Raw genomic sequence first — 55361 nt, 5'->3', positions numbered from 1 at the left:
GGGTGACACCCTTCAAGGCCGTCCCTTCCGCCGTGGGGGCGGGTTGGGACAGGCGCTTGACCTGCAACAGAACCTCGCCCGCCTGCCGCCCGCTGCGGTCGATGGGGCGCATTTCCCCGCCCACCATCATCGCGGCAAGGGCGCGCGCGGAATGGGCGCGCGGGTCGCAACTGTCCACCACGCGGCCCCCGCGCAGGATCGTGGCGCGGTCGCAATGGGTGCGGATTTCCTCAAGCTTGTGGCTGATATAAAGGATCGCTGTCCCCCCATCGGCCAGCTTGCGCAGGGTGGCGAACAGCAGTTCGGCCTCTTGCGGGGTCAGGACGCTGGTGGGTTCGTCCATGATCAACAGGCGCGGGTTCTGCAAAATGCAGCGGATGATCTCGACCCGCTGGCGTTCGCCCGCCGACAGGGTGGCGACCCGGCGGGCGGGGTTCAGGGGCAGGCCGAAATCCTGGCTGACCTGCGCGATCTTCGCGGACAGGTCGCGCCGGGGCGGCGGGTTTTCCATGCCAAGCGCGATGTTTTCCGCAACCGTCAGCGCATCGAACAGGCTGAAATGCTGGAACACCATGGCCACGCCCGCGGCCCGCGCGGCGCGGGGATCGGCGGGCTGGTGGGGTTGGCCGTTCAGTTCCATCTGCCCGTCGTCGGGGCGGACCAGGCCGTAGATCATCTTGACCAGCGTCGATTTGCCCGCGCCGTTCTCGCCCAGCAGGGCATGGATCTCGCCCGGGTCCACGGCGAAGGACACATCGTCATTGGCGCGGACGCCGGGATAGGATTTGCCGATCCCCCTTGCCCGGAAAACTGCCGCGTCGGTCAAGCCTTGTCCCCTTGGTCACATCCCCGCCTGCTTAGCGCGCAATTGACGCCGGGGGCAATTGCGCTGTTTCGGCAGGCTGCGATACAAGCCAGATCATGGCTGCAAAATCCCCCCGATTCATCCACCTTCGCACACATTCCGAGCATTCGTTGCTGGAAGGCGCCATTCCCGTGGGCAAGCTGCCCGGTCTGGCGGCGGATGCCGGGATGCCCGCCGTGGCGCTGACCGACACCAACGCGATGTTCGCGGCGCTGGAATTCAGCGTGAAGGCGATGGACAAGGGCGTCCAGCCGATCATCGGCTGCCAGATGACGCTGCAGGACGGCGCGACCGGGCCGGTGGTCCTGCTGGCGCAGAACGGGGCGGGCTGGCTGAACCTGATGGCGCTGTCGTCCTGCCTTTACCTGCGCGACGGCGGCGCGCCGCTGCATGTGACGGTCGATGAACTCCTTGCCCATGCCGAGGGGCTGATCTGCCTGACCGGCGGGGCGACCGGCCCGCTGGGCTGCCTGATCGCGCAGGGCCAGCGCGACAAGGCCAATGCCCTGGCCGACCGGCTGGCCGGCGCCTTTCCGACCCGGCTTTACGTCGAACTCCAGCGCCATCCGGGCGAGAACGGCCAGCTGATGCCCGCCGAGGCCGCGTCCGAGGGCGGGCTGATCGAGCTTGCCTATGCCAAGGGCCTGCCGCTGGTCGCCACGAACGATGTCTATTTCCCCAAGGCGTCGATGTTCGAGGCCCATGACGCCCTGATCTGCATTGCCGAAAAGGCCTATGTGGACCAGTCGCAGCCCCGCCGCCGCCTGACGCCGCAGCATTACTTCAAGTCGGCCGAGGAAATGGCCGTCCTGTTCGCCGACCTGCCCGAGGCGCTGGAGAATACGGTGGAAATCGCCCGCCGCTGCGCCTTCGCGGTGAAAAAGCACGCCCCGATCCTGCCGCGCTTTGCCGACGACGAGGTCAGCGAATTGCGCCGCCAGGCCCGCGAGGGGCTGGAAGCGCGGCTGCGCGTCATCCCCCACGCGGTCAGCGTCGAGGAATACCACAAGCGGCTGGAGTTCGAGCTGGGCATCATCGAGCAGATGGGCTTTCCCGGCTATTTCCTGATCGTGGCCGACTTCATCGGCTGGGCCAAGAAACACGACATTCCCGTGGGGCCGGGGCGGGGGTCGGGCGCGGGATCGCTGGTGGCCTATGCCCTGACCATCACCGACCTGGATCCGCTGCGCTACAACCTGCTGTTCGAACGCTTCCTGAACCCCGAACGCGTCTCGATGCCCGACTTCGACATCGACTTCTGCATGGACCGGCGGGAAGAAGTGATCCGTTACGTCCAGGACCGCTATGGCAAGGACAAGGTGGGCCAGATCATCACCTTCGGCGCGCTTCTGTCCAAGGCCGCCGTGCGCGACGTGGGCCGCGTCTTGCAGATGCCCTTCGGCCAGGTGGACCGCCTGTCCAAGATGATCCCGGTGGAAGGGGTCAAGCCCGTCAGCATCGCCAAGGCCCGTGCCGATGAACCCCGCCTGCGCGAAGCCGCCAAGGAGGAGGTCGTCAAGCGCCTGCTGGACTATGCCGAGCAGTTGGAGGGGCTTTACCGCAACGCGTCCACCCATGCGGCGGGTGTGGTGATCGGCGACCGGCCCCTGGACCGGCTGGTGCCGCTGTATCGCGATCCGGCATCCGACATGCCGGCCACGCAGTTCAACATGAAATGGGTCGAGGCGGCCGGGCTGGTGAAGTTCGACTTCCTGGGCCTGAAGACGCTGACGGTGATCCAGAACGCGGTCGATCTGATCAACGGCGGCGGGCGGCCCCTGCATGTCGCCGCCGACGGGCGCAAGCTTTACGACCCCGCGCCGGGGACGGAAAACCAGATCAACCTGATCCCGCTGGACGACAAGGCGACCTATGACCTGTTCGCCAGTGCCAAGACGGTGGCGGTGTTCCAGGTCGAAAGCTCGGGTATGATGGACGCCCTGCGCCGCATGAAGCCCACCTGCATCGAGGATATCGTGGCGCTTGTCGCGCTCTACCGTCCCGGCCCGATGGAGAACATCCCGACCTATTGCGAGGTCAAGAACGGGCTGCGGGAACTGGAATCGATCCATCCTTCCATCGACCATATCCTGGCCGAGACGCAGGGCATCATCGTCTATCAGGAACAGGTGATGCAGATCGCGCAGGTCATGGCGGGATACAGCCTTGGCGGCGCGGACCTTCTGCGCCGCGCCATGGGCAAGAAGATCGCCAGCGAGATGGCCAAGGAACGCCCGAAATTCGTCGATGGCGCGGTGGCCAACGGGGTGGACGCCAAGAAGGCGGGCGAGGTCTTCGACCTTCTGGAAAAATTCGCCAACTACGGCTTCAACAAGTCGCACGCGGCGGCCTATGCCGTGGTCAGCTATCAGACCGCCTGGCTGAAGGCGAACCACCCGGTCGAGTTCATGGCCGCGGTGATGAACTGCGACATCCACCTGACCGACAAGCTGGCGATCTACAAACGCGAATGCGACCGCATGGGCATCGCCATCGTGCCGCCCTGCGTGAACCGATCCGCCCCCACCTTCAGCGTGCGCGAGGGCCGCATCCACTATGCGCTTGGCGCGCTGAAGGGCGTGGGCGTGGACGCCATGAAGCTGATCCACGACGCGCGCGGCGACCGGCCCTTCCGCGACATCCACGATTTCGCCCGACGCGTGGACATGAAACGCGTGGGCAAGCGCCCGCTGGAGATGCTGGCCCGTGCCGGGGCCTTCGACGTGCTGGACGACAACCGCGCCCGCGTGGTCAAGGGGCTGGACGCGCTGTGCGCCTGGTCGGCGGCGGTGCAGGAACAGGCGGCCTCCAGCCAGACATCGCTGTTCGGGGGCGGCGAGGATCTGCCGCCGCCCCGCCCGCCCATCACCGGCATCTGGCTGCCCACCGAAAAGCTGGCCGAGGAACACAAGGCCGTGGGCTTCTATCTGTCCGGGCATCCCTTGGACGACTATCTGCCCGCCTTGAAGCGCAAGGACGCCAGGACGCTGGCAGAGATCTGCGCCAAGGCCGCAGACGGTCCTTGTGTCACCCATATCGCCGGAACCGTCGCCGCCCGGATGGAACGCAAGTCGGCAAAGGGCACCGCTTATGCCTTTGTCAGCCTGTCCGATCCCACCGGCATTTATGAGGTAACGGTCTTTTCGGATCTCTTGACCGCGTCTCGTGCCTTGCTGGAATCGGGTCAGAACGTCGTTCTGCAGGTCAAGGTTGAACCGTCTGGCGATGAAGTGAAGATGCTGGCGAATGCCGTTCACCGGATGGAGGATTTCGTAGCCGACGCGGGCGCGGGCTGCCTGGCCGTGGAAATGCAGGGCACCGACACCATCCCCCGCCTGGCCGAGACCCTGGCCCGCATCCGCACCGAGATCACCGTCCCCGCCCGTTCCCGCGGCCCCGTCCTGCTGCGCATCCGCGAGGGCGACGAACTGATCGAGATCGAGGTCGCGAACGATGCCCCCCTGACCACCCCCGCCCGCCAGGCATTGCGCGCCGTCCCGGGCGTCCTGGACGTGGTCGAGGAGTGAAGTGTCATCTTCTTCACGAAAATATCCTCTGGGGGTGCGGGGGGCGAAGCGCCCCCGCTGCGGCATTGCCCCCTAGGCAAATGTTCGCCTTTCGTGCTAGTCCTTTGAAAACGGAAAAGAGGCAGGCATGAAGGTTCTGGGCATCGACCCGGGTTTGCGGAACATGGGTTGGGGCGTGATCCTGGTCGAGGGATCGCGCCTGCGCCATGTGGCGAACGGCGTGATCCAGACGACCGAGGGCGACCTGGGCACCCGGCTGTCGCAACTGTATCGCGGGCTCTGCGCCGTGATCGCCGCCCATGCGCCGGATGCGGCGGCGGTCGAACAGACCTTCGTGAACAAGGACGCGGTGGGCACCTTGAAGCTGGGCCAGGCGCGCGGCATCGCCCTCTTGGCCCCGGCCGAGGCCGGGCTGACGGTCGGCGAATATGCCCCGAACGCGGTCAAGAAGACCGTGGTCGGCGTGGGCCATGCGGGCAAGGAACAGGTGCAGCACATGGTCAAGGTCCAGCTTCCCGGCGTCACCTTCGACAGCGCCGACGCGGCGGATGCGCTGGCCATCGCCATCTGCCACGCCCGCCACCTGCAGGGCCGGACCCTGCGCATCGTGGAACGGTCGGCATGATCGGCCGCATCGCGGGGATCATCCTGCACCGGGCGCGGGACCATGTGCTGATCGACGTGCGCGGCGTGGGCTATATCGTCCATGTCAGCGAACGCACCGCCGCCAGCCTGCCTCCGGTCGGGCAGGCCGTCGCGCTTTATACCGACCTGATGGTCAGGGAAGATCTGCTGCAACTGTTCGGCTTTCCCTCGATGCTGGAAAAGGAATGGCACCGGCTGCTGACCAGCGTGCAGGGGGTGGGGGCCAAGGTGTCGCTGGCGATCCTGGGCACGCTGGGGCCCGAAGGACTGGGCCGCGCCATTGCCCTGGGTGACTGGGCCTCAGTCCGCAAGGCGCAGGGCGTGGGGCCGAAGCTGGCGCAGCGGGTGGTGCTGGAACTGAAGGACAAGGCGCCATCCGTCATGGCGCTTGGCGCGATGCTGACGGTGGACATGGGCGTCCCGATGATCGAAGGGGACAGCCCCGTCGTTGAGACCACCGTTCCCGCCGCCCCGCCTGCCGCGCCCTCGGATGCGATGCTGGCTGCCCGCGCGACCTCGGACGCGCTGTCCGCGCTGTCGAATCTCGGCTATGCTGCCAGCGAGGCGGCGCAGGCCGTGGCCGAGGCGCAGGCGCGGGAACCGCATGTCCAAACCCCCGCGTTGATCCGCGCGGCGCTGCGCCTGCTGGCGCCGAAGGAATAAGGGGGTCCGCGATGGGAAACGCGAAGGTCTTTGTGCTGATGGCCGCCATGACCGCCCTGGTCATGGCGCTTGGCTGGATGGCGGGCGGGCAGGGCGGCGCGATGATGGCGCTGCTGCTGGCGGGCGGCATGAACGTCTTTTCCTGGTGGAACAGCGACAAGATGGTCCTGCGCCAGCAAGGGGCGGTCGAACTGTCGCCGCAGCAGGGCGGCGATCTTTACGCGCTGACGGCGGAACTGGCGCGGCGCGCGGACCTGCCGATGCCGAAGCTCTATCTGTTGCCCACCGAACAGCCCAATGCCTTTGCCACCGGCCGCAACCCGGAAAACTCGGCCGTGGCGGTGACGCAGGGGCTGGTCCGTTCGCTGTCGCGGGACGAGATCGCCGGCGTGATCGCGCATGAACTGGCCCATATCAGGCACCGCGACACGCTGACCATGACCGTCACCGCGACCATGGCCGGGGCCATCGCCATGATGGGCAACATGATGATGTTCACCGGCGGGCGCGACGACCGGGGCGGGGGCTTCGGCGCGATCCTGGCGATGATCTTCGCGCCGCTGGCCGCGATGATGGTGCAGATGGCGATCTCGCGCACGCGGGAATTCGAGGCGGATGCCACCGGCGCGCAGATCTGCGGCCAGCCGCAGGCGCTGGCCTCGGCGCTTGCGAAGATCTCTCAACTGGCGGGGCGGACCCTGAACATCCCGGCGGAGCGCAATCCTGCGGCGGCGTCGATGTTCATCATCAACCCGCTGAACGGGCTGCGCATGGACCGCCTGTTCGCCACCCATCCTGCGACCGAGGATCGCATCGCCCGGCTGATGGCGATGAATGGCGGCGCGCGCGAACGCGTCTCGCCCATACCGCGCAGCGGGCGCGACGACGGACCCTGGGGCCGCGGATGATCCAGCCCGACCCGACCCTGCGCCCCCAGCCGATGGAAACCGACTCCGAGGACCGCGCCCTGCGGCCCCAGATGCTGTCCGAATTCGTGGGCCAGGCCGAAGCGCGCGCCAACCTGCGCGTCTTCATCGAAAGCGCCAAGATGCGCGGCAAGGCGATGGACCACACGCTGTTCTTCGGCCCGCCCGGTCTGGGCAAGACCACGCTGGCGCAGATCATGGCGCGCGAACTGGGCGTGAACTTCCGCATGACCTCGGGCCCCGTGCTGGCGCGGGCGGGCGATCTGGCGGCGATCCTGACGAACCTGGAAGCGCGCGACGTGCTGTTCATCGACGAGATCCACCGCATGAACCCGGCGGTCGAGGAGATCCTTTATCCCGCGATGGAGGATTTCGAGCTGGACCTGGTGATCGGCGAAGGCCCCGCCGCGCGCACCGTGCGGATTGAATTGCAGCCCTTCACGCTGGTGGGCGCGACGACGCGCCTCGGCCTGCTGACCACGCCCCTGCGCGACCGCTTCGGCATCCCGACACGGCTGGAGTTCTATACCATCCCCGAACTGGACCTGATCGTGCAGCGTGGCGCGCGGCTGATGGGCATCAGCGCCGATCCCGAAGGCACGCGCGAGATCGCCCGCCGCGCGCGCGGCACGCCCCGCATTGCCGGACGCTTGCTGCGCCGGGTGGTGGATTTCGCCTTGGTCGAGGGGGACGGGCGGCTGACCCGGGAAATCGCCGACGCCGCGCTGACGCGCCTTGGCGTGGACGACATGGGGCTGGACGGCGCGGACCGGCGTTACCTGATGCAGATGGCCGAACATTACGGCGGCGGGCCGGTGGGGGTGGAAACGCTGTCCGCCGCCCTGTCCGAAAGCCGCGACGCCATCGAGGAAGTGATCGAGCCTTACCTGCTGCAACAGGGCCTGGTCGCACGGACCCCGCGCGGGCGGCAGTTGACGGCGGGGGCTTGGCGGCATCTGGGGCTTGCCGCGCCGACCGCGCCTTCGCAGGGCACCCTGTTCGACGGCTGACGTTGCAGGGGGCGCTGCCCCCGTCGCGCCATGCGCGACTCCCCCGGGATATTTTTGGTCCAATGCAGGCACGAAGAACGCCCCACCCTGCGAGAGGATGGGGCGCCTGCTTCGGACACGGTCATCGGCGTCCCCGCCTGTACCGTGGAGCCAGAATGCTGCCCAATGCTTAAGAAAACGTGAAGAACCTGCTTTGGACTTTAAATATCCCACGGGGTGAGCCGCGCCCGGAAAAAGGTCCGGTGGACCTTTTTCAGCGGCGAACGCCTGCCGCGTGCGGCAGGCAGCGGGGGTGTGAAACCCCCGGCTTTACCTCAGGGCGTCAGCCCTTCAGGATCGGGCAGGCCATTCGCGCGGGCAGTCGCGGTCAGCGTGTTCGCCAGAAGGCAGGCGATGGTCATCGGGCCAACGCCGCCCGGAACCGGGGTGATGGCGCCCGCGACATGGGCGGCGGAGTCGAAATCGACATCGCCGACAAGGCCGCCGTCGGTGCGGTTGATGCCCACGTCGATCACCGTTGCGCCCGGCTTGATCCAGTCGCCCTTCACGAACTGCGCCCGGCCCACCGCGGCGACCACGATATCGGCCTGGCGGCACAACTCGGGCAGGTTCGTGGTGCGCGAATGGGCCACCGTCACCGTGGCGCTGTCGCGCAACAGAAGCTGGGCCATGGGCTTGCCCACGATGTTGCTGCGCCCGATCACCAGGGCGTTCTTGCCCCCAAGATCGCCCAGGCGGTCGCGCAGCAGCATCAGGCAGCCCAGCGGCGTGCAGGGGACCATGGCCTTCTGCCCCGTCGCCAGCCGACCCACATTCAGGATGTGGAACCCGTCCACGTCCTTGGCCGGGTCGATGGCGTTGATGACGGCGGATTCGTCCATGTGGCGGGGCAGGGGCAATTGCACCAGGATGCCGTTGACCGAGGGGTCGGCGTTCAGCCGGTCGATCAGCGCCAGCAGGTCGGCTTGCGGCGCATCAGTGGGCAGGCGGTGTTCCCAGGAGTTCATGCCCACCTCGCGCGTCATGCGGCCCTTGGAGCGGACATAAACCTGGCTGGCCGGATCCTCGCCCACCAGCACCACGGCCAGGCCGGGGGTGATGCCGCGGGCCTTCATCGCCGCCACCTCGGTCGCAATGCGGGCGCGCAGGTGGGCGGCGAAGGCCTTGCCGTCGATGGGGGTGGCGGTCATGGGCGTTGTCGCGGTCACGGGCGGTCTCCGTTCAGATAGCGGTCTTCCTGCGCGATGGCGGCTTCGACCAGTTGCCTCCAGATATCCTGGATCAGCACGGGATCCAGCCCGCGCGATGCGGCGTGGCGGCCTGCATTTGCGACAACCTCCTCGACCCGTTCGTCGATCCGGGCGGGCAGGCCGGTCCGTTCCTTGATCCGGGCCGCCTGCGCGATCAGCGCGTGGCGCTGCGCCAGCAGGCCCACAAGCTGTTCGTCCAGGGCGTCGATATGGGCGCGCAGCGTCGCCATGTCCGAGATGTCGTCGATCTGCATCGGACCCTCCGTTTGCTGGCAGGGGGATGCACCGGGCTGCAGGGCTGTGCAAGACCAAAGAGAAACCCCGGCGCAGGGGCCGGGGTTCGTTTGCGTCATGCCGGGGCGGGATCGCCGCCGGGGGCGGGCTTGCCCGCCTTGGGAATCGCCGTGACCGCCGGGATCAGGCTGCCCGGCGTGTCGTCGTCGCCGCCCAAGGGTTCGCCCCGCAGCACCTTGCCGATCTCCTCGCCCGTCAGGGTCTCGTATTCCAGAAGGCCCTGGGCCATCCGCTCGAACTCGGCCTCCTTTTCCAGCAGGATGCGGCGGGCGGTCTGGTAGCCTTCCTCGATCAGGTCGCGGACTTCCTGCTCGATCAGCTCCTTGGTCGCGGCGGAAATCGAAAAGCCCCCGGTCGAGCCGTTGTAACCCTCGTGCGCCTCGGCATAGTCGATGTTGCCGACCTTGTCGGACATGCCCCACCGCATCACCATGGCGCGGGCCAGCTGGCTGGCCTGCTGGATGTCGCCGGCGGGGCCGTTGCTGACCCCTTCCTCGCCATACTTGATGATCTCGGCGGCCTTGCCGGCCATGGTCATGGCCAGCTTCTGCTTGGCCTCGTCCTTGTGGAAGTTCAGGCGGTCCATTTCGGGCAGGCTGACCACCATCCCCAACGCGCCGCCGCGCGGGATGATCGTGGCCTTGTAGACGGGATCGCATTTCGGCAGGCTCAGGCCCACCACCGCGTGACCGGCCTCGTGATAGGCGGTCTTTTCCTTCTGCTCGGGCGTCAGGACCATGCTGCGGCGTTCGACGCCCAGCATGACCTTGTCCTTGGCATTCTCGAAATCCTCCATGCTGACAAAGCGGCGGCCGATGCGGGCGGCCATCAGCGCGGCCTCGTTCACCAGGTTCATCAGGTCGGCGCCCGAAAAGCCGGGCGTGCCGCGCGCGATGATTCGCAGGTCAACGTCGGGACCGACCGGCACCTTGCGGGCGTGGACGGACAGGATCTTCTCGCGGCCCTTGATGTCGGGGTTCGGGACATGGATCTGGCGGTCGAAGCGGCCGGGGCGCAGCAGGGCGGGGTCCAGCACATCGCGGCGGTTGGTCGCGGCGACGATGATGATGCCTTCGTTCGCCTCGAACCCGTCCATTTCCACCAGAAGCTGGTTCAGCGTCTGTTCGCGTTCGTCGTTGCCGCCGCCGATGCCCACGCCGCGCGCGCGGCCCACGGCGTCGATCTCGTCGATGAAGACGATGCAGGGGGCGGATTTCTTGGCCTGCTCGAACATGTCGCGGACACGCGATGCGCCGACGCCCACGAACATCTCCACGAAGTCGGACCCCGAGATGGTGAAGAAGGGCACGCCCGCCTCACCGGCGATGGCACGGGCCAGCAGGGTCTTGCCGGTGCCCGGAGGGCCGACCAGCAGCGCGCCTTTCGGGATCTTGCCGCCCAGGCGGCTGAACTTCTGCGGGTTGCGCAGGAACTCGACGATTTCCTCCAGTTCCTCCTTGGCCTCGTCGATGCCCGCCACGTCGTCGAACGTCACGCGGCCGTGCTTTTCAGTCAGCAGCTTGGCGCGCGACTTGCCAAAGCCCATGGCCCCGCCTTTGCCGCCGCCCTGCATCCGGTTCATGAAGAAGATCCAGACGCCGATCAGCAGGATGAAGGGCAGCCAGACGCCCAGCAGGGACATGAAGCCCGACTGTTGCTGACGCGTGACCTTCACATCGACGTTCTTGGCGATCAGGCGGTCGGCGATATCCTCGCCCTGGGGACGGACGGTGGAATACTGGTTGCCGTCGGTGCCGGTGATGGCCAGTTCCTCGCCGTCGATGGTGACGGCGGAAACCTGATCGTTATCGACGCGTTGGATGAAGTCCGAATAGCTGATCTGCCGGCTGTTCATCGTCGTCGCGCCGTCGCTGAACAGATTGAACAGCGCCAGGATCATCAGAAACAGGACGACCCAGAAGGCGAGGTTTCGTGCGTTGCCCAATGCGGGACCTCCGGCATGTATCGGTTTGCCCTGAAAATAGGGATTATCGGCGCGTGTTCAATGCGCCATCACCAGCCTGTGGAAATCGGCGGCCCCGCGCAGGGGGCGCAGGTCATAGGGCGCGGCTGCGCGGACCAGCGGCGCCGCGACCAATCGGTCCCCTTCCCACACGGCGGGCGAGGCGGCGGCCTCGTCCCGGCCAAGGCCCGACAGGCGCCACTTGACGCGCGCCACTTCTCCCATCCCCAGGGCCGCGACATGTTGGCCGGGCTTCAAGCCGCTGATCTTCCAGCGATTGTCCCAGGTCTCGTCCTGGCTGGGAGGCGCGCGCAGGGCGGCGGCGGCTTCGCGGAACAGGCGGATGCGGTCGCCCGCAGGCTCGATCAGGGCGCCGTCCAGGGTGACGCGGTGGCCCGTGGCGATCGCATTGAGCGCGTGCAGCACCGTGTTGCGGCGCGGCGGATAGTCGGCGCCGGTGATCCAGCGGCAGGCTGCGACGATCAGCCGCCGGCGAATCTCGACCGGGGCGTCCCCATAGGGGCGGCGGGGCAGGGTCAGGCTGCCGTTGTGGATCACCGCCTCGCGGGCGGCATAGGCGGCATAGTGCGACAATGCGTCGCGGGCCTCGCCGATGTGGTTGGCCGCACGGGCCAGGGCGGCGACATCCAGCCCCGTGGCGGCGATGGCCTTGCGGATGCGGATGCGGTCGAAATCCTGGTTCTCGTTGCTGGGATCGTCGGTCCAGGCGATCCCGCGCGCCGCCAGCCAGTCGCGCAGATCCTGCCGTCCGACGCCCAGCATGGGCCGCAGCCAGCGGGTGCCGAAGGCATCGCGCCATTTCGCCATGGATGCCAGCCCGTCGATCCCCGATCCCCGCGCCAGCCGCATCAGCAGCGTTTCCGCCTGATCATCGGCGGTATGGCCCAGAAGAACGGCGGGCAGGTTGTTGCGTTGCGCCCAGCCTGACAGCAGCCGCAGCCGGGCGTCGCGGGCGCTGGCCATCAGGTTCCCGGCCTCGGTCCCGCGCTGCCACAGCAGGGTGGCATGGGACAGGCCAAGCGCCCGGGCGGCACGGCCCACCTGCCGCGCCTCGGCCGCGCTTTCGGGACGCAGCCCGTGATCGACGGTGGCCACCATGATCCTGCGGCCGCGCGCCCAGTCCGCCGCCATGTGCATCAGCGCGACCGAATCGCCCCCGCCGGACACGGCCACGCCAAGCGCGGGCATGTCGGCGGCCAGCCGATCCAGCGCGGCATGGATGCGGAGGGCGGGATCGGCGGCGGGCCGGGTCATCGGCCTTACTGCGGCTCGGCCAGATCGGCCTCGGGGTCCAGCGTGCCCTCGGCGGCCAGCCCCAGGTCGTTGCTGCTGCAGGCCAGGCGGCTCAGCCGCGTCTCGGCCTCGGACGCGAAAGGGGTGCCGGGGAAGCGCGCCGGGATTTCGGCCAGGTAAAGGCAGGCAGCGGTCGGATCGCCCTCGTCCGCGATGACGCGGGCAAGGCCCAAGAGGCTTTCAGCCGCGCGCGGTCCATCGGGAGCGGCGGCGAAGCCTTCCAGCCAGGCCGCCGCCGCGCCCTTGCTGTCGCCCGCGCTGTCCAGCGCCGCGCCGCGCAGGAACAGCGCCTCGGCGGTCAGCGCGCCGCCCGCATGGGTTTCTGCCACCGCCCCGAACATGGCGGCCGCGCGGCGGAAATCGCCGCTGGCCATGACCTGCTGGGCGGCGTCGAAATCGGCCTGCTCGCCCGCAGCCACGGGCTTCGACCCCCCGCCCGCCTGCGGAACCGCCGGCCCGAGGTTCGGAAGGGGAACGCCGCTGCGCCCCAGATCCTGCATGGTCAGGGCGGCCAGGTCGCATCCCTCGTCCATCTCGCACAGGCGGAATTCAATGTCGGCCAGGCGGCGGCTGCCGTCGGCCACGATCCGGTCGATGCGGTTCCCCAGCTGCTCGGTCCGGTCGGTCAGCCGGGCCAGCCGCTGTTCCATGGCGTTCATGCGGTCGATGGCCGTATCACCGCCCGCCGCCTGGAACCCCGCCGCGCCCGAGGCGACAAGCTCTGACCGCAGGGTCTGCAACTGGCCGCGCAAATCGGTCAGCTCGGCCCGCAGATCGGCCAGCGTGGGATCCTGCGCGGCGGCAGGCAGCGCCACCGTCACGGCCAGAAGGGCAGCGGCGATGGCCCGCAGGATCACGACCCGGCCCCGGCGGGACTGACCACCGTCACGGCGCGGCGGTTCTTGGCATAGCACCCCTCGTCCGAGCAGACCTCGCGCGGGCGTTCCTTGCCGAAGCTGAGCGTGCGCACCCGGTCGGACCCCACGCCCTGCGCGATCAGGTATTCCTGCACGGCGCTGGCCCGGCGCGCGCCAAGCGCGAGGTTGTATTCGCGGGTGCCGGTTTCCTCGGCATGGCCCTGGACCACGGCGTTGAAGTTCGTGTGCGTGTTCAGCCATTGCGCCTGCCGGGCCAGGATTGCCCGCGCCTCGGCGGTCAGGGCGGTCTGGTTGGCGGCGAACAGCACGGTGTTGCCCACGGTATTGTTGAAATATTCGGGCGTGGCTTCCGCCCCCAGGGTGCCGCCCACCAGCTGGCCCTGGTACAGCGCCCCGCCGCCCGCGCTGGCATAGGGATCGACCACGGCGGACTGCGTCACCGGCGGGGCGGGCTGCGCGCAGGCGGCAAGGGTCAGCAGCAGAACGGCGGCAGCGGGCTTGGTCCAGGCGATCATCGGGCTATCCTTCCGGCGCGGTGCTTCAGGGCATCAATGGACCCCAAGAGGGATCCGAGGCGGCAAAGTCAAGGCTCAGCGGTCGCATATTGCGTCCGGTGATGTCCACCGAATGCAGGCGCGGCTGGCCATTCCCGCCCGGCGTCACCCGCGTGAACATCACCACGCGGCCATTGGGGGCCCAGGTCGGGGACTCGTCAAGGAAAGATTCGGTCAGGGTCTTTTCGGCGGACCCGTCGGTGCGCATGGTGGCAATGTGGAAGCGTTCGTCCACCTGCTTGGCAAAGGCGATCAGGTCGCCCTTGGGCGACCAGGCAGGCGATCCATAGCGCCCATCGCCAAAGCTGATGCGCGCAGGCTCGCCCCCGCCCACGCCCACGACATAAAGCTGCGGACTGCCCGAGCGGTCGGATTCGAACACGATCCGCTGCCCGTCCGGGCTGAAGCTGGGCGCGGTGTCGATGGCGGGCGACTGCACCAGGGGCCGCTGCGCGCCCGAGGCCGCATCCATCAGCCAGATATCCGTGTTGCCGCCCTGTTCGCGGGAATAGGCGATCCAGCGCCCGTCGGGGCTGAAGCGGGGCGAAAAGGCCATGCTGTTGGCGTCCTGCGTCATCGCGCGGGACGTGACGGTCGCCACCTCCATTACCCGGATCTGCGGGAAGCCGCTGTCGAAGCTGGTATAAACCAGCCGCCGCCCGTCGCGCGAAAACTGCGGGGCCAGCACCAGGGACGCGCTGTCGGTCATCCACAGGATGTTCTGCCCGTCGTAATCCATCACGCCGATGCGCTTGATCCGCGCGTCCTTGGGCCCGGTTTCCTGGACAAAAGCCACGCGGCTGTCGAAATAGGGCTGTTCCCCGGTCAGGCGGGCATAGATCTGGTCGGCGATCTTGTGGGCCGCGCGGCGCCAGTCGCCGGCGCGGGCGTCGAACTGCATCCCGTCGCCCTGCGCCTGGCCTGCATAGACATCATACAGCCGGAACTTGACGCTGATCGCATCGCCCGCCTGCGTCACCTCGGCCGAAACAAGCGCCTGCGCGCTGACCGCCCGCCAGTCCTCATAGGCGATGGCCTCGCCAAAGCTGCCGGGTGCTGTCGCCGCGTTGGCGGCGATTTCGCGGAACAGGCCGGTGCCGGTCAGGTCGGCGGCCACCACGCCGCGGATCTTCTGGGCCACCGCCGCGTCGCCGTGAAAGGGGGGAATGGCGATGGCCATGGGTTCGGTCACGCCATCGGTGATCTCGATCTTCAGCGGGCCGTCCTGCGCCAGGACGGGCAGGGCGGGCAACGCGGCGGCCAGGGCCATCGACAGGGTCACGGTCAGCGTCCGAAGCATCATATCCTCATCATTCCTGCGACAAGGCCGGAGGGGATCCGGCGTCAGTCAAATCCGATCCCGCCGGGGCGAAACTCGACCACGACATCGCGCCAACGGCTGTATTTGTCCATGGGCAGGGGAAAGCCCGCGCCGCCGCACATCATGATCGCCCGCCGCGCGACCTCGAAAGCGTGCCGGGCGCCGGTTTCCGAGCCGCCCCGGTAATCGGCGATCCGCAGGCTCGCCTCGATGGGCCTGCCATCGGCGGTCATGCTGAACCCGACCGAGACCGACATCTGCCGCGCCTCGACCGACAGCGCGCCCTCGTTCCAGCACTGGCGCAGGGCTGCGCGGAAGGCGTCCTTTTCGGCCAGGGACAGCGGTTCGGCCCGCGACAGGCTGGACATGTCGATGCCCCCTTCCGGCGGCAGGGGACGGAGGGGCGAAGGGGCAAGCTGCATGGGTTCGGCAAGGCCCCCGTCCGGCTGGCCGTCCGCCGCGCCGCCGCCCGACATGGCCCCCGCCAGCGCCGCCGCCAGCGGATCCTGCGCGGCCGAGGCGCCTGCGCCCCCCTCGATCATCTGGCTGTTGCCGCCTTGGGCATCGCCGGTCGAGGCCGTATCCGTGCCCTCGGCCCCGGCGCTGCCGTCCTGCGCATCGCGCAACGCGTCTTCCAGCGCCTGCTGGCGCGCGGCCTCCGCTGCGGCGGCTTCGCGTTCGGCTGCCTCCCGCTCGGCTGCCGCGCGGCGTTCCTCCTCGGCCTTGCGTTCGGCGGCAGCCCTGCGCTCCTCCTCGGCCTTGCGTTCAGCCTCGGCGGCGCGGCGTTCTTCCTCGGCCTTGCGCTCTGCTTCGGCAGCGCGGCGCTCTTCATCGGCCTTGCGTTCAGCTTCGGCTGCCTGCCGTTCTTCTTCGGCCTGCCGTTCAGCCTTGGCTCGGCGTTCTTCCTCGGCCCGGCGCTCGGCGTCCCGCGCCTCGGCCTCGCGGCGCTCTGCCTCGGCACGCTCGCGTTGCGCCGCTTCCTCGGCTTTCCGTTCGGCGGCGGCGCGGCGCTCTGCTTCGGCGCGGCGCTCGGCCTCTGCCGCCCTGCGCTCTTCCTCGGCCCGGGCCTCGGCTTCCCGACGCTCCTCGGCCTCGCGTTCGGCGGCTTCGCGGCGTGCCGCAGCCTCGCGCCGCTCCTCGGCTTCCTGCCGTTCCGCCTCGGCCTGACGTTCTTCTTCAGCCTGACGCTCTGCCTCGGCCTGGCGCTCGGCTTCCTCCGCCGCCGCCCGTTCGGCCCGGCGGGCTTCCTCGGCGGCCTCGCGCTCGGCGGTCAGGCGGCGCTCCTCGGCCTCGGCTGCGGCAGCCGCTGCTTCCTTGGCGGCGCGCGCGGCCTCTGCCGCTGCCTGGCGCTCGGCCTCTTGCCGGGCCAGGCGGGCGTTGCGCTGTTCGACCAGACCCTCGGGACGCAGCCGGGGCAGGGCGGACCGATCCAGCGCCAGTTCGGACCGGGGCGCGGCGGACACATCGGCGGACGGCGCTTCGGGGCGCGCGGGCTGCGCATCGGCCGCCGGCAGGCCGCCATCCGCAGGCGGCAAAGGCGCCGCGTCGTCCGCAACCTGGTTTTCGGCAGGGGCGCCAAGGTCGGTCGTGACCGCGACCTGATCGGGGCGCGCGAAATCGGACAGGTCCGGCCGCGCCTCGGGCCGGTCAGGTTGCGCCAGATCCTGCGCGGCATCTTCGGCATCAGGGGGGCTGGCGGCAGCGGGCGCCTGCGCGGCATCCCCATCCGCCGCAGGGGCGGGCATGGCCGCCACGGCCGTCGCATCGCGCCCGACCGGCCCCGCCCCGCGCGAAGCCGCCGCAAGCGCCTCGAACTCGGCCCCGCTGATGGTCGCCACCTCGGTCGTGCGCAGGGGCGTCGAGGGCTGCGGGCGGAAAAACACCCCGCCCAGGATCGCCCACAGGATCAGCGCCCCATGCGCCGTTCCCGAAACCCACCAGCCGATGCGGCCCTCGCGGTCCTCCATCGTCCTATCCGTCCATCCGGGGACCGCCGGTATCCGTCACCAGCACGATGTCGCTCAGCCCCGCCGCGTTCAGCGCCCCCATCACCTGCACCACGCGGGCATAGGGGATCGCCCCGTCCGCGCGCAGGAACACCCGCTGGCTTTGCCGATCCGCCAAGATTTCGCGCAACCGCGTGACGATCTGGTCCTGCGCCACCGGCGCATCCATCAGCGTCACGTCGCCATTGGCGGGGATCGAGATGACCAGCGGTTCCTCGGGCTCGGTGGGCATGGCGGTGGCGGCGGTCTGCGGCAGGTTCAGGGGCACGCCCGCCGTCATCAGGGGCGCGGCCACCATGAAGATAACCAGCAGCACCAGCATCACGTCCACGAAGGGCGTGACGTTGATTTCGGACATCGGCGCGTTGCGGCGGCGGCCCCGGCCCTTGCGGCTGACCCGCTTGACGACGGCGGCGGACATCTTACGCCTCGTCCATCTGGCGCGACAGCAGGGTCGAGAACTCGTCGGCGAAAGCCTCCCAGTTGCCGGTCACGCGCTCGGCATCGCCCGACAGCTTGTTGTAGAAGACCACCGCCGGGATCGCGGCCAGCAGGCCCAGGGCGGTCGCCAGCAGCGCCTCGGCAATGCCGGGGGCGACGACGGCCAGGCTGGTGTCCTGGGACATGGCGATGCCCTCGAAGGCGGTCTTGATGCCCCAGACGGTGCCGAACAGCCCGATGAAGGGCGCGGTGGACCCCACGGTCGCCAGGAAGGACAGGCCCCGGAACAGGCGCGATTCCTCGCGCTGGATGGCCACGTTCATGGCCCGGTCGATGCGGGCCGGGCCGCCCGGGATCAGCCCGCCGTCGTCGCGGTGGCTGCGCCGCCATTCGGTCATGCCCGCCGCGAAGATGCGTTCGGACGCGCCCGAGGGGCGGTCGCCCAGCCGGTCATACAGGTCGTCCAGCGGTTCCCCGGACCAGAAGGCGCGGTCGAAACGGGCGGCTTCCTTGCGGGCCTTGGCAAAGGCCAGGAACTTCTGGATGATGATCGCCCATGCCCAGACCGAGGCGACGATCAGCAGCACCATCACCACCTGCACCGTCAGCGAGGCGCGCGCAAACAGCGCCATCAGCGAGAAATCAAGGGCCTGCGCGGCCTGGATCGGTTCCATCGTTTCTGCCTTTTCGTCGTGATCCATCACGGACCCGGCCGAAGGTCCGGCCGGTTTGCAGGCCTTCTAGCGCCTTCCTGGCACAGGTTGCAGCCCCTTGCCGCAACACAATACCGTCACTTTTCAGCAATATCCGGGCGGTGTGACAGAATGGCGGCAAGGGCCGCGGGCAACCGGACCGCCCGTCCCGCGCCGTCAAGGCAGGCCAGCGTCACGCGCGCCGCAAACAGCACCGCATCGCCGCGCCGCACGGTCTGGTCCACCACGATCCGCGCGGCCGTGACTTGCGACAGCGCCGTTTCCACCATCAGCAGGTCGTCGAAGCGGGCGGGGCGCAGGTAATCGGCCTCCAGCCGGCGGACGGCGAAGACATGGCCGCTGTCCTGCTTCAGCGCCACCTGGTCGATGCCAAGCGCGCGCAGCCATTCCGACCGGCCGCGCTCGATGAATTTCAGATAGTTGGCGTAATAAACTATCCCGGCAAGGTCGGTGTCTTCATAATAAACGCGGACCGAAAGCTGATGCGTCATGCGTCCCCCATCCGCGCGGCCAGCCGCATCGCATGAACCGGGTCCGTGGCCGCCACCGGCAGGACCGGATCATAAGCCGCCCGGATCAGCGCCGCCATGGCGGGCGAGGGCACGATGTCCTGCGCGAAGGTGAGGGCGCAGCGCATGAACAGCGCCTCGGCCAGATGCCCCGGGTGGCTGTCGGCCAGACGGCCCCCCATGCGCAGAAAGCCCAGACAGGCGCGGATGCCGCCATCCGCGTCAAAGCGGAACATGCGGTATTGATCGGCCTCAGTGCGGGCCAGCCGGTCGGGCAGGCCGGGCGCATCGGTCAGCCGGTCCAGGTCGGGAATGTCCGCCAGATCCGGCCAGTCGCGCACGAAGAACAGCATCAGGTTCGCGCCCATGTCCGGGTCGGTCTCGGCCAGGGGATGCCGGGCATGGGCGAAACCCGCCCGGATCGCGCCGCGAAAGATGTCCAGGCTTTCGTCCGCCAGGCCAAAGATGACCGGCGCCACCGGACGCCCCCAGCGGGCACAAAGAAACGTCCCGTCGGCGCGGGTGAACAGCGTGGCGATCTGGTCTGCGGTCATGCCCAGCCTTTCACGTTGGCCCAAATATCCTGGGGGCTTCGAGACGCCCGGAAAAAGGTCCAGTAGACCTTTTTCAGTCGAGAAGGGGCCGGTAGGCCCGCCGGAACGGCGACGGAGGGCAAGGCCCCCGCCGACATGTCCACCCTGCGCGACGGTTCACGAAACGATTGTCGCCTCGGTCGCCGCGCGCAGCTCGTCCTCGGTCACGCCCTCGGCGGTCTCGACGATGCGCAGCCCGCCCTTTACCACGTCCAGCACGCCCAGGTTGGTGATGATGCGGTCCACCACGCCCTTGCCGGTCAGCGGCAGGGTGCATTCGCGCAACACCTTGGACTCGCCCGCCTTGTTGGTGTGGTCCATGACCACGATCACGCGCCCCACGCCCGCGACCAGGTCCATCGCGCCGCCCATGCCCTTGACCAGCTTGCCGGGGATCATCCAGTTGGCCAGATCGCCGTTCTCGGCCACCTCCATCGCGCCCAGGATCGCGGCGGCGATCTTGCCGCCCCGGATCATGCCGAAACTGGTCGCGCTGTCGAAATAGGCCGTGCGGTCCAGTTCCGTGATGGTCTGCTTGCCCGCGTTGATCAGGTCCGGGTCTTCCTCGCCCTCGAACGGGAACGGTCCCATCCCCAGCATCCCATTTTCGGATTGAAGGGTGATGTCCTTGTCGCCCACATAGTTCGCCACCAGCGTCGGGATGCCGATGCCGAGGTTCACATACATCCCGTCTTCCAGTTCCTGCGCCGCCCGCGCGGCCATCTGGTTCCTGTCCCAGGCCATCACGCAGTCTCCTTCTTGCGAACCGTGCGCTGTTCGATGCGCTTTTCATGCTGTCCCTGCACGATCCGATGCACATAGATGCCGGGCAGGTGGATGTGGTCGGGATCCAGGCTGCCCCGCGGAACGATCTCCTCGACCTCGGCCACGCAGACACGCCCGCACATGGCGGCGGGCGGGTTGAAGTTGCGCGCCGTCTTGCGGAACACCAGGTTGCCGGTGTCGTCGGCCTTCCAGGCCTTGACGATGGACAGGTCCGCCACGATGCCGCGTTCCAGGATATAGTCCTGGCCGTCGAAGGTCTTGACCTCCTTGCCCTCGGCAATCACCGTGCCCACGCCGGTCTTGGTGTAGAAGCCGGGGATGCCGCTGCCGCCCGCGCGCATCCGTTCGGCCAGCGTCCCTTGCGGGTTGAACTCCAGCTCCAGCTCGCCCGAGAGATACTGGCGCATGAACTCGGCGTTCTCGCCGACATAGGAGGAGATCATCTTCCGGATCTGCCGCGTCTGCAGCAGGATCCCTAGGCCGAAATCATCGACGCCGCAGTTGTTGGACGCGATCGTCAGATCCTTGGTGCCCGCGTCGCGGATGGCCGCGATCAGCAGTTCCGGGATGCCGCAGAGGCCAAAGCCCCCCGCGGCGATGAACATCCCGTCATGCAGCAAGCCCTCCAAGGCCTCGCTTGCCGTGGCATAGACCTTTTTCATTGTCCCTCCCCTCATGAACGCTTGCGGATTTGTCGCTTGCGCGTGGGGCCAAGTCAATGCGGCGGTGCAGCATGGTTGACTTTCGCGCCGCGCGCCGCCAACAAGCAGGGCATGAGAACCCATGCTGTCTTCACGACCTATTACCGCCCGCTGACATAGCGGGGGCAGCATCATGTCAACCGCGCGGGGTGCGGTTGACGGGAACAGGACAACGACCTTGCGCAAGCCCGGAAGGTCCGTCCCATGCGTCCCCAAACCCTGTCCATCATCGGCTTCGGCGCCTTCGGCCGGCTGATCGCCCGCCACCTGCGCCCGCATCTGGCGCTGTCGGCCTGCGATCCCTGCGTCAGGCCGAACGACCTGACGCAGGTCGATCCGGCGGGGGCGGCGCTGGCCGACATCGTCGTGCTGGCCGTGCCCTTGGCCCAGGTGGAGAGCGTCCTGCACGCCATCGCCCCGCATCTGCGGCCCGGCGCGACGGTGATCGACGTGGCCTCGGTCAAGGTCGAACCGGCGCGGCTGATGCTGGATCTTCTGCCGGATCATGTGCAGATCATCGCCAGCCATCCGCTGTTCGGCCCCGCCAGCGCGGCGGGCGGTGTCGCAGGCCACCGCATCGCCTGGTGCCCGCTGCGGGGCCGGTCGCACCGGCTGCTGGCGGCGTTCCTGCGTGCGCAGGGCTTGCAGGTGATCCCCACCACCCCCGACCAGCACGACCGCGACATGGCGGTGGTCCAGGGCCTGACCCACCTGATCGCGCGCAGCCTGTCGCGGCTTGGTCCCCTGCCTGATCGGCTGGCAACCCGCAGCTTCACCCTGCTGGCCGAGGCCGCCGCCATGGTCCAGAACGATTCGCCCGAATTGCTGGCAACGATCCTGCGGGCGAACCCCCATGCGGCGGCGGTCCGCCAGCGGTTCCTGGCGGAAGCGGCGGGGATTGCGGCCGGGGATTAACCCTCGGCCGCCTTCTTCACCGCCTTCTTGGCAGGCGCCTTCTTCGCCGCAGGCTTCTTCGCGGCCGCCTTGGCCTTGGGCGCGGCCTTCTTCCTGGCGGGCGACTTGCCCGCCTTGGCGGCGATCAGTTCCAGCGCCTGCTCGATCGTCAAATCCTCGGGCGCAACATCGCGGGGCAGGGTGGCGTTCACCTTGTCCCATTTGACATAGGGGCCATAGCGCCCGCTCATCACCTGGATCGCGCCGCCGTCGGGGTGGTCGCCCAATTCGCGCAGGGGCGCCGCAGCGGCTGCCCGGCCACGGGTCTGCTTGGCGGCCAGAACCTCGACCGCGCGGTTCATGCCGATAGTGAAGACCTCCTCCACATCCGGCAGGTTCGCGTATTTCGACCCGTGCTTCACATAGGGGCCGAAGCGGCCGATCCCGGCTTCGATCAGCGCGCCATCCTCGGGGTGGTTGCCGATGGGGCGGGGCAGGGACAGCAATTGCACCGCGCGGTCCAGATCCAGCGTGGCAGGGTTCCAGCCCTTGGGAATCGAGGACCGGGCGGGCTTGGGATTGTCCTCGCTGGCTTCGCCCCGCTGGACATAGGGGCCGAAGCGCCCGGTCTTGAGGCTGATCGGATCGCCGTTATCCTCGCCCAGGATGCGGTCGCCCACGGCCTCCTCGCCGTCGGGGGCGGAAATCGGGCGCGTGTAGCGGCATTCGGGATAGTTCGTGCAGCCGATGAAGGCCCCGCCCGACCGCGCGGTCTTGAGGTTCAGCCGCCCCTTGCCGCAAAGCGGGCATTCGCGCGGATCGCCGCCATCGGCGCGCGGGGGATACAGGTGCGGCGCCAGCGCCTCGTCGATGGCGTCCAGAACCTCGGTGATGCGCAGTTCGGACGTGCCTTCCAGCGCCTTTGAAAAATCTTTCCAGAACCGCGCCAGAACCTCGCGCCAGACCAGGTCGCCCGCGCTGATCTCGTCCAGTTCGTTTTCCAGATCCGCCGTGAAGTCATAGCTGACATAGCGCGGGAAATACTTGGTCAGGAAGATCGTGACCAGACGCCCCTTGTCCTCGGGGATCAGCCTGTTCTTGTCCTTGCGGACATATTCGCGGTCCTGGATCGTGGTGACGATGCTGGCATAGGTGGAGGGGCGGCCGATGCCCAGCTCCTCCATCCGCTTGACCAGCGTGGCCTCGGTATAGCGGGGGGGCGGCTGGGTGAAATGCTGGCGGGCGGCCACGGCGGCGGTTTCATCGGCGATGAAGCCCTCCGCCACAAGCTGCCCGGCCGAGGCTGTCTCGATCAGCGCATCCTCGGTTGCCGATGCCTTTTGATAGTCGGACAGGAAGGCTTGGCCCACCAGCTTCGCGGCCTCGCCTTCCTTGATCGCGGGCAGGCGGGCGCTGTCCTCGCCATCCTCGTCGTCGCGGCCCTGGTCATAGACGCGCAGGAAGCCGTCGAACAGCATCACCTGGCCCGTGGCGCGCAGGCCGACCTGGTTGTCCGGGCTGGCGATGTCCACCGTGGTGCGCTCCATCCGGGCGGCTTCCATTTGGCTGGCGATCGTGCGCTTCCAGATCAGGTCATAAAGCTTGCGCTGGTCCTCCGCCGTGACCTTCAGCCGGTCCGGCGACAGCATCATGTCGGTCGGGCGGATGCATTCGTGGGCTTCCTGCGCGTTCTTGGCCTTGTTCTTGTACATGCGCGGGCTTTTCGGCACGTAGTTCTCGCCGAACTTGGCGCGGATCGCGTCGCGGGCGGCATGGACCGCCTCGGGCGCCATGTCGATGCCGTCGGTCCGCATATAGGTGATCAGCCCCGCCTCATACAGCCGCTGCGCCGCCGACATGCAGGCCTTGGCGCCCATGCCCAGCTTGCGCGACGCCTCCTGTTGCAGGGTCGAGGTCATGAAGGGCGGCCAGGGGTTCCGGGTCGCGGGCTTGGCTGCGACCGAAGTGACCTTCAGATCGCGGCTGGCCACCGCGCTGACGGCCATCGCGGCCTTTTCGGCACTGGGCAGGTCGAAGCGGTCCAGCTTGGACCCCGCCAGCGACACCAGCGTGGCGTCGTATTCCGCGCCGCCCGGCGTCGCCAGGCGCGCATGGACCGACCAGTATTCGCGGGCCTTGAAGGCCTCGATCTCCATTTCGCGGTCCACGATCAGGCGCAGGCAGACGGACTGCACCCGGCCCGCCGATTTCGCGCCCGGCAGCTTGCGCCACAGCACCGGCGACAGGTTGAAGCCCACCAGGTAATCCAGCGCGCGGCGCGCCAGATAGGCATCGACCAGCGGCTGGTCGATCTGGCGGGGATGGGCCATCGCCTCGGTCACGGCGGCCTTGGTGATGGCGTTGAAGGTGACGCGGCTGACCCCGGCGCCCTTCTTCAGGGCAGGGGACAGCGCCTCCAGCAGGTGCCAGGAAATCGCCTCGCCCTCGCGATCGGGGTCGGTGGCGAGGATCAGGGTCTGGTCGTCCTTCAGGGCGTCCTTGATGGCCTTGAGGTGCTTCCTGCTGTCAGCCGCGACTTCCCATTTCATGGCGAAATCGTCGTTCGGATCGACGCTGCCGTCCTTGGGGGGCAGGTCGCGGACATGGCCGAAGCTTGCCAGAACGCGATAATCGCCGCCGAGGTATTTCTCGATGGTCTTGGCCTTGGCCGGGGATTCGACAACGACGACTGGCATTCTTACCTCGGGGCGCAGACCTTGCGATGGGGCGGCAACATGGGTGCGGTCCCTGCCAGTGTCAACCGGGCGAAATCACCCGCCGCTTGTGCCGCCATCAGCCAAGTGCCAGCCGCCCGCCCGGCACGCGCAGCAGCCGGCCCTGCAGTTCCAGCGACAGGATCGCAGCACTTGCCGCAGCGGCAGGCAGGCCCAGGTCGCGGATCACGTCGTTTTCATCCGAGGGCGAGGGGCCGAGCCGCGACAGGATCCGCGCCTCGATCTGCCCGGCCTCGACCGGCTGGGGGCGGGCGAGGGGGACGGGCGCTGTCTCGGCCATGCCCGCAGGCTCTGCCTCGCGGCCAAGCGCCGTGCAGACATCGGCCGCGCTGCGTACCAGCAACGCCCCGTCGCGGATCAACTGGTTGCAGCCCCCCGCGCGGGCATCCATCGGGTGGCCCGGCACGGCCATCACCTCTCGCCCCTGATCCAGCGCGTTCTTCGCCGTGATCAGCGTGCCGGATCGATGCGCGGCCTCGATCACCACCACGGCCAGCGACAGGCCAGACACGATGCGGTTGCGGGTGGGGAAATGGCGGGCCTGCGGTTCGGTCCCGGGCGGCTGTTCCGACACGAGCACGCCCTTTTCCGCGATCTGCGCGGCCAGGATGACGTTTTCCGCCGGATAGATCACATCGACGCCCCCCGCCATCACCGCGATGGTGCCGGTGGGCAGGGCCGCGTTATGGGCGGCCGTGTCGATGCCGCGCGCCAGGCCCGCGACGACCGTATGCCCGGCCTCGCCCAATCCCGCAGCCATGCCCCGCGCCATGCGCAGGCCCAGCGATGAGGCGTTGCGCGCCCCGATCACCGCCACCGGGTTCCTGGACAGCCAGGAGGGATCGCCGCGCACCCACAGGATCGGAGGCGCCCCGTCGATCTCGCGCAGCGCCGCCGGGTAAAGGGGCGAATCGCAGCGGATCAGCCGTGCGCCGACCTTGCGGCCCGCCGCCAGTTCCGCCGCCGCCACGCCTTCGGGGCAGGCCTCATAATCGGGGATGCCCGCCGCCGCCGCGATGGCGGGCAGGGCCTCCAGCGCCGCACGCGCGCTGCCGTGTTCGGCGACCAGCCGGTGATAGGTTGTGGGTCCAACCCGGCGCGACCGGATCAGGCGCAACACCGCCAGGTCGTCGTCGGGGGTGCTGCGCCCGTCGAAAGGAAGATGCCCGGTATCCATGCTGCCTCCGGCCCTTGTCCGGGAATCAGCATTACCCCGAAGCCGTTAACAACTGGTTAGCAGCACCTCACGCCGCCGAGCCGCCCACCGTCAGCCCGCCGATCAGCAGCGTCGGCTGGCCCACGCCCACCGGCACCCATTGCCCCTGCTTGCCGCAATTGCCGATGCCGGGATCCAGGCTCATGTCGTTGCCGATGGCGCGGACCTGTTGCAGGGCGGTCGCCCCGTCGCCGATCAGGGTGGCCCCCCGGATCGGATCGCCCACCACGCCGTCCTTCACGCGGTACGCCTCGGTGCAGGAAAAGACGAACTTGCCGTTGGTGATGTCCACCTGCCCGCCGCCGAAGCCCACGGCATAGATGCCGTCGCGCAGATCCGCCAGGATCGCCGCCGGATCCGCATCGCCGCCGGGCATGTAGGTGTTGGTCATGCGCGGCATCGGCGCATGGGCAAAGCCCTGCCGCCGACCGTTGCCGGTTGGTTCCACCCCCATCAGCCGGGCGTTCTGGCGGTCTTGCATGTAGCCCACAAGGATCCCGTCCTCGATCAGCACGTTGCGGGCAGGGGGCATCCCCTCATCGTCCACGCTGATGCTGCCGCGCCGGTCGGGGATGGTGCCGTCATCGACCACCGTCACGCCGGGGGCTGCGACCCGCTGGCCCATCAGCCCCGCAAAGGCCGAGGCCTTCTTGCGGTTGAAATCGCCCTCAAGCCCGTGGCCCACGGCCTCGTGCAGCAGGATGCCGGGCCAGCCGGGGCCCAGCACCACGTCCATCACGCCCGCAGGCGCGGGAACGGATCGCAGGTTGACCAGGGCGATGCGCAGCGCCTCGTCCACGGCGGGCTGCCAGTGGGCGGGGTCCATCAGCCCGGCCAGGGGCACGCGCCCGCCGCCGCCATGGCCGCCGGATTCGCGGCGGTCGTTGTTTTCCACGATCACGCTGACATTCAGCCGCGCCATGGGGCGAATGTCGGTGACTAGCCCGCCCTCGGGCCGCAGGATCGCGATTTCCTGCAGGGACGAGGCCAGCGACACCGTGACCTGCACCACGCGGGGATCGCGCGAGCGGGCGTAGTCGTCGATCTGGCGCAGCAGCTCGATCCGGGTGGCGAAGGGGATGCCCTCGGCCGGGTCGGCGGCCATGTAGAGCGGCTGGACCTGCAAGGGCGCGGCGGGGGCCAGGACGGCGCCGCCCGCGCCCACCGCCAGGCGCGCGGTTTCCGCCGCGCGGCGCAGGGCGGGTTCTGATATCTCGGTCGAATGGGCGTATCCCGTCACCTCGCCCCGGACGGCGCGCAACCCGAAGCCCTGCTCGGCGGTATAGCCCGAATTGCGCAGCCGCCCGTCGTCGAAGACCAGCGATTCCGACACGGATCGTTCCAGGAAAAGCTCTCCATCCTCGGCGCCGGCGGTCGCCTCGCGCAGGATGGCCAGGGCGCGGTCGCGGTCCAGATGGGTGGCGAAGGGGTCGAAGGGGGTGCGGCTCATGGGCGGGGGTCATCTTCCGAAAGGGGCGCGATGCCGGGATTTTGCGCAGGCAGGCTTATGTATCACTTGCCCGTGGGGTCGAGATATGGTCATAGAACGGAGATTGTTAAAGGAAAAGGGTCGCCCTCGGGCGCCTGCGGTCGCGCGGCCGCACCAGGATAACGGGATGGAATGATGGCAATAGCGATGATTCGCCGTGGGGTCGCGGCATGTTCCGGGCTTGCGACAGCGGGAATGATAGCCAGCACTGCCTTGGCGCAGGACGCTCTGGGCGAGCTTCCCGTGATCGGCAAGCCGGAACCCAGGGGCGTGAACTTCCAGCCCGCCGCGACGGAACTGGCGCGCGACCAGCAATGGCTGGACCATTTCGTGCTGATCATCATCACCGCGGTCACGATCTTCGTCTGCCTGCTGCTGCTGGCGGTGATCCTGCGCTACAACAGCCGCTCGAACCCGGTGCCGGCCAAGTTCACGCACAACACCCCGCTGGAGATCGGCTGGACGCTGGTGCCGGTGCTGATCCTGGTGACTATCGGCGCCTTTTCGCTGCCCGCGCTGTTCCGCAGCCAGGAAATGCCCGCCGATCCCGACGTGGTGATCAAGGCCATCGGCAACCAGTGGTACTGGTCCTACGAATACCCGGAAAACGGCCTCAGCTTCGACGCGATCATGCTGACCAAGGAAGAGCTGGCCGATTACGGCTATGCCGAGGACGAATACCTGCTGGCCACCGACAATGCCGTGGTCGTGCCCGTGGGCCAGACCGTGCTGCTGCAGGTGACCGCCAACGACGTGATCCACAGCTGGACGATCCCCGCCTTCGCCGTCAAGCAGGACGCCGTTCCGGGCCGGATCGCGCAGGCCTGGTTCAACGTGGAACAGGAAGGCGTCTATTTCGGCCAGTGCAGCGAGCTTTGCGGCATCAACCACGCCTACATGCCGATCGTCGTGAAGGCGGTCAGCCCCGAGGTCTATGCCCAGTGGGTCGCCGAGCAGGGCGGCACCCTGGAAGGGGTGGCGGAAACCGCCGCCGCATCGGCTGCAACCGACGTTCAGGTGGCCCGGGCCGAGTGACCGCCGCCCGGACCAGCCAGAAAGCCAGACGGACGACATGACCGACATCAACGCATACCAAGGCGCAGCCCCCGAGGCCGAGTTCAGCGACTTCGTCGCGCTGCTGAAGCCGCGTGTGATGTCGCTGGTCGTCTTCACGGCCTTTGTGGGCCTGTGGGTCGCGCCGGTCGACGTGCATCCCTTTATCGCCTTCTGCTCGGTCCTGTTCATCGCGCTTGGCGGCGGGGCCTCGGGCGCGCTGAACATGTGGTATGACGCCGATATCGACGCGGTGATGCGGCGCACGCAGAACCGCCCGATCCCGGCGGGCCGGATCGACGGCAATGCCGCCCTGGCGCTTGGGCTGATCCTGGCGGGATTTGCCGTGATGATGCTGGGGCTGGCGGCGAACTGGTTCGCGGCGGGCTTTCTGGCCTTCACGATCTTCTTCTATGCCGTGGTCTATACGATCTGGCTGAAACGCTGGACGCCGCAGAACATCGTGATCGGCGGCGCGGCGGGCGCTTTCCCGCCGATGATCGGCTGGGCCTGCGCCACCGGGGGCATCAGCCTCGAATCGCTTCTGATGTTCGCGCTGATCTTCTTCTGGACGCCGCCGCATTTCTGGGCGTTGGCGCTGTTCATGAAGTCGGATTACCACGAGGCCAAGGTGCCGATGCTGACCGTCACCCATGGCCGCCCGGCGACGCGCCGCCATATCTTCGCCTATACGCTGGTGCTGGCGCCCTTCGCGGTTTGGCTGGGCTTCACGCAAGTCGGCGGGCCGATCTATCTGGCGGCGTCCGTGGTGCTGAACGCGCTGTTCATCCACGGCGGCTGGCAGATCCTGCGCCGGTCCGAGGAAGCGGCCATCGCCGATGGCTATGCCGTGGAAAAGCGCGTCTTCAAGCTGTCCTTGAACTATCTGTTCCTGCATTTCGTTGCGCTTCTGGTCCAGAACTGGTGGGGGGCCTGGTGATGCCGCTGAACGCCGAGCATGAGATCCACCGCCGCCGCCGGTCGCGCAATGTCGGCCTGGCCGTCGTCCTGGTCTGTTTCGTCGCGCTGGTCTTCGGCCTGACGGTGGTCAAGGTCCAGCAGGGCGACATGATGGAAGCCTTCGACCACCAGCCCCGCGTGTCCGTCCTGCCGTCCGATCAGCCGGAGGCCGCCCGATGAGCCGCCGCATGTCGCCCGAGACGAAAACCGTCACCGCCCTGGTCGCGGTCGTGCTGACCATGGGCGCGCTCGCCTGGGCCGCCGTGCCCTTCTACGACTGGTTCTGCCGCGTCACGGGCTATGGCGGCACCACGCAGGTCTCGCAGGCCGGGTCGGACACGGTCCTGGACGAGGTGATCCGGGTCCGCTTCGACGCCAATGTGGACCCGAACCTCGACTGGACCTTCCGGCCCATGCAGGCCAGCATGGAACTGAAGATCGGCGAAACGGGCCTGGCCTTCTACGAGGCCGTGAACAATTCCGACGTGCCCGTCACCGGCACGGCCAGCTATAACGTCGCGCCGGAAGTGGCGGGCTATTACTTCGACAAGATCGAATGCTTCTGCTTCACGGAACAGACCCTGCAACCGGGCGAACGGATCGAGATGCCGGTCAGCTTCTTTGTCGATCCCGGGCTTGTGGGCGACCGCGACGCGTCCTGGGTCAGGGACATCACCCTGTCCTATACCTTCCACCGGACCGAGCCGAAGCAGGCGGCGCTTGACGCCGCCCCGGCCGCCAACGTCAACTGAACACATAAGGAGCCGACGGGGACAGCTCATGGCGCACGCAAAGAACCACGATTACCATATCCTTCCGCCGTCGATCTGGCCCTTTGTCGCAGCGATCTCGGCCTTCCTGATGCTGTATGGCGCGGTGGGCTGGATGCATGCGGACGAAGTTCACCTGCTGGGCATTCCGGTCAACGGCCCCTGGCTGTTCCTGATCGGCCTGGCCGGGGTTCTGTACGTGATGTACAGCTGGTGGGCCGATGTGGTGCGTGAAAGCCAGGCGGGCGATCACACCCCCGTGGTGCGCATCGGCCTGCAATACGGCTTCATCCTGTTCATCATCTCCGAGGTGATGTTCTTTGTCGCTTGGTTCTGGAACTTCATCAAGCAGGCTCTCTATCCGATGGGCCCCGAAAGCCCGATCAAGGACGGCGTCTGGCCGCCCGAAGGCATCGTGACCTTCGACCCCTGGCACCTGCCCTTCATCAACACGCTGATCCTGCTGTTGTCGGGCGTGGCCGTGACCTGGGCGCACCATGCCCTTGTCCATGACAACGACCGCAAGACCACCATCAACGGGCTGATCGTCGCGGTGATCCTGGGAGTGGTCTTCTCGATCCTGCAGGCCTATGAATACAGCCACGCGGCCTTCGGCCTGGCCGACACCGCCTATGCCGGGGCCTTCTATCTGGCGACGGGCTTCCACGGCTTCCACGTCATCATCGGCACGATCTTCCTGTTCGTCTGCCTTTTGCGCCTGATGAACGGCCAGATGAGCCAGGAAAAGCACGTGGGCTTCGAGGCCGCGGCCTGGTACTGGCACTTCGTGGACGTGGTCTGGCTGTTCCTGTTCGCCGTGGTCTATGTCTGGGGCAGCTGATCCCCGCCGATCCTGGAATGCGACGCGCGGGGCAGACCCCGCGCGTTTTTCTTTAGCCGGACCTTTTCCATGCGCCGCATCCTGTTTCCCCTGATCCTCGGCATCGTCGGCTGCGCGATCCTGATCTCCCTCGGCCTGTGGCAACTGCGCCGGATGGAATGGAAGGAAGACATGCTGGCGCAAATCCAGGCCAGCATCGAGGCCGCGCCCGTGCCCTTGCCCGCCACGGTCAACCCTTCGATGAAATACCTGCCCGTGACCGTCAGCGGCACCACCACGGGGGCCGAAATCGACGTGCTGTCCGGCACCAAGGAACAGGGCGGGGGCTATCAGATCGTCTCGCGCTTTGTCACCGACGACGGGCGGGCGATCCTGCTGGACCGGGGCTTCGTGCCCCAGGAACTGCGCCATGCCGAACGCCCGCCGGTGCGCCTGACCGTGCGCGGCAACCTGCACTGGCCCGACGAAAAGGGCAGCGCCACGCCCGAGCCGAACCTGGACGAAAACATCTGGTTCGCCCGCGATGTGCCCGCCATGGCCGCCGTGCTGGACACCGAACCCGTGCTGGTCGTCGCCAGCTTCGTCCAGGGCGACGCCCAGGGCGTCGAGCCGATCCCCGTCGCCATCGAGGGGATCCCCAACAACCACCTGTCCTATGCCGTGCAATGGTTCCTGATCGCGGCGACTTGGGCAGGGATGACAGTCGGCCTGATCTGGCGTATCAGGCAGCGGAAATACTGAGGGATAGTGATGCGCTACGTCTCGACGCGGGGAAAGGCCCCGGTTCTGAACTTTGAAGGGGCGATGCTGTCGGGCCTGGCCCGCGACGGCGGCCTCTATCTGCCCGAGACGATCCCGGCGTTTTCCGGCCTGAACGACCTGGACGGCCTGCCGTATGAGGAGGTGGCCTTCCGCGTCATCCGTCCCTTCACCGGCGACAGCTTCACGGACGCCGAACTGCGCGGCGCCATCGACCGCGCCTATGCGCGCATCGAACACACGGCCAAGGCGCCCCTGCGCCAGTTGGCCCCTGGCCATCACCTGCTGGAACTGTTCCACGGGCCGACGCTCGCCTTCAAGGACTTCGCGATGCAGCTCATCGCGCAGCTGTTCCAGATCGCGCTGAAGCGGTCGGGCCAGCGGATCACCATCGTCGGCGCGACCTCGGGCGATACCGGCAGCGCGGCCATCGAGGCCTTCAAGGGCATCGACAATGTGGACGTGTTCATCATGTTCCCGCATGGCCGCGTCAGCGAGGTGCAGCGCCGACAGATGACCACGCCCGACGCGGCGAATGTCCACGCGCTGGCCGTGACCGGCCATTTCGACGACTGCCAGGCGCGGCTGAAGGATCTGTTCAACGACCACGCCTTCCGCGACAGCGTGGGGCTGGCGGGCGTTAACAGCATCAACTGGGCGCGCGTGGTGGCGCAGATCGTCTATTACTTCACCGCCTGCGCGTCCCTGGGGATGCGCCCGACGGACTTCACCGTGCCCACCGGCAATTTCGGCGACATCTTCGCGGGGTCCGTCGCGCGGGCCATGGGCCTGCCGATCCGCCGCCTGATCGTGGCGACGAACCAGAACGACATCCTGCACCGCGCGCTGACCACGGGCGAATACCGGGTCGGCACGGTGGAACCGTCGATCAGCCCGTCCATGGACATCCAGGTCAGTTCCAACTTTGAACGCGCGCTGTATCTGGCCTATGGCGGCGACACGGCGGCGATTGCGCAACTGATGGACGAACTGAAGGCAGGCGGCTTCGCCATCAGCCAGGGCGCGCTTCAGGCCCTGCGCGAGCAATATCTCTCGGGCCGCGTGTCCGAGGACGAAACCATCGCCATGATCCGCACGGTCCGCGCCGAGACGGGCGAGGTTCTGTGCCCCCACAGCGCCGTGGGTGTGGCCGTCGCCCGCCAGCACCTTGAGCCCGGCGTGCCCATGGTGACGCTGGCGACCGCCCATCCGGCCAAGTTCCCCGACGCGGTGGAAGCGGCCATCGGCATCCGGCCCGCCCTGCCGCCGCACATGGCGACCCTGTTCGACCTGCCCGAACGTGTCACGCGGGTTGAAAACGACGTGCAGCAGCTTAAATCGCTGATCCTTGACCGGAGAACCCAGTGAACCAAGACCCCAACCTGCATGTCACGACCCTGCCCAACGGTTTGCGCATCGCCACGCGCCTGATGCCGGGGCTTCATTCCACCGCCCTGGGGATCTGGGTCAATGCGGGGGGGCGCAACGAACGCCCGGAACAGAACGGCATCGCCCATTTCCTGGAACACATGGCCTTCAAGGGCACCGCGACCCGCACCGCCCTGCAGATCGCCGAGGCCATCGAGGATGTGGGCGGCTATATCAACGCCTATACCTCGCGCGATGCGACGGCCTATTACGTCCGCGTGCTGGAGGATGATGTCGATCTGGCCTTCGACGTGATGTCCGACATCGTGCTGAACCCGGTCTTCGACGAACGCGAGATCGAGGTCGAGCGCGGCGTGATCCTTCAGGAAATCGGGCAGTCGCTGGACACGCCCGACGACATCATTTTCGACTGGCTGCAAGAGGCCGCCTATCCCAACCAGCCGATGGGCCGCACGATCCTTGGCCCGGCCGAACGCGTCAGCCGCTTCGGGCGCGCCGACCTGGCGGGCTTTGTGGCGGAAAACTATGGTCCCGGCCAGATGATCGTGGCCGCCGCAGGGGCCGTCGATCACGACCGCATCGTGCGGCTGGCCGAACGCGCCTTCGGCCACCTGGCGCCGATCACGCAGGCCCCTAGGGAAGCTGCGCGCTGGCAGGGCCTGGAGACCCGCAAGGTCAAGCGGCTGGAACAGGCCCATTTCGCGCTTGCCTTGGAAGGGCCGGGCTATCTGGCGGATGATTTCTATGCGGCGCAGATCTTTTCGTCAGCCCTTGGCGGGGGCATGTCGTCCCGCCTGTTCCAGAAGATCCGCGAGGAACGCGGGCTCTGCTATACGATCTTCGCACAGTCGGGATTCCACGACGACACCGGGATGCTGACGATCTATGCCGGGACGGGGGCCGAGGATCTGGCCGATCTCTCCAACCTGACCATCGACGAGATGAAGCGCGCCGCCGCCGACATGTCCGAGGCCGAGGTGGCCCGCGCCAAGGCGCAACTGCGCGCCAGCCTGTTGATGTCGCTGGAAAGCCCGTCCGCGCAGGCCGAGCGTATGGCCCGCACCCTGGCGATCTGGGGCCGGGTGCCCGATGCGGCCGAGGTCGCGGACCGCATCGCCGCCGTCACGGTGGCCGAGGTGCGCGCCCATGCCGAAGCCCTGATCGGGCAGGCCCGACCCGCGCTGGCGCTTTACGGCCCCGTCAAGGCTGCGCCCGCGCGCGAAACGCTGGCCGAAAGGCTTGCCGCCTGATGTTCCTGCGCGCGCGGCCCGTCAGGTTGGAAACCGAACGGATCGTGCTGCGCTTGCCCGCCCATGCGGATTTCCACGCCTGGGTGTCGCTGCGCCAGTCCAGCCGCGACTTCCTGACGCCCTGGGAACCCGTCTGGTCGCCCGACCACCTGACGCGCAAGAGCTTCGTCAACCGCGTCTATTGGGCAGCCCGCGCCAGCCGGGGCGGCACCGCGCTGCCCCTGTTCCTGGTGCGCCGCGACGGCGTGCTTCTGGGCGCGATCACGCTGGACAACATCCGCCGCGGCCCCGCGCAATCGGGCACCATCGGCTACTGGATCGGACAGTCCTTCGCCCGCCAGGGCTATATGCGCGAGGCGATCGGCGTATTGGTCCATTACGCCTTCACCGCCCTGGACCTGTCGCGGATCGAGGCCGCCTGCTTGCCGGAAAACGCCGCCTCTCGGGGCGTTCTGGAAAAGTCGGGCTTCAAGTATGAAGGTGTCGCGCAAAGCTATCTGCAGATCGACGGGCGCTGGCGCAACCACGTGCTTTACGCCAACCTGCGCAGCGACCGGCGCGGACGCAGCGACGCTCGATAGGACAAGACCATGCTGAACGACGCCACCGACGCCCTGGCCCCCCTTCTGCCCGAGGGCGTGCTGCGAGAGATCGGCCCCGCCTATCTGGAAGAACCGCGCGGCCGCTACAAGGGCCGGGCCGGGCTGGTCGCCGCCCCCCGCACGCTGGATGAGGTCGCAGCCATCGTCCGCGCCTGCGCGGATGCGGGCGTGCCCATCGTCCCGCGTGGCGGCGGCACGGGGCTGGTGGGCGGCCAGGTGATGCCCGACGGCACGGTGCCGCTGCTGCTGTCGCTGGAACGCATGAACCGGATCCGCGCGGTCTATCCCGAGGAAGGCGTGATCGTGGCCGGGGCGGGGGCCACCCTGCAACAGGTCCGCGAGGCGGCGGCCCAGGTGGGGCGGCAGTTTCCGCTGGCGCTGGCCTCGGGCGGGACGGCGCAAGTGGGCGGCGTGCTGGCCACCAATGCGGGCGGGGTGAACGTGCTGCGCTATGGCAACGCCCGCGCCCTGTGCCTGGGGGTCGAGGCGGTCTTGCCGCAGGGCCAGGTCATGCATGACCTGAAGCGGCTGCGCAAGGACAACACCGGATACGACATCCGCGACCTGCTGATCGGGGCCGAAGGCACGCTGGGCATCATCACCGCCGCCTCGCTGGTGCTGGCCCCGGTGCCTGCGGAAATCGGCGTCGCCATGCTGGTGGTCGAATCGCCCGAAGCCGCGCTGACCCTGCTGTCGCTGGCCCAAGCGCGCATGGCCGGGGGCGTGACGGCCTTTGAACTGATCTCGGGGCAGGGGCTGCGCTTCCTGGACGCGGCCTTTCCCGACCTGCGCCAGCCCTTCGCCGACCGCCCCGACTGGCTGGTCCTGATCGAGGTCGGCCTGCCCTCCGGCCTGTCAGCGGATGACGCGCTTGAGGGCCTGTTCACCGAAGCGGCCGAAGCCGGTCTGGTCAGCGACGGCGTGATCGCGCAATCCGGCCAGCAGGCGGCGGACCTGTGGGCGATCCGCGAGACGATCCCCGACGCGAACCGCCACATCGGCGCCATCGCCAGCCACGACATCAGCCTGCCCCTGTCGGAAATCGCCCGCTTCATCCGCGATTGCAGCGCCATGCTGGCGGACAAGGCCGACCTGCGGATCAACTGCTTCGGCCACCTGGGCGACGGCAACCTGCATTTCAACCTGTTCCCGGTCGAGGGGAAGACGCGGGATGCCTATGACGCCATCCGTCGCCCCCTGTCCCGCGCGGTGCATGAGATGGTGGTGGCGCGGGGCGGATCGTTCTCGGCGGAACACGGGGTCGGGCGGCTGAAGGCGGCGGACCTGGCCGAATGGGGCGATCCCGCGCGGCTGGCCGCTATGCGCGCGATCAAGGACGCGCTGGACCCGGCGGGGATCATGAATCCGGGGGTTATTCTGGCGTAGGGTGGGTGCTTGCATGCACCGCTCTCAAGGCAATGGTGCGTGAAATCACGCACCCTACGCTTGCTTACGTCTGTCGTAGTAACAAGGACAGAAATGATAAGACTGAACGGCAAGGCAGGTGCTGTCGTATTATACGCGTTCCTGGCAGTCTGGTTGGCAGGCATGACCGCTGCCCTGTCTGCGGGGGCTTGTCGCGATCAGGATCGCACGCCGGGACGGCGGCTTGCTTATTGCAACATCACCATCATGGTCGGGAGTGTTTTTCCCGGCGAAGGCCCGAAGCGTTCCATGCTGTTTCTGGAAAGAGGAATCGTTCTGGCGAGGCTGGGACGGATCGACGACGCGCGAGCGGACATGACCGAGGCAATCCAACGTGCCGCCCGGAAAGAATTTTCGGATGATTTGGCTGATCTTCTTGATCAAGCGCGATCCGAAGAATTGCCTCGTGTCGGTGATCGCTGGATTGTGAGGCTGCTTGCAAGAGCCGAAAAAGAACAGGACAAGAGGGTTCGAGAGGCTTGGCAAGCGACGATTGAAGAATATGCCGGTCAGGCGAGATAACCGCAGAGCTGCCACAGTCGCCGTCAGCTTGTTACTCCCCATCGAACGCGCACAGCGCATGAACCTCATGCCCCAACCCCTCCAACACCTTCCGCCCACCCAGATCCGGCAGGTCGATCACGAAGGCGCAGCCCACCACCTTGGCCCCCAGCCTCTCGCACAGCGAAATTCCCGCCGCCGCTGTGCCGCCGGTGGCCAGCAGATCGTCCACGATCAGCACCCGCTCGCCAGGGCGCAAGGCGTCGTCATGGACCTCGACCACGGCCTCGCCGTATTCCAGTTGATAGGCTTGAGAAATCACCGCGCCGGGCAGCTTGCCCTTCTTGCGGATCGGGACAAAGCCGGTGGACAGTTGATGCGCCACGGCCCCGCCCAGGATGAAGCCGCGCGCCTCAAGCCCCACCACCTTGTCGATCCGCGCCCCCGCATAGGGGGCCAGCAGCTGGTCGATCGCAATGCGGAAACCGCGCGCATCGGCGAACAGCGTCGTCACGTCGCGGAACATGATCCCTTCATGCGGGAAATCGACGATGGTGCGGATATAGTCCTTGACGTTCAGGCTCATGCAGGGCGGTCCATCTGGAACAACTCGGTCACGGCGGCATAATCCTTGTAGCCGAGCCGCGCAATCCAGCCCCCCGCCGCGCGCGGATCGAACCGGCCATCCACCACGCAATCGTCGCGGATATGCACGCCCGTCACCACCCCGAAGACGACATAGTTCGCCTCGCCCGCAAGCGGCAGCACGCGGGTCATGCGGCATTCCAGCGCGGCGGCCGCGCCCGCCACGCGCGGGCAGGCGATGGTTTCGCATTCGGCGGCGGCGATGCCCGCCGCGTGGAACTCGCTGACGCCTGCGGGCAGGGGCGCGGACGAGGCGTTGACCTGGTCGCGCAGGTCGCCCGTGGCGATGTTGACGCAGAAGACCCCGCTTTCGATGATCTGCGCCACGCTGTCCTTGGTGCCGTTGCGGTCCGGCTTGGCGCTGGTGGACGCGAACATCACCTGCGGCGGAACATAGGCCACCGCGTTGAAAAAGGAGTAGGGCGCCAGGTTGTCGCCCGCCGCCCCGCGCGTGGAAATCCAGCCGATGGGGCGGGGCGCGACAAGGGCGTTGAAGGGGTTGTGGGGCAGCCCGTGGCCGGACTCGGGGCGGTAGAACATCGCGGGCCTCCTGGTTTCGCCGCGCCAACCTGCCATCAGCGGCACGGCCCCGCAATGGCCGGTGCCGGTTTCATCACCCGCATCCCCATGCTAAGGCCGCAAAAATCCGACAGGAGGCGCGATGTACGAGATCTGCCCCGAAACGCCCGCCGACGAGCCCGAGGTCGAGGCCCTTTACGACCTGTGCTTCGCGCCCGGGCGGACCGCGCTGTCCTCATACCGCCTGCGCGACGGCGTGCCCAAGGTGGCCGACCTGTGCCTGGTGCTGCGCGCGGACGGGATCCTGCTGGCCGCGATCCGCTTCTGGCCGGTGCGCGTGGCGGACCAGCCGGTGCTGCTGCTGGGCCCGATCGCGGTCCACCCGACCGCGCAGGGCGAAGGCCTGGGCGGCCTTCTGATGCGCGACAGCCTGGCGCGGGCCCGCACGCTGGGATGGGCGCGGGTGCTGCTGGTGGGGGACGCGCCCTATTACAGCCGCTTCGGATTTGCCAGGCTGGACGATGTGATCATGCCGCCGCCCACGAACCCCGACCGGGTGCTGGGACTGGAACTTCGCCCCGGGGCCTGGGTTGATGTGGCGGGGCCTGTGACGCGTGAAACCATGCCCGATGCGAACAGAATATCGCGCAGCACCAATGCCCTGCCGCCCTGTGTCACGGTCGGCCACCCACAAGAGGATACCGATGCCCACCAATCCGCAACTGGTGCTTCCGCCGATCAATGATCCCTCGGTCCATGCCCAGATCGACCGCCTGGCGCGGCGATACCTGGATGCCGGGGGCCTCGGGATGGAGATCATGTCGGTCGTCGGCAACAGCGCCGAGGGCCTGATCGAGAAGCTGCCTGGCTTCGTGCGCAGCCGCATGGACCGCATCACGCGGGCGGCGCTGAACCGGGCCTTTGCGGCGGCCACCGGCTCGCGGCGGCTGGTGCGCGACCGGGGGGACTGGTTCAACCGCATGGCCTCGACCGTCAGCGGGGCGGCGGGGGGCGTGGGGGGCTTTGCGGGCGCGATGATCGAGCTGCCCTTCACGATCACGCTCTTGCTGCGGGCCATGCTGGACATCGCGGTGGAACACGGGCTCGATCCCGACAGCGAGGAGGTGCGGATGGAATGCCTGCGCATCTTCGCCGCCGCCGGTCCCATGGCCGAGGATGACACGACCGACCTGGGCCTTCTGGCCGCGCGCATGTCGGTGACGGGCCAGACGGTGCAGGGCCTGATCAGCCGCGTGGCTCCGCGCCTGTCGGTGTCGATGGGGCAGAAGCTTGCCGCACAGGCCGCGCCGATCTTCGGGGCCGTGGTGGGCGCGTCGATCAACTATACCTTCGCGCGCTACTACCAGGAACTCGCCCGCGTCCATTTCGGCATCATGCGCCTGTCCCACGAAACCGGCATCCCCAAGGAAGCCCTGGTCGAGGCGCTGCGCCTCTCCATCGACCGCCTGGACCACCGCAAGGCCGCGCGCTGACCTGGCTCCCTGCATTGGACCTTAAATATCCCGGGGGCCCGGGGGCTGGCCCCCGGCATTCGCGGGACGCTAGTCTTCCTCGCCCGCCAGGGCCAGGTCGGCCACCGGCGCGTCCAGATCGTCCGTCCCCAACGGCGCCGACGGCCGCGCAAGCCGCGCCTTCGTCACCCACAGCAGCCGTTCCTGCGCGCGCGTGATGGCGACATAGGCCAGGCGCTTCCACAAGGGGATGCCCGCCTCGGTCCGGTTCGACCAGGCGGCGGCGCTGATGTCGGGGCCGAAGACCTGGACCGCGGGCCATTGCGACCCCTGCGACTTGTGGATCGTCACCGCCGCGCCGTGCAGGAAGGTCGCGCCCATGCGGGCGGCATAGGGGATGAAGGGCTCGTCCTCGTCGGGCAGTTCGATCTTGACGATGCTGGCGGCGGACAGGCGCGGATCCTCGGCCCCGATCACGTGCAGGCGGGAAAAGCCGGGCTTGCGGCCTGGCCCGAGGTAGACCACCTGCGCCCCTTTGATCAGCCCGCGCGCCTCCAGGTCGATGCGCTTCTTGCGGTGCTTCAGCGGCAGTTCCAGCCCGTCGCAGATCAAGGGCTCGCCCGGCAGCAGCGCGTCGCCCGGCGCGCCATAGGCCGCGCGGAAGGCATGGATCAGCCGGATGCGCGTGGCGTTGCGCCAGACCAGGACCGGGCTGCGGGCCATCAGGTCGCTTTCCACCCGTTCCGCCCAGACCACCCGGTCGTCGCGGCGGGCGGCGGCGCGGATCATGCTTTCGAAGCCGTCAAAGGACAGCGCGTCATCGGACAGCGCATGGGCCAGATCCAGGATCGGGCTGTCGTCGGCCTGGCGGTGGATGCGGTTCAGGATCAGGCGCTGCGAGGGGGCGAGCTTCTCGAACACCATCTCGCCCGACTGGCCCACGGGGGCAAGCTGCGCCGGATCGCCGAACAGGACCAGGATCGGGAAGATCTCGCGCAGATCCTCGAACTGCTTTTCGTCCAGCATGGACGCCTCGTCGATCAGCCCCACGTCCAGCGCATCCTCGCGCCGTTTCCAGCCGCGGATGAAGTCCGACCCGCGCAGCCCCGCAGCGGCCAGCGCGCCGGGGATGGACGTGTGCTGGTCATAGAACAGCTTGGCCCGGTCCAGGGCTGCATCCGTCATGCCTTCGACCGCAGGCCTGTCGCCGCTGCCGGTCAGCCATTCGGCCAGCTTTTCGTATTCGGGGTCATAGACGGGGGTATAAAGGATCCGGTGGATCGTCGTCGCGGGCACGCCGCGCATCCGCAGCACGAAAGCGGCCTTGTTCGTCGGCGCCAGGATCGCCACGCTGCGCCGGTCCTTGCGCCGGCGGCCTTCGTAATCGCCGCTGACGACCTCGACCCCCGCGCCGCGCAGGGCCTTGGTGATCTGCGAGAGCAGCAGCGTCTTGCCCGACCCGGCCTTGCCGATCACCGCCAGGACGCGGCCCTTGCCAGGCTGCGGAGGCTGCACCTCCTCGGCGATCAGGTCGATGCCGGCTTCGCCGAAGGCCTCGGCCAGGGCATCCCAGGCATCGGCCTGGTCGGGGGACAGGATTGGGGCGGGGACAGTCATGGCCCTCATCTAGCGCGCGGCGCGGCGATTGCCCATGCAACTTTTTCGCCACTCGTGCGTGTAGGGGGGTCAGCCGAAAGGAACGCCGATGATCGAGCTGTTCTTCGTCACCTGCCTGATTTCCGATCCGCAACGCTGCACCGAGCACAGCCTGTTGTTCGAACAGCAGAACGGATTGTTCACTTGCATGTTGTCGGGCCAGAACGAACTGGCCCGATGGGTGAACGCCCATCCGAACGACCATGTCGTCGAATGGAAATGCCGCCTGCCGAAGACAGGCGACACGCAGATTTGAACGCTTCCCGGCGGTTCAGCCGCGCCGGGCTTCCAGCGCATCCTCGAAGGTGCGCAGGCCGGTGGTCGGCGCCTGGACCAGCACGGCCATGTTGCCGGGCTTGTGCTGGTTCTTCATCATCTTCACATGGGCCTGCGGGATCTCGGCCCAGGGAAAGACCTCGGACATGCAGGGATCCAGGCGGCGTTCCAGCATCAGCTTGTTGGCCGCGGACGCCTGCTTCAGATGCGCGAAATGCGACCCCTGGATGCGCTTCTGGTGCATCCACAGGTAACGCACGTCGAAGGTGCAGTTGAAGCCCGTGGTGCCCGCGCAGATCACCACCATGCCGCCCTTCTTGCAGACAAAGGTGGAAACGGGGAAGGTCGCCTCGCCCGGGTGTTCAAAGACGATGTCGACGTTGTTGCCCTTGCCGGTGATGTCCCAGATGGCCTTGCCGAACTTGCGGACCTCGTTGAACCAGGCCTTGTATTCGGGCGTGTTCACGGTGGGCAACTGGCCCCAGCAGTTGAATTCCTTTCGGTTGATGACGCCCTTGGCGCCAAGGCCCATCACGAAGTCGCGCTTGTCTTCTTCGGAAATGACGCCGATGGCATTGCCGCCCGCCGCGTTGATCAGCTGGATCGCATAGGATCCAAGGCCCCCGGACGCGCCCCAGACCAGCACGTTCATGCCGGGCTTCAGCTCGTGCGGCTCGTGCCCGAACAGCATCCGGTAGGCGGTGGCCAGCGTCAGGGTATAGCAGGCCGATTCCTCCCATGTCAGGTGCTTGGGGCGCGGCATCAGCTGCTGGGACTGGACGCGGGTGAACTGGGCGAAGCTGCCGTCCGGGGTCTCGTATCCCCAGATGCGCTGCGTGGGCGAATACATCGGGTCGCCGCCGTTGCATTCCTCGTCGTCGCCGTCGTCCTGGTTGCAGTGGATGACGACCTCGTCGCCCACCTTCCAGCGTTTCACCTTGTCGCCCACCGCCCAGACGATCCCCGAGGCGTCGGATCCGGCGATGTGATAGGGCTGCTTGTGAACGTCGAACATGCTGATCGGCACGCCAAGCCCCGCCCAGATGCCGTTGTAGTTGACGCCCGCCGCCATCACCAGGACCAGCACCTCGTTGCTGTCGATGGACGGCGTCTCCACGACCTCAAGCTGCATGGCCTTGTCGGGTTCGCCCTGGCGTTCGCGCCGAATCGCCCAGGCGTGCATCCGGGCGGGCACATGGCCCAGGGGCGGCATCTCGCCAATGTCGTACAGGTCTTTGACGGGCGCGTCATAGGGGGCGATTGGAGTCGGGGAATCAAGGGCCATCATCTTCTCCTGCATCTGCTGCGGCGCAGAATCGCCGCGTTCTGATCCCCAGAGGTAAGGGATGATTGCGCAAGATTGCAACAACTGTGATGGCTGTTTAGTAATAAAATGTCCGAACGTCGTAGAATTGTGCCGCATCGCGGCGAATTGACGGCGCATGTTTGTTTCGGTATCGCTTAAGGGACCGAAAGATTATTGCGAGGCGCCGCATGGCCGACAAGGACAAACCCTGGCTGTTCCGCACCTATGCGGGTCATTCGACGGCCGAGAAATCGAACGCCCTGTATCGCGGCAACCTGGCCAAGGGGCAGACCGGCCTGTCGGTGGCCTTCGACCTGCCCACGCAGACCGGATACGACAGCGACCACGTCCTGGCGCGGGGCGAGGTGGGCAAGGTCGGCGTGCCCATCTGCCACCTGGGTGACATGCGCGCGCTGTTCGACGGAATCCCGCTGGAGCAGATGAACACCTCGATGACGATCAATGCCACCGCCCCGTGGCTGCTATCGCTCTATATCGCCGTGGCCGAGGAACAGGGGGCGGACATCGCGGCCTTGCAGGGCACGGTCCAGAACGACCTGATCAAGGAATACCTGTCGCGCGGCACCTATATCTGCCCGCCGAAGCCGTCCCTGGCGATGATCACGGACGTGGCGGCCTATACGCGGGAACATCTGCCCAAGTGGAACCCGATGAACGTCTGTTCCTATCACCTGCAGGAAGCCGGGGCGACGCCGCAGCAGGAACTGGCCTATGCCCTGGCGACCGCCATCGCCGTGCTGGACGACCTGAAGGGCAAGGTGCCACCGGAAAGCTTCCCGGAAATGGTCGGCCGCATCAGCTTCTTCGTGAACGCGGGCATCCGCTTTGTCACCGAGATGTGCAAGATGCGGGCGTTTACCGAGTTGTGGGACGAGATCACGCGCGACCGTTACGGCATCACGGACGAGAAATACCGCCGCTTCCGCTATGGCGTGCAGGTCAACAGCCTGGGACTGACCGAACAGCAGCCCGAAAACAACGTGTATCGCATCCTGCTGGAGATGCTGGCGGTCACGCTGTCGAAGAACGCCCGGGCCCGCGCCGTGCAGCTTCCCGCCTGGAACGAGGCGCTTGGCCTGCCGCGTCCCTGGGACCAGCAATGGTCGCTGCGGATGCAGCAGATCCTGGCCTATGAGACCGACCTGCTGGAATATGGCGACCTGTTCGACGGCAACCCGGTCATCGCCGCCAAGGTCGAGGAGTTGAAGGGGGGCGCGCGCGACGAATTGCGCCTGCTGGATCAGATGGGCGGGGCGATCGCCGCCATCGACTACATGAAGGGGCGGCTGGTCGAATCGAATGCCGAGCGGCTGAACCGGATCGAGACGAACGAAACCGTGGTGGTCGGCGTGAACCGCTGGCAACAGGGTGAGCCCTCGCCGCTGGTGGCGGGGGACGGCGGCATCATGGTCGTCGATCCGGCGGTGGAACAGGACCAGATCGCGCGGCTTCGCGCGTGGCGGCAGGCGCGCGACGAAGGCGCGGTGCAGCTTGCGCTTGGCGCCCTGCGCGATGCGGCGCGGCGGGGGGAAAACGTGATGCCCTGGTCCATCGCCGCCGCCAAGGCAGGGGCCACCACCGGCGAATGGGCGGGGGTGATGCGGGCGGTCCACGGCGAATATCGCGGCCCGACCGGGGTGTCGGCCAGCCCGTCCAACCGCACCGAGGGGCTGGAGGAGATCCGCGAGGCCGTCGATGCCGTCAGCGCCCGCCTGGGCCGCCGCCTGAAATTCGTGGTGGGCAAGCCGGGCCTGGACGGCCATTCCAACGGCGCCGAACAGATCGCCTTCCGCGCCCGCGACTGCGGCATGGACATCACCTATGAGGGGATCCGCCTGACACCAGAACAGATCGTGGCCCGCGCGGCCGAGGAAGACGCCCATGTCGTGGGCCTCTCGATCCTGTCGGGCAGCCACCTGCCGCTGATCGAGGATGTGATGGCCCGCATCCGCGCGGCGGGGCTGGCCCATGTCCCCGTGATCGTGGGCGGCATCATCCCCGACGACGACGCGGCCCGCCTGCGCGCCATGGGCGTGGCCCGCGTCTATACGCCCAAGGATTTCCAGCTGAACGCGATCATGATGGACATCGTGGCGCTGGTCGAGCCCAGCGTCGAGGCGGCATGACATGAACAAGGGGGCCAGATGGCCCCCTTTCCCGAGATGGAAACGGATGCGATCACATCGCCGGCATCAGAACGCCGTCGATCACATGGACGACGCCGTTGCCAGCAACCAGATCGGCGGCCGTGACGGTCACCGCATCGTTGATCCTGACCGTGCCGTCGGCCACTGTCAGGGTCAGGCGGCAGTTGCCCACCGTGGTCACTTCGGCAGAGCCGCCGCCCTGTTCGACCAGGGCGATCACGTCGGCCGCCATCGCCTTGGAGGCCAGGGCATGACAGCCCAGGATCGCCTTCAGGGTATCCTTGCTTTCCTCGGCCAGGGCCGCGTCGAGAGCGCCTTCGGGCAGGGCGGCAAAGGCCTCGTCAGTCGGGGCGAAGATCGTGAAAGGCCCTTCGCCGGACAGGGTTTCGGCCATGCCCGCCGCGACGACGGCAGATTCAAGAGTGGCATGATCGTCGGAATTCACGATGATATCGACCACCGTCGCGGGCGTGTCCTGGGCCAGGGCCACAGAACCCATCAGGGCGGCAGCGGCGGCAAATGTGGTGATTCCCGTCAAACGCATCGGCTCTCCTCCTTGTTGGACCGTTTGCGAAATCCGTAACGTGACAAGCGCGCCAGCCGGTTCAACGGATCACACGATCTTTATGCTGACCGCTTGCGGGATGCCGCCGATGTGAAAACGCCGCCCGAAGGGGCGGCGTTTCGCATTTCCAGGGCAGGGCCGATCAGAAGCCCAGGCCTGCGTATTTCGACTTGAACTTCGACACACGGCCGCCGGTGTCCATCAGCTTGGCCGAACCGCCGGTCCAGGCCGGATGCACGGTCGGGTCGATGTCCAGCGTCATGGTCTGGCCTTCCGAACCCCAGGTCGAGCGGGTCTGGTAGGTGGTGCCATCGGTCATCTTGATCTCGATGGTGTGGTAATCGGGATGGATGTCTTTTTTCATCGGATGACCCCTTATGCCTTCGCGTCGGACAGCGGACGATAGTTGGTTTTTTCCACGATCCGGGCCGACTTGCCGCGACGGTCGCGCAGGTAATACAGCTTGGCGCGGCGGACCTTGCCGCGGCGCACGACCTCGATCGAGTCGATGTTGGTCGAATAAAGCGGGAACACGCGTTCCACGCCTTCGCCGAAGCTGATCTTGCGCACGGTGAAGCTGGCCGCCAGCGTCGCGCCGCCCTTGCGGGAAATGCAGACGCCTTCATACATCTGCACGCGGGTGCGGGTGCCTTCGGTCACCTTATAGCCGACGCGCACGGTGTCGCCGGCCTTGAAATCCGGGATGGTCTTGCCGAGCGAGGCAATCTGCTCGGCTTCGAGTTCTGCGATCAGGTTCATCGCCTGGGTTCCTTGTCATGCTCGCGGTAGCCCCGCGATTGGTCTGATGCGCCCGAGAGCTGTCGGTCCTTTGCCGGGTCCATACCATCCTGGTATGCCCGCCACAGGTCGGGGCGGCGTTCCTTTGTCAGCCTTTCGGCCTCACCGGCCCGCCAACGCTGAATGGCCGCGTGATTGCCCGACAGCAGAACCTCGGGTATCTCGCGGCCTTCCCATTGGGCGGGCTTCGTGAACTGGGGGGCCTCAAGCAGCCCCCTGTTGCCGATGGAAAAGGATTCCTCGGCCAGAGAGTCGTGATTCCCCAGCACGCGCGGTATAAGGCGGACCGTCGCGTCGATCAAGACCTGAGCGGCGATCTCTCCGCCCGTCAGGACATAGTCGCCGATGCTGATTTCCTCGACATCATGGGCGTCCAGGACGCGCTGGTCCACCCCCTCGAAGCGACCGCAGATAAGCGTCACGCCATTGCCCTGCGCCAGATCGCGCGCCCGCGCTTGCGTCAGCGGCGCGCCGCGCGGGGACATGTAGATCACCGGGCGGGGCGGGCCTTGGCGGGCCTCGCGCAGGGCGGCGTCCATCACGTCGGCGCGGATCACCATGCCCGCGCCCCCGCCTGCGGGCGTGTCATCGACATTGCGGTGGCGGCCGATGCCGAAGTCGCGCAGGGGGATGGTGCGCAGGTTCCACAAGCCCTGCGCCAGGGCCTTGCCGGTCAGCGACAGGCCCAGGATGCCGGGAAAGGCCTCGGGGAACAGGGTGACGATGCTGGCGGTCCAGGCGCCCTGCACCTGCGGTTCCGCCATCAGTTCGCGCGGGCGCAGGCTGGGGGTGACGGACAGGCGGCCGTGGGATTTCATCGCGCGCACTCTCTGTCTGCCAAGGATGCCTCTCGCAGCAAGGCGCGCTTGGCGTCCGCAAGCGCCTTATCACCCAGGTCGCTGCGGTTCAGCGCGACCAGCCGGTCGGTCACCTCGGGCGCAGGGGCGCGGTTTTCATGACCAACCGGCTGCAACGACGCCTGTTCGGCTGCCGACAGCGGCAGGAAGGTCATGAAAGGCTGCGCAAGGCCATGGGGGGCGGTCGCCAGATCGGCCATGTCGTGCAGGCGGATGTCCAGATCGGGCAGGGCGCGGGCCAGCGTGGTCAGCGTGGTGTCGGTCCCGTGCGCGGCCAGCCGGGCGACAAAGCTGTCGCGGTCCTCGGCAAGGCGGACGGCGGACGGCTTGCGGGCCAGGTGGGCGTGGATGCTGACGGCCCAATCCTGCGTGCCGCGTGTCGTCAGCAGCAGCGTCGGCCGCAGCGGCTGCGGCAGGGCGCGCAGCGCCTCGCACCACAGATGCAGCAGCGCCGGGGCATGGGGATAAGGGTCGCGGCCGTCGGCCTGCGGCATTCGACCCAGCAGGTTTTCGTTGCTGACGATCAGATCGCGGCCGGACAGGTCCAGACCGGCCAGCAGCCCGGCGATGTCTTCCGCAATCCCCTGCTTGACCTTGTCATCGTCCAGCATGTGCAGGTGCCAAACCCAACGCGCCAGTTCGGAGGTCTGCTGCGGCAGCAGGATCGCCGCATGACGGCGCAGCACCCCATGGTTGCGGCGCAGGAAACCCTGCATGCTGGTGGTTCCGGTCTTGTGGAACCCAAGATGCAGCAGCGCCCGCCTCATTCGTCAGAGGCCGGGGGATCGGCCACGATGCGGCGCGCGGTCAGGTCCACGGTCGGCACCACGGCGCGCGTGAAGGGCAGCAGCAGCACGTCCTTGCCGCCCACGACCTCCAGGATGTCGCCCGCGCCATGGTCGAAGATCGCGCGGACCCGGCCCAGGACCGCGCCGCCGGTATCGACGACCTCCAGCCCGATCAGGTCGGCGTGATAGAATTCATCGTCGGGCAGCGAGGGCAGGGCGGTGCGCGGCGCCCAGAGGGTGACGCCCTTCAAGGCCTCGGCATCCTCGCGCGTGGCCACGCCCGACAGGCGCGCGCCAAGGCCGCCGGTGACAGGGCGGGTCAGTTTCACGGTGAAACTGCGCTTGCCGTCCTCGGTCGTCAGGGGGGTGTATCTGGCGATGTCGGCCGGTTCGGCGCAGAAGCTTTTCAGCCGCACCTCGCCCCCGACCCCGAAGGCCCCGGCGATCGCGCCCACGCAGATGCGGTCTTGTGACATGCGGTTCCCTTGACGGAAAAGGGCGGGGTTGCCCCCGCCCGATCGGATCACTCGGCTTCGGCCGGGGCGGCGGCTTTCGCGGCCTTTTCGGCGGCGCGGGCGGTCGCTTTCTTGCCCGGCTCGGCCTTCTTCATGTTGGCGCGGGTGGCCTTTTCACGGACGCCAGCGGCTTCCAGGAAGCGGGCCACGCGGTCGGTCGGCTGCGCGCCCTGGTCCAGCCAATGCTTGGCACGGTCCAGATCCAGCTTGATGCGGTCTTCGCTGTCCTTGGCCAGCAGCGGGTTGTAGGTGCCCAGCTTTTCCAGGAAGCGGCCGTCGCGCGGCATCCGCGAATCGGACACGACGATGGCGTAATGCGGGCGCTTCTTGCTGCCGCCACGGGCCAGACGGATTTTCGTTGCCATTGGGTTTCTCCTTCGTAATGGCGGGTTTGGCGGGAATCCCGCCGTCAGGATTGAAAGGTTTCGTGGTGCCGGATCACTTCGGCGATCACGAAGTTCAGGAATTTGCGCGCGAATTCCGGGTCGAGGTCGGCCTCGCGCGCGAGGCGTTCCAGCCGCTCGATCTGCTGCGCTTCACGCGCGGGATCGGACGGCGGAAGATCGTGTTCGGCCTTAAGGCGGCCGACGGATTGGGTGTGCTTGAAGCGTTCGGCCAGCGTATAGACCAGGATCGCGTCCAGCCGGTCGATGCTGGCGCGGTGGTCGCGCAGAAGCGCGGCGGCGCGGGCGGTGGGATCGGTCACGGCGTCCATCATTTCTTCCCGAACAGGCCCGACAAGCCGCCGGGCAGCCCGGCCTTGCCCAGTTGGCCGCCCAGGCCGCGCGGATCCTGCAGCATCTTCTGCGCCTCGGCCATCTTGGCGGGGTCGAAGTTTTCCAGGTCGGGCAGCCCGCCGCCCTTGCCGGTCATGGCGCGCATGGCCTGCTTCAGCATCCCGCCCTTGCCCATCTTGCCCAGCTTCTTCATCGTGTCGGCCATCTGCTTCTGCATCTTCAGAAGCTTGTTCAGGTCCGACACGTCCATGCCCGCGCCCGCCGCGATCCGTTTCTTGCGGCTGGCCTGCAGCATGTCGGGATTGGCGCGTTCCTTTTTCGTCATGGAATTGATCAGCGCGATCTGCCGGGCGATGGCGCGGTCGTCCATGCCGGCGGCCTCGGCCTGCTTGGCCATCTTGGCCATGCCGGGCATCATGCCCATGATGGACTGCATCCCGCCCATCTTCTGCATCTGTTCAAGCTGGCCCTTGAGGTCGTTCATGTTGAACAGCCCCTTCTGGAACCGCTTCATCATGCGCTCGGCCTGCTCGACCTCCAGCACCTGCTGGGCCTTCTCGACCAGGGCCACGATGTCGCCCATGCCCAGGATCCGGCCCGCGACGCGCTGCGCGTCAAAGGTTTCCAGCGCGTCCATCTTTTCGCCAAGACCCACGAAGCGGATCGGCTTGCCGGTGATCGCGCGCATCGACAGCGCCGCGCCGCCGCGACCGTCGCCGTCCATCCGGGTCAGCACCACGCCGGATACGCCGACCTTCGCGTCGAACTCGGTCGCGACGTTCACGGCGTCCTGGCCGGTCAGGCCATCGACCACCAGCAGGGTTTCGCGCGGCTGCGCGATGTCGCGGACGGCCTGGACCTCGTCCATCAGCGCCTGGTCGATGTGCAGGCGGCCGGCGGTGTCCAGCATCACCACGTCATAGCCGCCAAGCGCGGCCTGCTGTTTCGCACGCTGCGCGATCTGCGGGGCGGTCTGGCCCGGCACGATGGGCAGGGTATCGACGCCGATCTGGCTTCCCAGGATCGCCAGCTGCTCCATCGCGGCGGGGCGGTTGGTGTCAAGGCTGGCCATCAGCACGCGCTTCTTCTCGCGTTCTTTCAGGCGCAGGGCGAGTTTCGCGGTGGTGGTGGTCTTGCCCGAGCCCTGCAACCCGACCATCAGGATCGGCGCGGGCGGGTTGTCGATGCGCAGGGCGTCGGGCGCGTCCTCGCCCTGCAAGACCTTGATCAGCTCGTCATGGACGATCTTGACGACCTGCTGGCCCGGCGTGATCGACTTGGTGACGGCCGATCCGGTGGCCTTGGACGTGACGGCCTTCACGAAGTTGCGCGCCACCGGCAGGGACACGTCGGCTTCCAGCAGGGCCACGCGGACCTCGCGCATGGCGGCGGTCACGTCATCCTCGGTCAGGGCGCCCTGCTTGGTCAGCCGGTCGAAGACGCCGCCCAAACGGTCGGAAAGGTTCTCGAACATCGCCGGGCCTCCTTCGGTCCAAAACAGTGCAGCCCCCGTGGGCGCGACGCGCTGACGGGGGGCGATCCCCGCGACAGACGGGGACCGGAAGGGACAGTCCTTCCGGGAATCCAGAGGCTGATACGAAAAAACGGCCCGCGAGTCAACGCGGGCCGTGACACTCGTTACATCGCGCGTCGTTTCAGGCAGCCAGCTTGTCCAGCGCGTCCTGCGCGCGGGCCAGCCCTGCTTCGCGGTCCATGGCCAGCCGGTCGGCGGCCACGAAGTCCACGTCGGTGATGCCCATGAAGCCCAGCATGTGGCGCAGATAGGCGGATGCGAAGTCCACATCCGACCCGATCGGCGTGCCCGCCGCGCTATAGGCGATAAGGGCGCGCTTGCCCTTCAGCAGCCCTTCCGGGCCCTCGGCGGTATAGCGGAAGGATTTTCCGGCGCGCGCGATCTGGTCCAGCCAGTTCTTCAACTGCGCGGTCAGCGTGAAGTTATAGATCGGCAGCCCGATCACCAGCACGTCAGCGGCCTGAACCTCGGCCAGGTAGGCGTCCGAGGTGGCGATCAGGCGCTGCTGGTCGGCGGTCGGGTTTTCGGGCGCCAGGCGGATGGCCTTGAACCAGTCGGTATCGATGGGGGGCACGCCTTCGTTCAGGTCGCGATAGGTCACGGTCGCCTCGGGATTCGCGGCGGTCAGTTTCGCCACGATGTCGGCGGTCAGCTTGCGCGAAACCGAGGCCTCGCCGGTGATGGCGCTGTCGATGTGCAGGATGTTCATGGGTCTGGTCCGTTCAAGTCGGTGCGTTGAGGGTGATTTAGGGCTAGGCCCCGGCGAACGGAATGGCGATAAACGCGCATCATCTGTGCGGGGATGCACATGAATTTTGACAGTTGGGATGATCTTCGCATCGCGCTGGCCGTGGCGCGCCACGGCACCGTCAGCGCGGCGGCCGATACCCTGGGCGTCCACCACGCCACCGTGATCCGCCGCATCGACGGGCTGGAGGCGCAGCTTGGCGTCAAGCTGTTCCAGCGCCATCCGCGCGGCTATGCCCTGACGGAAGCCGGGCAGGCCATGCTGAAGGTCGCGGGCGAGGCCGACGAGCGATTCGCCCAGCTGGCGGCCCGGATCGCGGGGGGCGGCGACCGGATCGAGGGGGAACTGGTTGTCACGTCCTTGCCCGAACTGGCGGACGTGGTCATGCCCCGGCTGATCCGGCTGATGCGGCAGCATCCGGGGCTGCGGCTGAACTATGTCACCGACACGCGCCTGTTCCGCCTGGACGCCGGAGAGGCGCATGTGGCGATCCGCGCGGGCAGCCAGCCGACCGAGCCCGATTATGTCGTCCGCTCGATGGGCACGATGCGCCACCCCGTCTATGCCGCGCCCGAATACATCGCCGCGCATGGCGCGGTGACGGACATCGCGGGGCATTCCCTGGCGCTCATGGGTCCGCAGGCGCGCAACGCGCCGCTGATGCGCTGGCTGCAGGGCAGGATCGACCCGGGCCAGATCGTGCTGACCGCCAGCGACGAATCCGCGCGCGAGGCGGTGATCCGCGCGGGCCTTGCCATCGGGCCGCTGTCGCCCTCGCGCGCCGAGGGGCTGGTCGAGGTCATGGCCCTGCCCGAATGGGAATCGCGGCTGTGGCTGGTCACGCATGTGGACCTGCACCGTTCGCCCAAGGTGCAGGCGGCGGTCGCAGCCCTGCGGGGCGAGTGACCCCTTCACAGTCTGCAAGCCATCCGCCAAGGTGCGCCGCAAGGAGGAACCCGCCATGACCCATCCCATCAGCCGCTTCGCCGTGCCCGATCTTGCCAGCCTGCCGCAGGACATGCAGGACGCCATCGCCAAGGTGGCGGAAAAATCGGGCTTCGTGCCCAACGTCTTTCTGGCGCTGGCCCACCGGCCCGACGAATTCCGCGCCTTCTTCGCCTATCACGCGGCGCTGATGGACAAGGACAGCGGCCTGACCAAGGCGGAACGCGAGATGATCGTGGTGGCCGTCAGCGGCATCAACAACTGCCAGTATTGCGTGGTGGCCCATGGCGCGATCCTGCGCATCCGCGCCAGGGATCCGCTGATCGCTGACCAGGTGGCGATCAACTGGCGCAAGGCGGATCTGACGGATCGGCAGCGCGCCATGCTGGCCTATGCCGAAAAGGTGACGGTCGCGGCCCATCAGATCGGAGACGCCGACCATCAGGCACTGCGCGATGCAGGCTTTGACGCCGACGAGATCTGGGACATCGGCGCCATCGCGGCCTTTTTCGGCATGTCGAACCGCATGGCCAATGCGGGCGATTTCCGCGCCAATGACGAATTCTACATGCTGGGCCGCGCGTGACGCGGGCGGATGCCCTGCGTGGCCATGCGGCCATGCTGCTGTTCTCGGCCCTGGTCGCGGGGTCGTTCTCGCTGGGGGTGCGGGCCGCGAACCTGATCGACCCGGCGGCGATCACGGTGGCGCGCTTCCTTATCGCGGCGGGCGTCCTGGCCGGGATCGCTGTCCTTGTGCCCGGCCGGGGCAGGCCGCGCGGGTTGCTGGAGGCGCCGTGGCGGTATCTGCTGCTGGGCGGAGCCTTCGCGGGCTATTTCGTGCTGATGTTCGAGGGGCTGAAGACCGCCCCCGCCGTCGCCGCCAGCGCGGTCTTCACCCTGACGCCGGTCATGGCGGCGGGGTTCGGCTGGCTTCTGCTGCGCCAGCGGATGACCGGGCATCTGGCGGCGGCGCTGGCCCTGGGCGGGGCGGGGGCGCTGTGGGTGATCTTTCGCGGCGATCCCGCCGCCCTGATGCGGCTGGAGATCGGGCGGGGCGAGGCGATCTATGTCGTCGGCTGCGCGCTGCACGCCCTTTACACGCCACTGGTCCGCAGGCTGAACCGGGGCGAGGGGCCACTGATCTCCTCCCTCGGGACGCTGGTCGCGGGCGGGATGCTGACGGCCATCTGGGGATGGGGCGCGCTGACCGCGACGGCCTGGGGGCAACTGCCCGCCATCGTCTGGATCACCATCTTCTATGTCGCGGTCTTTGCCAGCGCCATCACCACCATGCTGGTGCAATATGCGGCGCTGCGCCTGCCTTCGGCCAAGGTGATGGCCTATACCTATCTGACGCCGCTCTGGGTGATCGGGCTGGAAGCTGCTTTGGGCAAGGGGCTGCCCGGTATCGTGATTCTGCCCGGCATCCTGGCCACGCTGGGGGCGCTGGCGCTGTTGCTGAAATCGGACGAACCGGCGCGCGGCCCCGTCCGCACGACCTGACCCGCGCGGCGGCGCTTTTCTTCGCCCCGGGGCCCCTTTAGGCTTCGCCCCGGACAAGGGACGGCAAGGGGCGGCTTCGTGGCGCATATCATCGTTGTGGGCAACGAAAAGGGGGGATCGGGGAAATCCACCACCTCGATGCATGTGGCGACCGCCCTGGTCCGCATGGGTCATCGCGTGGGCGGGCTGGATCTGGACGTGCGCCAGCGCAGCTTTGGCCGGTACCTGGAAAACCGCGCCCATTTCGCCGCGCGAGAGGGGCTGGACCTGCCCATGCCCGTGATCGGCACCCTGGGCGAGGGCGGCGATCCCCTGACGCCCGCGCTGACCGCGCTGGAAGCCGAGTGCGACTTCATCCTGCTGGACTGTCCCGGTTCGCATACCCGGCTTTCCCAGATGGCGCATACGCTGGCCGACACGCTGGTCACGCCGATGAACGACAGCTTCGTCGATTTCGACCTGCTGGCCCGCCTTTCGCCCGAGGGCAGGATCCTCGGCCCGTCCATCTATGCCGAAATGGTCTGGTCCGCGCGGCAGATGCGCGCGCAGGCGGGGGCGGGGCCGATCGACTGGCTGGTCCTGCGCAACCGCCTGGGCACGCAGGCCATGCACAACAAGCGCAAGGTCGGCGGCGCGCTGGAAACGCTGTCGAAACGCATCGGTTTCCGCGTGGCGCCGGGCTTTTCCGAACGCGTGATCTTCCGCGAACTGTTCCCGCGCGGGCTGACCCTGCTGGACCTGAAGGACATCGGCACCGAACAGCTGTCCATGTCCAACATCGCCGCGCGTCAGGAACTGCGCGACCTAGTGGCCGAACTGAACCTGCCGGGCGTTTCGGTCAACTTCTAGGCAAGGCCCACGCGCGCGTTGTTGCCGCAGGGTTCAGCACCTATGTTGCTGTCCAAGTCATCATGGCAGGCCCGTTTCATGCGCTTTCTGTCCGTTCTTGTTGCCGCACTGGCCTTGCCGCTGGCCGCCGGGGCCAACGAACCCGCCACCGCCTCGGAAGCGCCTGCCCGGGTCGCCCCCTCCGTCACCGTGGAACCCGCCGTCCGGGCCGAGGTCCAGGCCCGCGTCCCCGTCTCCGGCACCATCGTCGCCCGGTCCGAGGTGCAGGTTTTTCCCCAGGTCTCGGGCTATGAGATCACCGAGATCCTGGCCGAGGCGGGCGACAGTGTGGCCAAGGGCCAGGTGCTGGCCCGGCTGTCCACGGAAACGCTGTCCGCGCTGCTGGAACAGGCCCGCGCGGAATATTTGCGGGCCGAGGCGGGCGTGGGCCAGGCGCAAAGCACCATCGACAGCGCCCAGGCGTCGCTGACGCAGGCGCGGACGACCCTGCAGCGCGTGCAGCGGCTGCGCGAGGCGGGCACAGCGTCGCAATCCGCGCTGGACGATGCCGTCGCGGCCGAGGCGAATGCCCGCGCGCAGGCCGCATCCGCCGCCGACGGGCTGGCCGTGGCCCGCGCCGCCCTGGCCCAGGCCGAGG

The 55361-nt window shown here is 67.7% G+C and carries 57 protein-coding genes and 1 pseudogene (1 of these 58 running past the window's edge); 26 read left to right on the top strand and 32 right to left on the bottom strand.

Annotated elements, in window-relative coordinates; translation table 11 throughout:
• Nucleotides 1-826 carry the 5' portion of an ABC transporter ATP-binding protein gene (locus JX613_RS08495; RefSeq protein ID WP_207101032.1) on the bottom strand. It extends 695 nt beyond the left edge of the window, so only the first 826 of its 1521 coding nucleotides appear in the window; the start codon lies at nt 824-826; its stop codon lies beyond the left edge, outside the window.
• A gap of 95 nt (nt 827-921) precedes the next feature.
• Here JX613_RS08495 and dnaE point away from each other — a divergent pair, with 95 nt between their 5' ends.
• The 5 genes from dnaE (at nt 922) to ruvB (ending at nt 7636) form a co-directional block, all read left to right on the top strand.
• Nucleotides 922-4392: a DNA polymerase III subunit alpha gene (gene dnaE, locus JX613_RS08490; RefSeq protein ID WP_207101031.1), complete on the top strand. Its 3471-nt coding sequence runs from the start codon at nt 922-924 to the stop codon at nt 4390-4392.
• 127 nt (nt 4393-4519) lie between these two features.
• Nucleotides 4520-5017: a crossover junction endodeoxyribonuclease RuvC gene (gene ruvC / locus JX613_RS08485; protein ID WP_207101030.1), complete on the top strand. Its 498-nt coding sequence runs from the start codon at nt 4520-4522 to the stop codon at nt 5015-5017.
• Nucleotides 5014-5700, top strand: a complete 687-nt coding sequence (gene ruvA, locus JX613_RS08480) for a Holliday junction branch migration protein RuvA (protein WP_207101029.1) — start codon at nt 5014-5016, stop codon at nt 5698-5700. The genes ruvC and ruvA overlap by 4 nt, the downstream gene beginning before the upstream one ends.
• Nucleotides 5701-5711: 11 nt before the next feature.
• Nucleotides 5712-6608, top strand: a complete 897-nt coding sequence (gene htpX, locus JX613_RS08475) for a zinc metalloprotease HtpX (RefSeq protein ID WP_207101028.1) — start codon at nt 5712-5714, stop codon at nt 6606-6608.
• Nucleotides 6605-7636: a Holliday junction branch migration DNA helicase RuvB gene (gene ruvB / locus JX613_RS08470; RefSeq protein WP_207101027.1), complete on the top strand. Its 1032-nt coding sequence runs from the start codon at nt 6605-6607 to the stop codon at nt 7634-7636. Before htpX ends, ruvB begins: the two co-directional genes overlap by 4 nt.
• A gap of 314 nt (nt 7637-7950) precedes the next feature.
• Here the strand turns inward: ruvB and folD are convergent, their stop codons facing one another.
• The 14 genes from folD to JX613_RS08400 form a co-directional block, all read right to left on the bottom strand.
• Nucleotides 7951-8826: a bifunctional methylenetetrahydrofolate dehydrogenase/methenyltetrahydrofolate cyclohydrolase FolD gene (folD, locus tag JX613_RS08465; protein ID WP_207101026.1), complete on the bottom strand. Its 876-nt coding sequence runs from the start codon at nt 8824-8826 to the stop codon at nt 7951-7953.
• Nucleotides 8827-8840: 14 nt separating this feature from the next.
• Complete coding sequence (locus JX613_RS08460) at nt 8841-9140, bottom strand: chorismate mutase (RefSeq protein WP_207101025.1); 300 nt, start codon at nt 9138-9140, stop codon at nt 8841-8843.
• A gap of 95 nt (nt 9141-9235) precedes the next feature.
• On the bottom strand, nt 9236-11125 hold the full coding sequence (gene ftsH / locus JX613_RS08455; protein ID WP_207101024.1) for an ATP-dependent zinc metalloprotease FtsH: 1890 nt from the start codon (nt 11123-11125) through the stop codon (nt 9236-9238).
• A 57-nt stretch (nt 11126-11182) separates the two neighbouring features.
• Nucleotides 11183-12418, bottom strand: coding sequence for a tRNA lysidine(34) synthetase TilS (gene tilS / locus JX613_RS08450; protein ID WP_207101023.1), 1236 nt, complete (start codon nt 12416-12418; stop codon nt 11183-11185).
• Nucleotides 12419-12423: 5 nt separating this feature from the next.
• A complete protein-coding gene (locus tag JX613_RS08445) occupies nt 12424-13314 on the bottom strand; it encodes a tol-pal system YbgF family protein (RefSeq protein WP_207101022.1) in 891 nt (296 codons plus the stop codon).
• Nucleotides 13311-13850 (bottom strand): peptidoglycan-associated lipoprotein Pal, encoded by a 540-nt coding sequence (pal, locus tag JX613_RS08440; protein ID WP_207101021.1) that lies wholly within the window; start codon nt 13848-13850, stop codon nt 13311-13313. The genes JX613_RS08445 and pal overlap by 4 nt, the downstream gene beginning before the upstream one ends.
• Nucleotides 13851-13875: 25 nt before the next feature.
• On the bottom strand, nt 13876-15189 hold the full coding sequence (gene tolB / locus JX613_RS08435; RefSeq protein WP_207101077.1) for a Tol-Pal system beta propeller repeat protein TolB: 1314 nt from the start codon (nt 15187-15189) through the stop codon (nt 13876-13878).
• Nucleotides 15190-15233: 44 nt separating this feature from the next.
• Nucleotides 15234-17177 (bottom strand): protein TolA, encoded by a 1944-nt coding sequence (locus tag JX613_RS08430; RefSeq protein ID WP_207101020.1) that lies wholly within the window; start codon nt 17175-17177, stop codon nt 15234-15236.
• Nucleotides 17178-17181: 4 nt separating this feature from the next.
• Complete coding sequence (locus JX613_RS08425; RefSeq protein ID WP_207101019.1) at nt 17182-17637, bottom strand: ExbD/TolR family protein; 456 nt, start codon at nt 17635-17637, stop codon at nt 17182-17184.
• 1 nt (nt 17638) lies between these two features.
• A complete protein-coding gene (tolQ, locus tag JX613_RS08420; protein ID WP_167623371.1) occupies nt 17639-18331 on the bottom strand; it encodes a protein TolQ in 693 nt (230 codons plus the stop codon).
• A 116-nt stretch (nt 18332-18447) separates the two neighbouring features.
• Nucleotides 18448-18861: a tol-pal system-associated acyl-CoA thioesterase gene (gene ybgC, locus JX613_RS08415; protein WP_207101018.1), complete on the bottom strand. Its 414-nt coding sequence runs from the start codon at nt 18859-18861 to the stop codon at nt 18448-18450.
• On the bottom strand, nt 18858-19433 hold the full coding sequence (locus tag JX613_RS08410; RefSeq protein WP_207101017.1) for a hypothetical protein: 576 nt from the start codon (nt 19431-19433) through the stop codon (nt 18858-18860). The genes ybgC and JX613_RS08410 overlap by 4 nt, the downstream gene beginning before the upstream one ends.
• 156 nt (nt 19434-19589) lie before the next feature.
• The gene (locus tag JX613_RS08405; RefSeq protein ID WP_207101016.1) at nt 19590-20216 is read right to left on the bottom strand and encodes a CoA transferase subunit B; all 627 of its coding nucleotides are present in this window, start codon (nt 20214-20216) and stop codon (nt 19590-19592) included.
• The gene (locus tag JX613_RS08400; protein ID WP_207101015.1) at nt 20216-20920 is read right to left on the bottom strand and encodes a CoA transferase subunit A; all 705 of its coding nucleotides are present in this window, start codon (nt 20918-20920) and stop codon (nt 20216-20218) included. The genes JX613_RS08405 and JX613_RS08400 overlap by 1 nt, the downstream gene beginning before the upstream one ends.
• 243 nt (nt 20921-21163) lie before the next feature.
• Here JX613_RS08400 and JX613_RS08395 point away from each other — a divergent pair, with 243 nt between their 5' ends.
• The gene (locus JX613_RS08395; RefSeq protein ID WP_207101014.1) at nt 21164-21874 is read left to right on the top strand and encodes a prephenate dehydrogenase/arogenate dehydrogenase family protein; all 711 of its coding nucleotides are present in this window, start codon (nt 21164-21166) and stop codon (nt 21872-21874) included.
• Here the strand turns inward: JX613_RS08395 and topA are convergent.
• The 3 genes from topA to tldD all read right to left on the bottom strand — a co-directional run bounded on the left by topA (nt 21871) and on the right by tldD (nt 27254).
• Nucleotides 21871-24549: a type I DNA topoisomerase gene (topA, locus tag JX613_RS08390; RefSeq protein ID WP_207101013.1), complete on the bottom strand. Its 2679-nt coding sequence runs from the start codon at nt 24547-24549 to the stop codon at nt 21871-21873. The two genes, JX613_RS08395 and topA, sit on opposite strands and share 4 nt — an antisense overlap.
• Before the next feature lie 97 nt (nt 24550-24646).
• On the bottom strand, nt 24647-25765 hold the full coding sequence (gene dprA / locus JX613_RS08385; RefSeq protein WP_207101012.1) for a DNA-processing protein DprA: 1119 nt from the start codon (nt 25763-25765) through the stop codon (nt 24647-24649).
• Nucleotides 25766-25832: 67 nt separating this feature from the next.
• On the bottom strand, nt 25833-27254 hold the full coding sequence (tldD, locus tag JX613_RS08380) for a metalloprotease TldD (protein ID WP_207101011.1): 1422 nt from the start codon (nt 27252-27254) through the stop codon (nt 25833-25835).
• A 171-nt stretch (nt 27255-27425) separates the two neighbouring features.
• On the opposite strand from tldD, the gene coxB reads away from it, so the two are divergent.
• From coxB to JX613_RS08325, 11 genes are all read left to right on the top strand, one after another.
• Nucleotides 27426-28328, top strand: coding sequence for a cytochrome c oxidase subunit II (gene coxB / locus JX613_RS08375; protein WP_207101010.1), 903 nt, complete (start codon nt 27426-27428; stop codon nt 28326-28328).
• 37 nt (nt 28329-28365) lie between these two features.
• Nucleotides 28366-29286: a heme o synthase gene (cyoE, locus tag JX613_RS08370; RefSeq protein WP_207101009.1), complete on the top strand. Its 921-nt coding sequence runs from the start codon at nt 28366-28368 to the stop codon at nt 29284-29286.
• On the top strand, nt 29286-29486 hold the full coding sequence (locus tag JX613_RS08365; RefSeq protein WP_207101008.1) for a hypothetical protein: 201 nt from the start codon (nt 29286-29288) through the stop codon (nt 29484-29486). The genes cyoE and JX613_RS08365 overlap by 1 nt, the downstream gene beginning before the upstream one ends.
• Entirely contained in the window at nt 29483-30058 is a 576-nt protein-coding gene (locus tag JX613_RS08360; RefSeq protein ID WP_207101007.1) for a cytochrome c oxidase assembly protein, read from the top strand. The genes JX613_RS08365 and JX613_RS08360 overlap by 4 nt, the downstream gene beginning before the upstream one ends.
• A 28-nt stretch (nt 30059-30086) precedes the next feature.
• On the top strand, nt 30087-30917 hold the full coding sequence (locus tag JX613_RS08355; RefSeq protein WP_207101006.1) for a cytochrome c oxidase subunit 3: 831 nt from the start codon (nt 30087-30089) through the stop codon (nt 30915-30917).
• 69 nt (nt 30918-30986) lie between these two features.
• The gene (locus JX613_RS08350; RefSeq protein WP_207101005.1) at nt 30987-31658 is read left to right on the top strand and encodes an SURF1 family protein; all 672 of its coding nucleotides are present in this window, start codon (nt 30987-30989) and stop codon (nt 31656-31658) included.
• 9 nt (nt 31659-31667) lie between these two features.
• Nucleotides 31668-33044, top strand: coding sequence for a threonine synthase (gene thrC, locus JX613_RS08345; RefSeq protein ID WP_207101004.1), 1377 nt, complete (start codon nt 31668-31670; stop codon nt 33042-33044).
• Complete coding sequence (locus JX613_RS08340; RefSeq protein ID WP_419538826.1) at nt 33041-34315, top strand: M16 family metallopeptidase; 1275 nt, start codon at nt 33041-33043, stop codon at nt 34313-34315. The genes thrC and JX613_RS08340 overlap by 4 nt, the downstream gene beginning before the upstream one ends.
• Nucleotides 34315-34896 carry a GNAT family N-acetyltransferase gene (locus JX613_RS08335; RefSeq protein ID WP_207101003.1) on the top strand — a complete coding sequence of 194 codons (582 nt, stop codon included), beginning with the start codon at nt 34315-34317 and terminating at the stop codon, nt 34894-34896. The genes JX613_RS08340 and JX613_RS08335 overlap by 1 nt, the downstream gene beginning before the upstream one ends.
• A 9-nt stretch (nt 34897-34905) precedes the next feature.
• Nucleotides 34906-36303, top strand: coding sequence for an FAD-binding oxidoreductase (locus tag JX613_RS08330; protein WP_207101002.1), 1398 nt, complete (start codon nt 34906-34908; stop codon nt 36301-36303).
• A gap of 93 nt (nt 36304-36396) precedes the next feature.
• A complete protein-coding gene (locus tag JX613_RS08325; RefSeq protein WP_207101001.1) occupies nt 36397-36864 on the top strand; it encodes a hypothetical protein in 468 nt (155 codons plus the stop codon).
• 31 nt (nt 36865-36895) lie between these two features.
• On the opposite strand, the gene JX613_RS08320 is transcribed toward JX613_RS08325, so the two are convergent.
• The gene (locus tag JX613_RS08320) at nt 36896-37429 is read right to left on the bottom strand and encodes an adenine phosphoribosyltransferase (RefSeq protein ID WP_207101000.1); all 534 of its coding nucleotides are present in this window, start codon (nt 37427-37429) and stop codon (nt 36896-36898) included.
• The gene (locus JX613_RS08315; RefSeq protein WP_207100999.1) at nt 37426-38028 is read right to left on the bottom strand and encodes a flavin reductase family protein; all 603 of its coding nucleotides are present in this window, start codon (nt 38026-38028) and stop codon (nt 37426-37428) included. The genes JX613_RS08320 and JX613_RS08315 overlap by 4 nt, the downstream gene beginning before the upstream one ends.
• Nucleotides 38029-38149: 121 nt before the next feature.
• On the opposite strand from JX613_RS08315, the gene JX613_RS08310 reads away from it, so the two are divergent.
• A complete protein-coding gene (locus JX613_RS08310; protein WP_207100998.1) occupies nt 38150-38752 on the top strand; it encodes a GNAT family N-acetyltransferase in 603 nt (200 codons plus the stop codon).
• Entirely contained in the window at nt 38712-39500 is a 789-nt protein-coding gene (locus JX613_RS08305; RefSeq protein WP_237168450.1) for an EcsC family protein, read from the top strand. Before JX613_RS08310 ends, JX613_RS08305 begins: the two co-directional genes overlap by 41 nt.
• A 69-nt stretch (nt 39501-39569) precedes the next feature.
• Here JX613_RS08305 and JX613_RS08300 read toward each other — a convergent pair whose 3' ends face one another.
• Nucleotides 39570-41096 carry an ATP-dependent DNA helicase gene (locus JX613_RS08300; RefSeq protein WP_207101075.1) on the bottom strand — a complete coding sequence of 509 codons (1527 nt, stop codon included), beginning with the start codon at nt 41094-41096 and terminating at the stop codon, nt 39570-39572.
• Between the two features lie 88 nt (nt 41097-41184).
• On the opposite strand from JX613_RS08300, the gene JX613_RS08295 reads away from it, so the two are divergent.
• Nucleotides 41185-41391 (top strand): hypothetical protein, encoded by a 207-nt coding sequence (locus JX613_RS08295; protein WP_207100996.1) that lies wholly within the window; start codon nt 41185-41187, stop codon nt 41389-41391.
• A 15-nt stretch (nt 41392-41406) separates the two neighbouring features.
• Here the strand turns inward: JX613_RS08295 and ccrA are convergent, their stop codons facing one another.
• A complete protein-coding gene (ccrA, locus tag JX613_RS08290; protein WP_207100995.1) occupies nt 41407-42696 on the bottom strand; it encodes a crotonyl-CoA carboxylase/reductase in 1290 nt (429 codons plus the stop codon).
• Nucleotides 42697-42905: 209 nt separating this feature from the next.
• On the opposite strand from ccrA, the gene JX613_RS08285 reads away from it, so the two are divergent.
• Nucleotides 42906-44864, top strand: coding sequence for a methylmalonyl-CoA mutase family protein (locus tag JX613_RS08285; protein WP_207100994.1), 1959 nt, complete (start codon nt 42906-42908; stop codon nt 44862-44864).
• Between the two features lie 52 nt (nt 44865-44916).
• Here the strand turns inward: JX613_RS08285 and JX613_RS08280 are convergent, their stop codons facing one another.
• The 10 genes from JX613_RS08280 to JX613_RS08235 all read right to left on the bottom strand — a co-directional run bounded on the left by JX613_RS08280 (nt 44917) and on the right by JX613_RS08235 (nt 51388).
• Nucleotides 44917-45429, bottom strand: coding sequence for a fasciclin domain-containing protein (locus JX613_RS08280; RefSeq protein WP_207100993.1), 513 nt, complete (start codon nt 45427-45429; stop codon nt 44917-44919).
• 163 nt (nt 45430-45592) lie between these two features.
• Nucleotides 45593-45814: a 50S ribosomal protein L31 gene (rpmE, locus tag JX613_RS08275; protein WP_207100992.1), complete on the bottom strand. Its 222-nt coding sequence runs from the start codon at nt 45812-45814 to the stop codon at nt 45593-45595.
• Nucleotides 45815-45825: 11 nt separating this feature from the next.
• A complete protein-coding gene (gene rplS, locus JX613_RS08270) occupies nt 45826-46209 on the bottom strand; it encodes a 50S ribosomal protein L19 (RefSeq protein WP_207100991.1) in 384 nt (127 codons plus the stop codon).
• On the bottom strand, nt 46206-47066 hold the full coding sequence (trmD, locus tag JX613_RS08265; RefSeq protein WP_207100990.1) for a tRNA (guanosine(37)-N1)-methyltransferase TrmD: 861 nt from the start codon (nt 47064-47066) through the stop codon (nt 46206-46208). The genes rplS and trmD overlap by 4 nt, the downstream gene beginning before the upstream one ends.
• Nucleotides 47063-47821: a hypothetical protein gene (locus JX613_RS08260; RefSeq protein ID WP_207100989.1), complete on the bottom strand. Its 759-nt coding sequence runs from the start codon at nt 47819-47821 to the stop codon at nt 47063-47065. The genes trmD and JX613_RS08260 overlap by 4 nt, the downstream gene beginning before the upstream one ends.
• A 47-nt stretch (nt 47822-47868) precedes the next feature.
• Nucleotides 47869-48369 carry a ribosome maturation factor RimM gene (gene rimM / locus JX613_RS08255; protein WP_207100988.1) on the bottom strand — a complete coding sequence of 167 codons (501 nt, stop codon included), beginning with the start codon at nt 48367-48369 and terminating at the stop codon, nt 47869-47871.
• Between the two features lie 47 nt (nt 48370-48416).
• On the bottom strand, nt 48417-48773 hold the full coding sequence (rpsP, locus tag JX613_RS08250; RefSeq protein ID WP_207100987.1) for a 30S ribosomal protein S16: 357 nt from the start codon (nt 48771-48773) through the stop codon (nt 48417-48419).
• A gap of 44 nt (nt 48774-48817) precedes the next feature.
• Nucleotides 48818-49114 (bottom strand): chorismate mutase, encoded by a 297-nt coding sequence (locus JX613_RS08245; RefSeq protein ID WP_419538827.1) that lies wholly within the window; start codon nt 49112-49114, stop codon nt 48818-48820.
• A gap of 8 nt (nt 49115-49122) precedes the next feature.
• Nucleotides 49123-50619, bottom strand: a complete 1497-nt coding sequence (ffh, locus tag JX613_RS08240) for a signal recognition particle protein (protein WP_207100985.1) — start codon at nt 50617-50619, stop codon at nt 49123-49125.
• A 181-nt stretch (nt 50620-50800) separates the two neighbouring features.
• Nucleotides 50801-51388, bottom strand: a complete 588-nt coding sequence (locus JX613_RS08235) for an FMN-dependent NADH-azoreductase (protein ID WP_207100984.1) — start codon at nt 51386-51388, stop codon at nt 50801-50803.
• Nucleotides 51389-51487: 99 nt separating this feature from the next.
• On the opposite strand from JX613_RS08235, the gene JX613_RS08230 reads away from it, so the two are divergent.
• The 5 genes and pseudogenes from JX613_RS08230 to JX613_RS08210 all read left to right on the top strand — a co-directional run.
• Nucleotides 51488-52333, top strand: a complete 846-nt coding sequence (locus tag JX613_RS08230) for a LysR family transcriptional regulator (protein WP_207100983.1) — start codon at nt 51488-51490, stop codon at nt 52331-52333.
• A 55-nt stretch (nt 52334-52388) separates the two neighbouring features.
• A complete protein-coding gene (locus JX613_RS08225) occupies nt 52389-52958 on the top strand; it encodes a peroxidase-related enzyme (protein ID WP_207100982.1) in 570 nt (189 codons plus the stop codon).
• A gap of 32 nt (nt 52959-52990) precedes the next feature.
• Nucleotides 52991-53875 carry a DMT family transporter gene (locus tag JX613_RS08220; RefSeq protein WP_207101074.1) on the top strand — a complete coding sequence of 295 codons (885 nt, stop codon included), beginning with the start codon at nt 52991-52993 and terminating at the stop codon, nt 53873-53875.
• 78 nt (nt 53876-53953) lie between these two features.
• Entirely contained in the window at nt 53954-54724 is a 771-nt protein-coding gene (locus JX613_RS08215) for a division plane positioning ATPase MipZ (protein ID WP_207100981.1), read from the top strand.
• Between the two features lie 78 nt (nt 54725-54802).
• Nucleotides 54803-55361: pseudogene (locus tag JX613_RS08210) on the top strand (efflux RND transporter periplasmic adaptor subunit); the annotation flags it as partial.

Source organism: Paracoccus shandongensis (assembly GCF_017315735.1).
Taxonomy (GTDB): domain Bacteria; phylum Pseudomonadota; class Alphaproteobacteria; order Rhodobacterales; family Rhodobacteraceae; genus Paracoccus; species Paracoccus shandongensis.
Note: the sequence above shows the minus strand (reverse complement) of the source record. Positions and strands in the feature narration are given on the sequence as shown.

Bases quoted from the DNA above. Each gene is read 5' to 3' on its own strand.
- JX613_RS08235 (WP_207100984.1), bottom strand. From the start codon at position 51,388: ATGAACATCCTGCACATCGACAGCGCCATCACCGGCGAGGCCTCGGTT.
- JX613_RS08295 (WP_207100996.1), top strand. From the start codon at position 41,185: ATGATCGAGCTGTTCTTCGTCACCTGCCTGATTTCCGATCCGCAACGC.
- thrC (WP_207101004.1), top strand. From the start codon at position 31,668: ATGCGCTACGTCTCGACGCGGGGAAAGGCCCCGGTTCTGAACTTTGAA.
- JX613_RS08230 (WP_207100983.1), top strand. From the start codon at position 51,488: ATGAATTTTGACAGTTGGGATGATCTTCGCATCGCGCTGGCCGTGGCG.
- JX613_RS08405 (WP_207101016.1), bottom strand. From the start codon at position 20,216: ATGGCCTGGGACAGGAACCAGATGGCCGCGCGGGCGGCGCAGGAACTG.
- trmD (WP_207100990.1), bottom strand. From the start codon at position 47,066: ATGAAATCCCACGGCCGCCTGTCCGTCACCCCCAGCCTGCGCCCGCGC.
- JX613_RS08355 (WP_207101006.1), top strand. From the start codon at position 30,087: ATGGCGCACGCAAAGAACCACGATTACCATATCCTTCCGCCGTCGATC.
- JX613_RS08315 (WP_207100999.1), bottom strand. From the start codon at position 38,028: ATGTTCTACCGCCCCGAGTCCGGCCACGGGCTGCCCCACAACCCCTTC.
- rplS (WP_207100991.1), bottom strand. From the start codon at position 46,209: ATGAACCTGATCGCAGAACTCGAAGCCGAGCAGATTGCCTCGCTCGGC.
- coxB (WP_207101010.1), top strand. From the start codon at position 27,426: ATGATGGCAATAGCGATGATTCGCCGTGGGGTCGCGGCATGTTCCGGG.
- JX613_RS08325 (WP_207101001.1), top strand. From the start codon at position 36,397: ATGATAAGACTGAACGGCAAGGCAGGTGCTGTCGTATTATACGCGTTC.
- JX613_RS08350 (WP_207101005.1), top strand. From the start codon at position 30,987: ATGCGCCGCATCCTGTTTCCCCTGATCCTCGGCATCGTCGGCTGCGCG.
- JX613_RS08410 (WP_207101017.1), bottom strand. From the start codon at position 19,433: ATGACCGCAGACCAGATCGCCACGCTGTTCACCCGCGCCGACGGGACG.
- JX613_RS08330 (WP_207101002.1), top strand. From the start codon at position 34,906: ATGCTGAACGACGCCACCGACGCCCTGGCCCCCCTTCTGCCCGAGGGC.
- ruvA (WP_207101029.1), top strand. From the start codon at position 5,014: ATGATCGGCCGCATCGCGGGGATCATCCTGCACCGGGCGCGGGACCAT.
- tilS (WP_207101023.1), bottom strand. From the start codon at position 12,418: ATGACCCGGCCCGCCGCCGATCCCGCCCTCCGCATCCATGCCGCGCTG.
- dnaE (WP_207101031.1), top strand. From the start codon at position 922: ATGGCTGCAAAATCCCCCCGATTCATCCACCTTCGCACACATTCCGAG.
- ruvC (WP_207101030.1), top strand. From the start codon at position 4,520: ATGAAGGTTCTGGGCATCGACCCGGGTTTGCGGAACATGGGTTGGGGC.
- ccrA (WP_207100995.1), bottom strand. From the start codon at position 42,696: ATGGCCCTTGATTCCCCGACTCCAATCGCCCCCTATGACGCGCCCGTC.
- tldD (WP_207101011.1), bottom strand. From the start codon at position 27,254: ATGAGCCGCACCCCCTTCGACCCCTTCGCCACCCATCTGGACCGCGAC.
- JX613_RS08360 (WP_207101007.1), top strand. From the start codon at position 29,483: ATGAGCCGCCGCATGTCGCCCGAGACGAAAACCGTCACCGCCCTGGTC.
- JX613_RS08425 (WP_207101019.1), bottom strand. From the start codon at position 17,637: ATGTCCGCCGCCGTCGTCAAGCGGGTCAGCCGCAAGGGCCGGGGCCGC.
- JX613_RS08320 (WP_207101000.1), bottom strand. From the start codon at position 37,429: ATGAGCCTGAACGTCAAGGACTATATCCGCACCATCGTCGATTTCCCG.
- htpX (WP_207101028.1), top strand. From the start codon at position 5,712: ATGGGAAACGCGAAGGTCTTTGTGCTGATGGCCGCCATGACCGCCCTG.
- rpsP (WP_207100987.1), bottom strand. From the start codon at position 48,773: ATGGCAACGAAAATCCGTCTGGCCCGTGGCGGCAGCAAGAAGCGCCCG.
- JX613_RS08395 (WP_207101014.1), top strand. From the start codon at position 21,164: ATGCGTCCCCAAACCCTGTCCATCATCGGCTTCGGCGCCTTCGGCCGG.
- JX613_RS08460 (WP_207101025.1), bottom strand. From the start codon at position 9,140: ATGCAGATCGACGACATCTCGGACATGGCGACGCTGCGCGCCCATATC.
- JX613_RS08400 (WP_207101015.1), bottom strand. From the start codon at position 20,920: ATGAAAAAGGTCTATGCCACGGCAAGCGAGGCCTTGGAGGGCTTGCTG.
- pal (WP_207101021.1), bottom strand. From the start codon at position 13,850: ATGATCGCCTGGACCAAGCCCGCTGCCGCCGTTCTGCTGCTGACCCTT.
- tolQ (WP_167623371.1), bottom strand. From the start codon at position 18,331: ATGGAACCGATCCAGGCCGCGCAGGCCCTTGATTTCTCGCTGATGGCG.
- JX613_RS08430 (WP_207101020.1), bottom strand. From the start codon at position 17,177: ATGGAGGACCGCGAGGGCCGCATCGGCTGGTGGGTTTCGGGAACGGCG.
- tolB (WP_207101077.1), bottom strand. From the start codon at position 15,189: ATGCTTCGGACGCTGACCGTGACCCTGTCGATGGCCCTGGCCGCCGCG.
- ruvB (WP_207101027.1), top strand. From the start codon at position 6,605: ATGATCCAGCCCGACCCGACCCTGCGCCCCCAGCCGATGGAAACCGAC.
- JX613_RS08285 (WP_207100994.1), top strand. From the start codon at position 42,906: ATGGCCGACAAGGACAAACCCTGGCTGTTCCGCACCTATGCGGGTCAT.
- dprA (WP_207101012.1), bottom strand. From the start codon at position 25,765: ATGGATACCGGGCATCTTCCTTTCGACGGGCGCAGCACCCCCGACGAC.
- rimM (WP_207100988.1), bottom strand. From the start codon at position 48,369: ATGTCACAAGACCGCATCTGCGTGGGCGCGATCGCCGGGGCCTTCGGG.
- JX613_RS08225 (WP_207100982.1), top strand. From the start codon at position 52,389: ATGACCCATCCCATCAGCCGCTTCGCCGTGCCCGATCTTGCCAGCCTG.
- JX613_RS08260 (WP_207100989.1), bottom strand. From the start codon at position 47,821: ATGCAGGGTTTCCTGCGCCGCAACCATGGGGTGCTGCGCCGTCATGCG.
- folD (WP_207101026.1), bottom strand. From the start codon at position 8,826: ATGACCGCCACCCCCATCGACGGCAAGGCCTTCGCCGCCCACCTGCGC.
- ffh (WP_207100985.1), bottom strand. From the start codon at position 50,619: ATGTTCGAGAACCTTTCCGACCGTTTGGGCGGCGTCTTCGACCGGCTG.
- JX613_RS08300 (WP_207101075.1), bottom strand. From the start codon at position 41,096: ATGACTGTCCCCGCCCCAATCCTGTCCCCCGACCAGGCCGATGCCTGG.
- JX613_RS08310 (WP_207100998.1), top strand. From the start codon at position 38,150: ATGTACGAGATCTGCCCCGAAACGCCCGCCGACGAGCCCGAGGTCGAG.
- JX613_RS08305 (WP_237168450.1), top strand. From the start codon at position 38,712: ATGCCCACCAATCCGCAACTGGTGCTTCCGCCGATCAATGATCCCTCG.
- ybgC (WP_207101018.1), bottom strand. From the start codon at position 18,861: ATGACGCATCAGCTTTCGGTCCGCGTTTATTATGAAGACACCGACCTT.
- JX613_RS08335 (WP_207101003.1), top strand. From the start codon at position 34,315: ATGTTCCTGCGCGCGCGGCCCGTCAGGTTGGAAACCGAACGGATCGTG.
- JX613_RS08280 (WP_207100993.1), bottom strand. From the start codon at position 45,429: ATGCGTTTGACGGGAATCACCACATTTGCCGCCGCTGCCGCCCTGATG.
- rpmE (WP_207100992.1), bottom strand. From the start codon at position 45,814: ATGAAAAAAGACATCCATCCCGATTACCACACCATCGAGATCAAGATG.
- JX613_RS08220 (WP_207101074.1), top strand. From the start codon at position 52,991: ATGCTGCTGTTCTCGGCCCTGGTCGCGGGGTCGTTCTCGCTGGGGGTG.
- topA (WP_207101013.1), bottom strand. From the start codon at position 24,549: ATGCCAGTCGTCGTTGTCGAATCCCCGGCCAAGGCCAAGACCATCGAG.
- JX613_RS08365 (WP_207101008.1), top strand. From the start codon at position 29,286: ATGCCGCTGAACGCCGAGCATGAGATCCACCGCCGCCGCCGGTCGCGC.
- cyoE (WP_207101009.1), top strand. From the start codon at position 28,366: ATGACCGACATCAACGCATACCAAGGCGCAGCCCCCGAGGCCGAGTTC.